Annotated in this window: 60 protein-coding genes and 1 pseudogene (1 of these 61 running past the window's edge); 18 read left to right on the plus strand and 43 right to left on the minus strand. The window is 41.1% G+C overall.

Annotated elements, in window-relative coordinates; translation table 11 throughout:
* Positions 1–776: 776 nt before the first annotated feature.
* The 18 genes from rplQ to ACTRWE_RS01920 all read right to left on the minus strand — a co-directional run bounded on the left by rplQ (position 777) and on the right by ACTRWE_RS01920 (position 11,487).
* Positions 777–1,178 carry a 50S ribosomal protein L17 gene (rplQ, locus tag ACTRWE_RS01835; protein WP_013466072.1) on the minus strand — a complete coding sequence of 134 codons (402 nt, stop codon included), beginning with the start codon at positions 1,176–1,178 and terminating at the stop codon, positions 777–779.
* Positions 1,179–1,217: 39 nt separating this feature from the next.
* Positions 1,218–2,204: a DNA-directed RNA polymerase subunit alpha gene (locus tag ACTRWE_RS01840; RefSeq protein ID WP_008115371.1), complete on the minus strand. Its 987-nt coding sequence runs from the start codon at positions 2,202–2,204 to the stop codon at positions 1,218–1,220.
* 24 nt (positions 2,205–2,228) lie between these two features.
* Positions 2,229–2,849 (minus strand): 30S ribosomal protein S4, encoded by a 621-nt coding sequence (gene rpsD / locus ACTRWE_RS01845; protein ID WP_002959461.1) that lies wholly within the window; start codon positions 2,847–2,849, stop codon positions 2,229–2,231.
* Positions 2,850–2,870: 21 nt separating this feature from the next.
* Positions 2,871–3,257 (minus strand): 30S ribosomal protein S11, encoded by a 387-nt coding sequence (gene rpsK, locus ACTRWE_RS01850; protein WP_002959471.1) that lies wholly within the window; start codon positions 3,255–3,257, stop codon positions 2,871–2,873.
* A 12-nt stretch (positions 3,258–3,269) separates the two neighbouring features.
* Positions 3,270–3,626, minus strand: coding sequence for a 30S ribosomal protein S13 (rpsM, locus tag ACTRWE_RS01855; protein ID WP_008115377.1), 357 nt, complete (start codon positions 3,624–3,626; stop codon positions 3,270–3,272).
* 125 nt (positions 3,627–3,751) lie between these two features.
* A complete protein-coding gene (gene rpmJ / locus ACTRWE_RS01860) occupies positions 3,752–3,865 on the minus strand; it encodes a 50S ribosomal protein L36 (RefSeq protein WP_002959476.1) in 114 nt (37 codons plus the stop codon).
* 22 nt (positions 3,866–3,887) lie between these two features.
* Entirely contained in the window at positions 3,888–5,216 is a 1,329-nt protein-coding gene (secY, locus tag ACTRWE_RS01865; RefSeq protein WP_008115380.1) for a preprotein translocase subunit SecY, read from the minus strand.
* A gap of 10 nt (positions 5,217–5,226) precedes the next feature.
* Entirely contained in the window at positions 5,227–5,661 is a 435-nt protein-coding gene (rplO, locus tag ACTRWE_RS01870; RefSeq protein WP_013466073.1) for a 50S ribosomal protein L15, read from the minus strand.
* 4 nt (positions 5,662–5,665) lie between these two features.
* Positions 5,666–5,848, minus strand: a complete 183-nt coding sequence (rpmD, locus tag ACTRWE_RS01875; RefSeq protein ID WP_008115384.1) for a 50S ribosomal protein L30 — start codon at positions 5,846–5,848, stop codon at positions 5,666–5,668.
* Between the two features lie 3 nt (positions 5,849–5,851).
* The gene (gene rpsE / locus ACTRWE_RS01880; protein ID WP_008115387.1) at positions 5,852–6,358 is read right to left on the minus strand and encodes a 30S ribosomal protein S5; all 507 of its coding nucleotides are present in this window, start codon (positions 6,356–6,358) and stop codon (positions 5,852–5,854) included.
* Between the two features lie 9 nt (positions 6,359–6,367).
* On the minus strand, positions 6,368–6,718 hold the full coding sequence (gene rplR, locus ACTRWE_RS01885) for a 50S ribosomal protein L18 (protein WP_008115388.1): 351 nt from the start codon (positions 6,716–6,718) through the stop codon (positions 6,368–6,370).
* Between the two features lie 9 nt (positions 6,719–6,727).
* Positions 6,728–7,261 (minus strand): 50S ribosomal protein L6, encoded by a 534-nt coding sequence (rplF, locus tag ACTRWE_RS01890; RefSeq protein ID WP_006794247.1) that lies wholly within the window; start codon positions 7,259–7,261, stop codon positions 6,728–6,730.
* Between the two features lie 13 nt (positions 7,262–7,274).
* Positions 7,275–7,667, minus strand: a complete 393-nt coding sequence (rpsH, locus tag ACTRWE_RS01895) for a 30S ribosomal protein S8 (protein WP_016899320.1) — start codon at positions 7,665–7,667, stop codon at positions 7,275–7,277.
* 21 nt (positions 7,668–7,688) lie between these two features.
* Complete coding sequence (gene rpsN, locus ACTRWE_RS01900) at positions 7,689–7,994, minus strand: 30S ribosomal protein S14 (protein WP_006794245.1); 306 nt, start codon at positions 7,992–7,994, stop codon at positions 7,689–7,691.
* 10 nt (positions 7,995–8,004) lie between these two features.
* Positions 8,005–8,544, minus strand: a complete 540-nt coding sequence (gene rplE / locus ACTRWE_RS01905) for a 50S ribosomal protein L5 (RefSeq protein ID WP_010392500.1) — start codon at positions 8,542–8,544, stop codon at positions 8,005–8,007.
* 16 nt (positions 8,545–8,560) lie between these two features.
* Positions 8,561–8,875: a 50S ribosomal protein L24 gene (gene rplX / locus ACTRWE_RS01910; RefSeq protein WP_004589210.1), complete on the minus strand. Its 315-nt coding sequence runs from the start codon at positions 8,873–8,875 to the stop codon at positions 8,561–8,563.
* A gap of 10 nt (positions 8,876–8,885) precedes the next feature.
* Positions 8,886–9,254, minus strand: coding sequence for a 50S ribosomal protein L14 (gene rplN, locus ACTRWE_RS01915; protein WP_008115397.1), 369 nt, complete (start codon positions 9,252–9,254; stop codon positions 8,886–8,888).
* A 274-nt stretch (positions 9,255–9,528) separates the two neighbouring features.
* On the minus strand, positions 9,529–11,487 hold the full coding sequence (locus ACTRWE_RS01920; RefSeq protein ID WP_462879410.1) for an AsmA family protein: 1,959 nt from the start codon (positions 11,485–11,487) through the stop codon (positions 9,529–9,531).
* Positions 11,488–11,753: 266 nt separating this feature from the next.
* On the opposite strand from ACTRWE_RS01920, the gene ACTRWE_RS01925 reads away from it, so the two are divergent.
* Both ACTRWE_RS01925 and ACTRWE_RS01930 read left to right on the plus strand, forming a co-directional pair.
* Positions 11,754–12,917 (plus strand): hypothetical protein, encoded by a 1,164-nt coding sequence (locus ACTRWE_RS01925; RefSeq protein WP_462879411.1) that lies wholly within the window; start codon positions 11,754–11,756, stop codon positions 12,915–12,917.
* A 313-nt stretch (positions 12,918–13,230) separates the two neighbouring features.
* On the plus strand, positions 13,231–13,908 hold the full coding sequence (locus ACTRWE_RS01930; protein ID WP_462879412.1) for a TorF family putative porin: 678 nt from the start codon (positions 13,231–13,233) through the stop codon (positions 13,906–13,908).
* A gap of 122 nt (positions 13,909–14,030) precedes the next feature.
* Here the strand turns inward: ACTRWE_RS01930 and ACTRWE_RS01935 are convergent, their stop codons facing one another.
* Together ACTRWE_RS01935 and ACTRWE_RS01940 are read right to left on the minus strand one after the other, a co-directional pair.
* On the minus strand, positions 14,031–17,609 hold the full coding sequence (locus ACTRWE_RS01935; RefSeq protein WP_462879413.1) for an ABC transporter permease/M1 family aminopeptidase: 3,579 nt from the start codon (positions 17,607–17,609) through the stop codon (positions 14,031–14,033).
* 10 nt (positions 17,610–17,619) lie between these two features.
* Positions 17,620–18,501 carry an ABC transporter ATP-binding protein gene (locus ACTRWE_RS01940; RefSeq protein ID WP_462879414.1) on the minus strand — a complete coding sequence of 294 codons (882 nt, stop codon included), beginning with the start codon at positions 18,499–18,501 and terminating at the stop codon, positions 17,620–17,622.
* Positions 18,502–18,688: 187 nt separating this feature from the next.
* Here ACTRWE_RS01940 and ACTRWE_RS01945 point away from each other — a divergent pair, with 187 nt between their 5' ends.
* Positions 18,689–19,366, plus strand: a complete 678-nt coding sequence (locus ACTRWE_RS01945) for a nitroreductase family protein (protein WP_462879415.1) — start codon at positions 18,689–18,691, stop codon at positions 19,364–19,366.
* Here the strand turns inward: ACTRWE_RS01945 and ACTRWE_RS01950 are convergent.
* The 3 genes from ACTRWE_RS01950 to ACTRWE_RS01960 are packed head-to-tail and all read right to left on the minus strand — an operon-like array spanning position 19,363 to position 24,006.
* Positions 19,363–20,433, minus strand: a complete 1,071-nt coding sequence (locus ACTRWE_RS01950; RefSeq protein WP_008115415.1) for an efflux RND transporter periplasmic adaptor subunit — start codon at positions 20,431–20,433, stop codon at positions 19,363–19,365. The genes ACTRWE_RS01945 and ACTRWE_RS01950 overlap by 4 nt on opposite strands.
* Complete coding sequence (locus tag ACTRWE_RS01955; protein ID WP_462879416.1) at positions 20,423–23,698, minus strand: efflux RND transporter permease subunit; 3,276 nt, start codon at positions 23,696–23,698, stop codon at positions 20,423–20,425. The genes ACTRWE_RS01950 and ACTRWE_RS01955 overlap by 11 nt, the downstream gene beginning before the upstream one ends.
* 5 nt (positions 23,699–23,703) lie before the next feature.
* Positions 23,704–24,006 (minus strand): ArsR/SmtB family transcription factor, encoded by a 303-nt coding sequence (locus tag ACTRWE_RS01960; protein ID WP_008467273.1) that lies wholly within the window; start codon positions 24,004–24,006, stop codon positions 23,704–23,706.
* Between the two features lie 131 nt (positions 24,007–24,137).
* Here ACTRWE_RS01960 and ACTRWE_RS01965 point away from each other — a divergent pair, with 131 nt between their 5' ends.
* The 3 genes from ACTRWE_RS01965 to ACTRWE_RS01975 all read left to right on the plus strand — a co-directional run bounded on the left by ACTRWE_RS01965 (position 24,138) and on the right by ACTRWE_RS01975 (position 25,735).
* The gene (locus ACTRWE_RS01965; RefSeq protein ID WP_008467276.1) at positions 24,138–24,326 is read left to right on the plus strand and encodes a YgaP family membrane protein; all 189 of its coding nucleotides are present in this window, start codon (positions 24,138–24,140) and stop codon (positions 24,324–24,326) included.
* Positions 24,327–24,331: 5 nt separating this feature from the next.
* Positions 24,332–24,676, plus strand: a complete 345-nt coding sequence (locus tag ACTRWE_RS01970) for a rhodanese-like domain-containing protein (protein WP_462879417.1) — start codon at positions 24,332–24,334, stop codon at positions 24,674–24,676.
* A gap of 159 nt (positions 24,677–24,835) precedes the next feature.
* On the plus strand, positions 24,836–25,735 hold the full coding sequence (locus ACTRWE_RS01975) for a hypothetical protein (protein ID WP_462879418.1): 900 nt from the start codon (positions 24,836–24,838) through the stop codon (positions 25,733–25,735).
* Between the two features lie 101 nt (positions 25,736–25,836).
* On the opposite strand, the gene ACTRWE_RS01980 is transcribed toward ACTRWE_RS01975, so the two are convergent.
* From ACTRWE_RS01980 to ACTRWE_RS01995, 4 genes are all read right to left on the minus strand, one after another.
* Entirely contained in the window at positions 25,837–26,379 is a 543-nt protein-coding gene (locus tag ACTRWE_RS01980; RefSeq protein ID WP_427684783.1) for a PH domain-containing protein, read from the minus strand.
* A 77-nt stretch (positions 26,380–26,456) separates the two neighbouring features.
* The gene (locus tag ACTRWE_RS01985; protein WP_462879420.1) at positions 26,457–27,074 is read right to left on the minus strand and encodes a LysE family translocator; all 618 of its coding nucleotides are present in this window, start codon (positions 27,072–27,074) and stop codon (positions 26,457–26,459) included.
* 9 nt (positions 27,075–27,083) lie between these two features.
* The gene (locus tag ACTRWE_RS01990) at positions 27,084–27,266 is read right to left on the minus strand and encodes a hypothetical protein (protein ID WP_008109493.1); all 183 of its coding nucleotides are present in this window, start codon (positions 27,264–27,266) and stop codon (positions 27,084–27,086) included.
* A 17-nt stretch (positions 27,267–27,283) separates the two neighbouring features.
* Positions 27,284–27,682, minus strand: coding sequence for a DUF3224 domain-containing protein (locus ACTRWE_RS01995; protein WP_008109495.1), 399 nt, complete (start codon positions 27,680–27,682; stop codon positions 27,284–27,286).
* Positions 27,683–27,770: 88 nt separating this feature from the next.
* Here ACTRWE_RS01995 and ACTRWE_RS02000 point away from each other — a divergent pair, with 88 nt between their 5' ends.
* Complete coding sequence (locus tag ACTRWE_RS02000) at positions 27,771–29,549, plus strand: ABC transporter transmembrane domain-containing protein (protein WP_462879421.1); 1,779 nt, start codon at positions 27,771–27,773, stop codon at positions 29,547–29,549.
* A gap of 14 nt (positions 29,550–29,563) precedes the next feature.
* Here the strand turns inward: ACTRWE_RS02000 and ACTRWE_RS02005 are convergent, their stop codons facing one another.
* Complete coding sequence (locus ACTRWE_RS02005) at positions 29,564–30,229, minus strand: hypothetical protein (protein ID WP_462879422.1); 666 nt, start codon at positions 30,227–30,229, stop codon at positions 29,564–29,566.
* Between the two features lie 95 nt (positions 30,230–30,324).
* The gene (locus ACTRWE_RS02010; protein WP_016899327.1) at positions 30,325–30,957 is read right to left on the minus strand and encodes an OmpA family protein; all 633 of its coding nucleotides are present in this window, start codon (positions 30,955–30,957) and stop codon (positions 30,325–30,327) included.
* A gap of 184 nt (positions 30,958–31,141) precedes the next feature.
* Here ACTRWE_RS02010 and chrA point away from each other — a divergent pair, with 184 nt between their 5' ends.
* The gene (gene chrA, locus ACTRWE_RS02015) at positions 31,142–32,293 is read left to right on the plus strand and encodes a chromate efflux transporter (protein WP_462879423.1); all 1,152 of its coding nucleotides are present in this window, start codon (positions 31,142–31,144) and stop codon (positions 32,291–32,293) included.
* On the opposite strand, the gene ACTRWE_RS02020 is transcribed toward chrA, so the two are convergent.
* Genes ACTRWE_RS02020 through speA form a run of 4 tightly spaced genes read right to left on the minus strand, consistent with a single transcriptional unit; the run spans position 32,253 to position 37,261 of the window.
* Complete coding sequence (locus ACTRWE_RS02020; RefSeq protein WP_462879424.1) at positions 32,253–33,512, minus strand: mechanosensitive ion channel family protein; 1,260 nt, start codon at positions 33,510–33,512, stop codon at positions 32,253–32,255. The two genes, chrA and ACTRWE_RS02020, sit on opposite strands and share 41 nt — an antisense overlap.
* The gene (locus tag ACTRWE_RS02025; RefSeq protein ID WP_013466094.1) at positions 33,509–34,429 is read right to left on the minus strand and encodes an acetyltransferase; all 921 of its coding nucleotides are present in this window, start codon (positions 34,427–34,429) and stop codon (positions 33,509–33,511) included. Before ACTRWE_RS02025 ends, ACTRWE_RS02020 begins: the two co-directional genes overlap by 4 nt.
* 18 nt (positions 34,430–34,447) lie before the next feature.
* Positions 34,448–35,320, minus strand: coding sequence for an acyltransferase (locus ACTRWE_RS02030; protein WP_138561348.1), 873 nt, complete (start codon positions 35,318–35,320; stop codon positions 34,448–34,450).
* Between the two features lie 60 nt (positions 35,321–35,380).
* Entirely contained in the window at positions 35,381–37,261 is a 1,881-nt protein-coding gene (gene speA, locus ACTRWE_RS02035) for a biosynthetic arginine decarboxylase (RefSeq protein ID WP_028834838.1), read from the minus strand.
* 199 nt (positions 37,262–37,460) lie between these two features.
* On the opposite strand from speA, the gene speE reads away from it, so the two are divergent.
* Both speE and ACTRWE_RS02045 read left to right on the plus strand, forming a co-directional pair.
* Positions 37,461–38,324, plus strand: coding sequence for a polyamine aminopropyltransferase (gene speE / locus ACTRWE_RS02040; protein ID WP_462879425.1), 864 nt, complete (start codon positions 37,461–37,463; stop codon positions 38,322–38,324).
* Positions 38,325–38,463: 139 nt separating this feature from the next.
* Positions 38,464–40,506 (plus strand): glycoside hydrolase family 97 protein, encoded by a 2,043-nt coding sequence (locus ACTRWE_RS02045; protein ID WP_462879426.1) that lies wholly within the window; start codon positions 38,464–38,466, stop codon positions 40,504–40,506.
* 60 nt (positions 40,507–40,566) lie between these two features.
* Here ACTRWE_RS02045 and envZ read toward each other — a convergent pair whose 3' ends face one another.
* Positions 40,567–41,880, minus strand: a complete 1,314-nt coding sequence (gene envZ / locus ACTRWE_RS02050; protein ID WP_054202834.1) for a two-component system sensor histidine kinase EnvZ — start codon at positions 41,878–41,880, stop codon at positions 40,567–40,569.
* 5 nt (positions 41,881–41,885) lie between these two features.
* Positions 41,886–42,605, minus strand: coding sequence for an osmolarity response regulator transcription factor OmpR (gene ompR, locus ACTRWE_RS02055; protein ID WP_013466099.1), 720 nt, complete (start codon positions 42,603–42,605; stop codon positions 41,886–41,888).
* A 183-nt stretch (positions 42,606–42,788) separates the two neighbouring features.
* On the opposite strand from ompR, the gene greB reads away from it, so the two are divergent.
* From greB to ACTRWE_RS02075, 4 genes are all read left to right on the plus strand, one after another.
* A complete protein-coding gene (gene greB / locus ACTRWE_RS02060) occupies positions 42,789–43,262 on the plus strand; it encodes a transcription elongation factor GreB (RefSeq protein WP_462879459.1) in 474 nt (157 codons plus the stop codon).
* Between the two features lie 124 nt (positions 43,263–43,386).
* The gene (locus ACTRWE_RS02065) at positions 43,387–43,692 is read left to right on the plus strand and encodes a hypothetical protein (RefSeq protein ID WP_462879427.1); all 306 of its coding nucleotides are present in this window, start codon (positions 43,387–43,389) and stop codon (positions 43,690–43,692) included.
* Between the two features lie 55 nt (positions 43,693–43,747).
* Positions 43,748–44,326 (plus strand): CBS domain-containing protein, encoded by a 579-nt coding sequence (locus tag ACTRWE_RS02070; RefSeq protein ID WP_016900087.1) that lies wholly within the window; start codon positions 43,748–43,750, stop codon positions 44,324–44,326.
* Positions 44,327–44,494: 168 nt separating this feature from the next.
* Entirely contained in the window at positions 44,495–46,819 is a 2,325-nt protein-coding gene (locus tag ACTRWE_RS02075) for a Tex family protein (RefSeq protein WP_462879428.1), read from the plus strand.
* 60 nt (positions 46,820–46,879) lie between these two features.
* Here ACTRWE_RS02075 and ACTRWE_RS02080 read toward each other — a convergent pair whose 3' ends face one another.
* The 3 genes from ACTRWE_RS02080 to bioH all read right to left on the minus strand — a co-directional run bounded on the left by ACTRWE_RS02080 (position 46,880) and on the right by bioH (position 48,882).
* Entirely contained in the window at positions 46,880–47,737 is an 858-nt protein-coding gene (locus tag ACTRWE_RS02080; RefSeq protein ID WP_462879429.1) for a putative metalloprotease CJM1_0395 family protein, read from the minus strand.
* A 6-nt stretch (positions 47,738–47,743) separates the two neighbouring features.
* Entirely contained in the window at positions 47,744–48,052 is a 309-nt protein-coding gene (locus ACTRWE_RS02085; protein WP_008112879.1) for a hypothetical protein, read from the minus strand.
* Between the two features lie 92 nt (positions 48,053–48,144).
* Positions 48,145–48,882, minus strand: a complete 738-nt coding sequence (bioH, locus tag ACTRWE_RS02090) for a pimeloyl-ACP methyl ester esterase BioH (protein WP_138561360.1) — start codon at positions 48,880–48,882, stop codon at positions 48,145–48,147.
* Positions 48,883–48,956: 74 nt separating this feature from the next.
* Between bioH and ACTRWE_RS02095 the strand changes: the two genes are divergently transcribed.
* Positions 48,957–49,634 (plus strand): ComF family protein, encoded by a 678-nt coding sequence (locus ACTRWE_RS02095; RefSeq protein ID WP_462879430.1) that lies wholly within the window; start codon positions 48,957–48,959, stop codon positions 49,632–49,634.
* A 2-nt stretch (positions 49,635–49,636) separates the two neighbouring features.
* Here the strand turns inward: ACTRWE_RS02095 and ACTRWE_RS02100 are convergent, their stop codons facing one another.
* Complete coding sequence (locus ACTRWE_RS02100; RefSeq protein WP_417669720.1) at positions 49,637–52,186, minus strand: M14 metallopeptidase family protein; 2,550 nt, start codon at positions 52,184–52,186, stop codon at positions 49,637–49,639.
* Positions 52,187–52,332: 146 nt separating this feature from the next.
* On the opposite strand from ACTRWE_RS02100, the gene nfuA reads away from it, so the two are divergent.
* The gene (nfuA, locus tag ACTRWE_RS02105) at positions 52,333–52,908 is read left to right on the plus strand and encodes a Fe-S biogenesis protein NfuA (RefSeq protein ID WP_076922643.1); all 576 of its coding nucleotides are present in this window, start codon (positions 52,333–52,335) and stop codon (positions 52,906–52,908) included.
* 13 nt (positions 52,909–52,921) lie between these two features.
* Positions 52,922–53,191 carry a hypothetical protein gene (locus ACTRWE_RS02110; RefSeq protein ID WP_462879431.1) on the plus strand — a complete coding sequence of 90 codons (270 nt, stop codon included), beginning with the start codon at positions 52,922–52,924 and terminating at the stop codon, positions 53,189–53,191.
* A 4-nt stretch (positions 53,192–53,195) separates the two neighbouring features.
* On the opposite strand, the gene dinF is transcribed toward ACTRWE_RS02110, so the two are convergent.
* Positions 53,196–54,530 (minus strand): MATE family efflux transporter DinF, encoded by a 1,335-nt coding sequence (gene dinF, locus ACTRWE_RS02115; RefSeq protein ID WP_462879432.1) that lies wholly within the window; start codon positions 54,528–54,530, stop codon positions 53,196–53,198.
* On the opposite strand from dinF, the gene ACTRWE_RS02120 reads away from it, so the two are divergent.
* A complete protein-coding gene (locus ACTRWE_RS02120) occupies positions 54,510–55,535 on the plus strand; it encodes a polysaccharide deacetylase family protein (RefSeq protein WP_462879433.1) in 1,026 nt (341 codons plus the stop codon). The two genes, dinF and ACTRWE_RS02120, sit on opposite strands and share 21 nt — an antisense overlap.
* Here ACTRWE_RS02120 and ACTRWE_RS02125 read toward each other — a convergent pair.
* The 3 genes and pseudogenes from ACTRWE_RS02125 to ACTRWE_RS02135 form a co-directional block, all read right to left on the minus strand.
* A pseudogene (locus ACTRWE_RS02125) lies at positions 55,532–55,960 on the minus strand (CheB methylesterase domain-containing protein); the annotation flags it as partial. The gene ACTRWE_RS02120 and the pseudogene ACTRWE_RS02125 sit on opposite strands and share 4 nt — an antisense overlap.
* A 629-nt stretch (positions 55,961–56,589) precedes the next feature.
* On the minus strand, positions 56,590–56,925 hold the full coding sequence (locus tag ACTRWE_RS02130; RefSeq protein ID WP_212746075.1) for a hypothetical protein: 336 nt from the start codon (positions 56,923–56,925) through the stop codon (positions 56,590–56,592).
* Positions 56,925–57,098 carry the final stretch of an ISAs1 family transposase gene (locus ACTRWE_RS02135; RefSeq protein ID WP_462879434.1) on the minus strand. It continues 285 nt past the right edge of the window, so 174 of the gene's 459 nt are visible here — the last part of the coding sequence; its start codon lies beyond the right edge, outside the window; it ends in the stop codon at positions 56,925–56,927. The genes ACTRWE_RS02130 and ACTRWE_RS02135 overlap by 1 nt, the downstream gene beginning before the upstream one ends.

The following is a 57,098-nucleotide window of genomic DNA, read 5'->3' on the forward strand; positions in this document are numbered from 1 at the left end:
GCTATACCGGTTATCCGGTTGCGATTAAAGCGTTTAACTTTATCTCGCTAGGGCTGCGCATATTACGCTTTCCTATTTTTTTGTCAACACTTAATTTCTCTAAACTTGAAAGTTTTCGAAACTAAGTTTTACTCGACTCACTGATTAGCTCGTGCCTCGCTATGCGTTGCGCTCTGCCGTCTCAGTGGGGTCGCATTATAGGGAGATCCGAAAACAGATCAACCCTTTTTTGAAGAAAACTTGAAATAAATGACTGCTCGAACAAAATTACAACTAAACGCTTAAAAAGACAACTAAACTCAAGCATATTTAGCTTCAAATGAGGTTATAAGTTATTTTTTAATGACAACGTGTTGATGCTGATGTTGAAATCGCTTGTAAATAGCATCCAATTTCTTGCTATAACTATTTTAGCTAGTAGAACACTAAGGGCATTTGGCAAAAAACATAGCATATATAGTTAAGGCTTTCTTTACTTATGTATTTACTGCTTCAACCTATGACGTTAATCACAACATTAAGTTATATAATTAGCTTATTTTTACCAATCATAGCTAAATAGAATATATAGGTTAGGGGTAACATGAAGAAAGTATTTAAATAAGCGAACTATATTTCTGTTAGTAGCAAATAGACTGCCTTTATTGATATGGGGCTGTTGTTTATTATTGATAAAAAAATTGGGGAGGACTTGTCGCGACCCTATTACCGTGTGATAAATTTTAGGTATTAAAAAGCCGAGCATAAGCTCGGCTTTTTGGTGTCTCTTTAAAGACTTACTCTGCAGACTGTGCGTCTTCTTGAACTTCTTCGCTCGCCGCTGGGCGACCAACTAGTTCAATATAAGCCATTGGTGCATTATCACCAGCACGGAAGCCACACTTAAGAATACGAGTGTAACCACCTGGACGGTCTGTATTACGAGGACCGATTTCGCTGAACAATTTACCAACTACTTCATTATCACGCGTGCGGGCAAATGCTAAACGGCGATTTGCTACGCTGTCAGTCTTAGCCAGTGTGATTAAAGGTTCAATTACACGGCGTAACTCTTTCGCTTTAGGCAAAGTAGTTTTGATGATTTCATGTTTCACCAAAGAACCTGCCATATTGCTGAACATCGCTTTACGATGGCTACTGTTACGGTTTAATTGACGACCACTCTTACGATGGCGCATGACCCTATCCTTCTAACTAAACTAATATAGTGATTTAGATTATTCAGCTAGGCTTGCAGGCGGCCAATTTTCTAGGCGCATACCTAGAGAAAGACCACGTGAAGCTAGCACGTCTTTTATTTCAGTTAGAGACTTCTTACCTAAATTAGGCGTTTTAAGAAGCTCAACTTCAGTGCGCTGAACTAAATCACCGATATATTGAATTTGCTCGGCTTTCAAACAGTTTGCTGAACGTACTGTTAGTTCAAGATCATCAACTGGACGAAGTAGAATAGGATCGAATTCTGGCTTCTCTTCTTTCTCTTCTGGCTCAGTTACATCGCGTAAATCTACGAATGCATCTAGTTGCTCAGCTAAGATAGTAGACGCACGGCGGATCGCTTCTTCAGGATCTAAAGTGCCGTTTGTTTCCATATCAATGATTAACTTGTCTAAGTCTGTACGTTGCTCAACACGGGCTGATTCAACCGAGTACGCAATACGTTCAACTGGGCTGAATGATGCATCAAGCAGCAATCGACCAATTGGACGCTCATCGTCATCAGAGGATAAACGACTAGATGCCGGCACATAACCACGACCACGCTCAACACGAATACGCATGCTGATCTCGCTGTTATTTGTAGTTAAATTACAAATAACATGATCTGGGTTAGCAATTGTTACATCGCCATCGTGCTGAATATCTGCCGCAGTCACAGGGCCTACACCAGATTTAGTCAGGGTCAGAAAAACTTCATCTTTGCCTTCTAACGTTACCGCTAGACCTTTAAGGTTTAGTAGTATTTCAATGATGTCTTCTTGTACGCCTTCTTTCGCGCTGTACTCATGCAATACACCGTCGATTTCAACTTCAGTTACTGCACATCCAGGCATAGATGATAACAGTATACGGCGTAAGGCATTACCCAAAGTGTGACCAAAGCCACGCTCGAGTGGTTCTAAAACTACTTTAGAACGCGTTGGGTTTATAGCGTCGATATCGACTAACCTTGGTTTTAGAAATTCTGTAACAGAACCCTGCATTTTATCCTCTCTTAACTCTTAACTTTACTTAGAGTAAAGTTCGACGATTAGTTGTTCATTAATGTCCGCAGACAGATCTGAACGCTCAGGTAGGCGCTTGAAGCTACCTTCCAATTTCTTACCGTCAACTTCAACCCAAGTCGGCTTTTCACGTTGCTCAGCCAACTCTAGAGCAGCGATGATACGTGCTTGTGTCTTAGACTTCTCACGGATTACAACAGTATCTTCTGGAGTAATTACGTATGAAGGAATGTTCACAACACGACCATTAACTAGAATCGCTTTGTGGCTTACTAACTGACGTGCTTCAGCGCGTGTGCTAGCAAAACCCATGCGATATACAACATTGTCTAAACGTTGCTCTAAAAGCTGTAACAAGTTTTCACCTGTATTACCTTTAAGGCGAGCAGCTTCTTTGTAGTAGTTACGGAATTGCTTTTCTAATACACCGTAGATACGACGTACTTTTTGCTTTTCACGTAATTGTAAACCGTAATCAGATAAGCGTCCTTTACGAGCGCCGTGCTGACCAGGTGCAGTCTCAAGTTTACACTTAGAGTCGATAGCTCTTACGCCGCTCTTAAGGAACAGGTCAGTACCTTCACGACGACTCAGCTTGAGCTTAGGGCCCAAATATCTTGCCATGTTATTTCTCCTAACCTATTGTTAAACGCGACGTTTCTTCGGTGGACGACAACCATTGTGTGGTATTGGCGTCACGTCAGTAATGTTGGTGATACGGTAACCAGCAGCATTCAAAGCACGTACAGCAGATTCACGACCTGGACCTGGACCTTTGATGAAAACTTCTAGATTTTTTAAACCGTATTCTTGAGCAGCAGTACCTGCACGCTCTGCAGCAACCTGAGCAGCAAATGGAGTAGATTTACGTGAACCACGGAAACCTGAACCACCGGCAGTAGCCCATGATAGTGCATTACCTTGACGGTCGGTAATTGTTACAATAGTGTTGTTGAAAGACGCATGAACATGAGCCATACCATCAGCAACTTGCTTTTTAACCTTTTTACGACGAATTGGTGTCTTAGCCATTTTACTATCCCCTTATCGCTTAATAGGCTTACGAGGACCCTTACGGGTACGCGCGTTAGTCTTTGTTCTTTGACCACGAAGTGGTAAAGAGCGACGGTGACGTAGGCCACGGAAACAACCAAGGTCCATAAGGCGCTTGATATTCAAAGTAACTTCACGACGAAGGTCACCTTCTACAGTGTACTTGCCAACTGCTTCACGCAATACGTCAAGTGTTTCGTCTGAAAGTTCACCGATTTTTGTGGTCTCGGCGATACCAGTCGCTTCTAAGATAGCCTTAGAGCGAGTCTTACCTATGCCATAAATAGCTGTTAAACCAATAACTGCATGTTTATGATCAGGGACGTTAATGCCAGCGATACGGGCCACTAACACATCTCCTATATTTGAATTTGGTAATCATCTGTTTGAAAAGCCCGTAAGGATACTCAAACGAAGACCAAATCACAACTAAAAACACAGGCCGAGAAACCTCAGCCTGCACGACTGTTTACTTAGCCTTGCCTTTGCTTATGCTTAGGCTCACTGCAAATTACGCGTACTACACCAGCACGTTTAATAACTTTACAGTTACGGCATATTTTCTTAACGGAAGCACGTACTTTCATTGCTCAACTCCGTAAACTGACCTTATCGACCGTAGCCTTTAAGGTTCGCTTTTTTCAGCACAGAATCATACTGATGTGACATCAGATGCGTCTGTACTTGTGCCATAAAGTCCATGATTACTACAACGATAATCAAAATTGATGTACCGCCGAAATAGAATGGCGTTTGCCATGCCATAGTCATGAATTCGGGCACCAGACAGATAAAGGTTATATACAAAGCACCTGCCAATGTCAGGCGTGTCATCACTTTATCAATGTATTTAGATGTCTGCTCACCTGGACGAATACCTGGGATAAATGCGCCAGATTTTTTCAGGTTGTCTGCCGTTTCACGCGGGTTAAAAACCAACGCTGTGTAGAAAAAGCAGAAGAAGATGATAGCCGCAGCTAAAACCATTGCATACAAAGGCTGACCTGGAGTCAACGTTGTAGCAATTGCTTGTAGCACATCAGCAACCGGACCTTCACCCTGGCCGAACCAGCTTGCAATTGTACCAGGGAACAGAATTATACTGCTAGCGAAGATTGGTGGAATAACACCCGCCATATTTACTTTCAGAGGTAAATGCGTGCTTTGAGCAGCAAATACTTGACGACCTTGTTGACGTTTGGCGTAGTTAACAACGATACGTCGTTGTCCACGTTCAAAGAATACAACAAGATAAGTAACAGCGAATACTATAACCGCAACCATCAACAGTACAAAAACATTCAAATCACCTTGGCGCGCCATTTCGGCTGTCGAACCAATAGCAGACGGCAGGTTAGCTACAATACCAACAAATATTAGAACTGAGATACCGTTACCGATACCGCGCTCTGTTATCTGTTCGCCCAACCACATAAGGAACATAGTACCGGTTACTAAACTCACCACAGCGGTGAAGTAGAATCCCATACCTGGGTTAACAACTAACCCGTTCATCATGCCCGGTAAGCTTGTGGCAATACCGATTGATTGGATAGTAGCAAGCACAAGCGTGCCGTAGCGTGTGTACTGGCTTATCTTTTTACGCCCTTGCTCACCTTCTTTCTTAAGCTCTATAAACGGCGGATACATATGCGTTAATAGTTGCGTAATAATCGAAGCCGAGATATACGGCATGATACCCAGTGCTAACACTGAAGCTCGCTCAAGCGCACCACCGCTAAACATGTTGAACATCTCAACAATGGTGCCCTTTTGTTGCTCGAAGAAATCGGCAAGTACAGCGGCGTCAATCCCAGGGATCGGCACAAATGAACCTAGACGGTAAATTATGATAGCACCCAATACGAAGAGTAATCGGCGCTTCAATTCCGAAAGTCCACCTTGTGCACTTTGTGTATCTTGACCTGGTTTAGCCATTAGTACTTCCTTAGTCTTCTACCTTGCCTCCGGCAGCTTCGATAGCTTCGCGTGCACCTTTAGTAGCCTTAAGGCCTTTAACGGTAACAGCGCGTGAAACTTCGCCAGATTTAACAACTTTAACGAACTGAACGTTCTTTTTAACTAGACCAGCTGCTTGTAACGCGCTTAGGTCTACCACATCGCCTTCAACTTTAGCGATTTCGTATAGGTTAATTTCTGCAGATACTAATGATTTGCGAGAAGTGAAACCGAACTTAGGTAGACGACGTTGCATAGGCATTTGACCGCCTTCGAAACCAACGCGTACTTTACCGCCAGAACGTGATTTTTGACCTTTGTGACCACGGCCACCAGTCTTACCAAGACCAGAACCGATACCACGACCAACACGTTTTGGAGCAGTTTTTGAACCTGCAGCAGGTGAAAGTGTATTCAAATGCATCGAATTACCCCTCTACCTTAACCATGTAATAAACCTGGTTAATCATACCACGTACACATGCTGTGTCTTCTAACTCAACAGTGTGATTGATACGACGTAAACCAAGACCGCGTAATGTAGCTTTATGCTTCGGTAAACGACCGATAGAGCTTTTTACTTGTGTTACTTTTACAGTTTTATTAGCCATGGTTTACCCCAAAATCTCATCTACTCGAAGACCACGTTTTGCAGCGATCGACTGAGGAGAATTCATGTTCTCAAGAGCTGAGATCGTTGCACGTACAACGTTGATCGGGTTAGTAGAACCGTAACATTTAGAAAGTACGTTCTGAACACCAGTCACTTCAAGTACTGCACGCATAGCACCACCTGCAATGATACCAGTACCTTCAGATGCTGGTTTCATAAACACTTGTGAGCCAGCATGACGTCCTTTAACAGGATGCTGTAATGTGTTGCCATTTAGGTCTACGTTGATCATGTTACGACGTGCTTTTTCCATTGCTTTTTGAATAGCAGCTGGAACTTCACGTGCTTTACCATAACCGAAACCTACTTTACCTGCGCCATCACCAACTACAGTTAGTGCAGTAAAGCTAAAGATACGACCACCTTTAACTACTTTAGACACACGGTTCACCGCGATTAGCTTTTCAGCTAAATCAGGCTGTTGTTGCTTTGCTTCTACGTTAGCCATTGTCTACTCCTAGAATTGCAAACCGGCTTCACGCGCAGCATCAGCTAGCGCCTTCACACGGCCGTGATATTTAAAGCCACTGCGATCAAAAGCAATCTTTTCGATGCCTTTGTCAGCCGCACGTTCAGCAACCGCTTTACCAACTGCTTGTGCAGCTGCAACGTTGCCTGTGCCTTTAACTGTTTCGCTAATAGCTTTCTCAACAGTAGAAGCAGCAGCCAGTACATTACCCTCAGCGTTTACAACTTGAGCGTAAATGTGACGTGGCGTGCGGTGGATAACAAGACGCGTTGTGCCTTGTTCAATATAATTTCTACGAGTGCGTTTAGCACGACGTAGACGAGCTGTTTTTTTATCCATCGTCTTACCTTACTTCTTCTTAGCCTCTTTACGGCGTACATTCTCATCTGAATAACGAACACCTTTACCTTTATAAGGCTCAGGTTTACGGTATGCACGAATGTTAGCAGCTGTTTGACCAACTAACTGCTTATCTACGCCCTTAACTAGAACTTCTGTTTGGCTTGGAGTTTCAATCGTAATTCCTTCAGGAACTGCGAAATTAACTGGGTGCGAGAAACCAAGAGTTAAGTCTAAAACTTTGCCCTTAGCTGCAGCACGGTAACCAACACCTACTAACTGAAGTTTCTTCTCGTAACCTTCATGCGTACCAACAACCATGTTGTTGATTAGAGCGCGAGCAGTACCTGCTTGTGCCCATGCATTGGCTACGCCTTCACGAGGTAAAGTTGTAATAACGTTGTCGTTAACTTGTACTTCAACTGCATCGTTGATAGTACGAGTAAGTTCACCGTTTTTGCCTTTAACTGTGATTTCCTGGCCTTTTAATGTAACTTCTACACCGGCAGGAACGTTTATTGGTGCCTTTGCTATGCGAGACATAGTTCCCCTCCGATTAAGCTACAAAACCAATGATTTCACCACCAACGCCTGCACTACGTGCTGCGCGGTCTGTCATTAGGCCTTTAGAAGTTGATACGATAGCGATACCTAAACCACCCATTACCTTTGGTAATTCGTCACGTCTCTTATAGATACGTAGACCAGGGCGACTTACACGCTGGATATTTTCAATAACAGCTTTGCCTTCGAAGTACTTTAACTCGATAGAAAGCTCAGGTTTTACATCACCACTTACTGAGAAGTCTGCGATGTAACCTTCATTTTTTAATACATTAGCTACTGCTACTTTCAGTTTCGAATTAGGCATCGTTACAGATACTTTCTTCGCTGACTGACCGTTACGGATTCGTGTAAATAAATCCGCGATAGGATCTTGCAAGCTCATAGTCTTACTCCCATGATTCTATTACCAGCTAGCCTTTTTAAGGCCAGGAATTTCACCGCGCATAGCTGCTTCGCGAACTTTAATACGGCTCATGCCGAATTTGCGAAGGAAACCATGTGGGCGGCCCGTAATGTTACAACGATTACGTTGACGTGCAGGGCTAGAATCACGAGGTAAAGCTTGTAGCTTAAGTACCGCGTCCCAACGATCATCTTCAGATGTATTAACATCACTGATGATAGCTTTTAGTGCTGCACGCTTTTCAGCGTACTGAGCAACTAGTTTAGTGCGCTTTGCTTCGCGCGCTTTCATAGAATTCTTTGCCATAACCCTACCCTTATTTCTTGAATGGGAAGTTAAACGCTTCTAACAACGCACGGCCTTCCTCATCTGATTTCGCAGATGTAGTGATTGTGATATCCATACCGCGTACACGGTCTACTTTATCATAATCAATTTCTGGGAAGATGATTTGTTCACGTACGCCCATGCTGTAGTTACCGCGTCCATCAAAAGACTTAGCACTCACACCACGGAAGTCACGGATACGTGGGATAGCGATTGAAACCAAACGCTCAAAAAAGTCCCACATACGCTCGCCGCGTAGGGTTACTTTACAACCAATCGGGTAACCTTCACGCACTTTGAAGCCAGCAACAGATTTGCGTGCTTTAGTGATTAAAGGTTTCTGACCAGAGATAGCTTCTAGATCCGCAACAGCGTTATCTAAAATCTTCTTGTCAGCTAAGGCTTCGCCCACACCCATATTTAATGTGATCTTCTCGATCTGAGGGACTTGCATGACAGAGCTGAAACCAAACTTCTCTTGAAGTTCAGCAACTACTTTGTCTTTATATACTTCATGCAGTTTCGCCATCATTCTACTCCAACTATTAGATAGTTTTACCAGTAGATTTAAAGATACGTAATTTCTTACCATCTTCAATCTTGAAACCTACACGATCTGCTTTGCTCGTTTCCGAGTTGTAGATCGCAACGTTTGATACGTCGATAGACGCTTCTTTCTCAACAATACCGCCAGCTTGGTTCAACTGTGGAACCGGCTTTTGGTGTTTCTTGATTAAGTTAATGCCTTCGACAAATACTCGACCAGACTCGGTTACAACTGAAAGCACTTTGCCGCGCTTACCTTTGTCTTTACCTGCTAGTACGATTACTTCGTCATCACGACGGATTTTTGCTGCCATGATAGACTCCTTACAGTACTTCTGGGGCTAGTGAAACGATTTTCATGAACTTTTCATTACGAAGTTCGCGAGTCACAGGGCCGAAAATACGAGTACCAATAGGCTGCAAGTTATCATTTAAGATAACAGCCGCATTGCTGTCGAAACGGATCAATGAACCGTCTGGACGACGAACGCCTTTTTTGGTACGCACAACTACCGCGTTTTTAACATCACCTTTCTTCACTTTACCGCGAGGAATCGCTTCTTTTACAGAAACTTTAATGATATCGCCAATCGCTGCATAGCGACGGTGTGAACCACCAAGGACTTTTATACACTGCACTTTGCGAGCGCCGCTGTTATCAGCAACTTCCAGCTGAGTTTGCATTTGGATCATGTTAATGACCTCCGGTGTAGTAATTACAACTTGTCTTAAATTTGTTTAAAATCAAGACATTTCGATTGAATTCCACTCAAAAAACATACTAGATGTCTCTTAAGGGCGGGCAATTGTATCAGCATTGAGGGGGGAGTGGTAGGTTATTTTTTAATTAATTTAATAGGGATGCTAAATTAAAACGAGGTTTTCTATGCTATTTATCTAATTTACAGGTGGTTATAAAACAAACAAGGCACCTTTACGGTGCCTTGTTTTATATCAGTAATTAAAATTAGCCAAACAAACCTTTTAATTTGTCTTTAATTTTATCTTTAGCTTTGTCTTTTGCATCATCAAGCTTTTGCTTAGCTTCATCTTTTAAAGCATTGCTTACATCAAGCTTTATATTCACGTCATGAAACGGGCCTTTTATGCGTAAAGGAACTTTAAAGCCAGTACTGTCATCGGTTGTACCTTGACCTTCAATAGAGTCCACGACGCCTGTTACTAGTCGATAGTTAACGAGCGTTTGCGGTAAATCAACGTCTCCTTCACCTGAAATGCGTATTAAAGGGCTGATCAACGATAAATCAGTATTTTTGCCTACGCCATTGGTAAAGTTAAAACTACCAGAAAGTGCAGAGAAATCGGTTTTCTCAGATTCTTCAAATCCTGTATCTAATCCCTCAGACACGGCATTAAAGTTGCCTTTAACTAGCTCTTTACCCTTACGCACCATTTCCGCTACGTTTGCTCCCTTAACGGCACCATCCGCGAACTTAAACCCTAATTTACCATTGAGCGCGTTTATAAACGTTTTTTGGCTTTGCCCAGTTGTAGTTAAATTCCAACTTAAAGAGCCCTTGCCCATTAGCTTATCAAAGCCTGCAGCATCAGTAAGTAAGGGCTGTGCCTCTATTTTATCTAAATCGAAGTTGGTTGCTATTTTATAAGGGGTATTTTGGGCATTGATAGTAACCACCCCTTTACCTGTTCCTTCATAAGCGACAAAGCTATCTAAGCTTAATTTAGCAATGCTATTTTTAAGTGCCATAGTAAACTGATTAGCGCCTAGTTTAATGTCGTTAGCTTTTAAACCACTTGAACGAACAATCACATTTGCATCTAATGCACTTAAGCCACTTAAATCAATTTTAGTATCATCCCATACAATCGGTTCTGCAGGCTTAGACTCATCTTTTACTGGGGCTTCTTTTTTAGCTACGGTTTCTGGTAAGTAAGGATTTAAATCAAGCATCCCTAGGTCAATATCAGCATTAACCGCTAAACGGCTGCCTAGATTCACCTTACTTTTACCTTTAATCTCGAGTGCATCGAGCGTTGCAACTAATTCTGTTAGGTTAAACTCCTCACTGAGCAAGTGCATTTGGGCATTGATACTAAAGGCATTAAACGCATTGTCTTTAGCGTTTAAGTCAACCCCTTGCCAGTTAGCAATATTTTTAACTGAATCACCGTTAAGTGCTAATAATCCTTTAATATCTTGGCCTTGTTTGGCTATGCTGCCATCAAACGTTAAATCTACTAAGCGTGAGTTAAGCGTTTGCTTTACATTAAATGGGGCACCTTCAATCGCTTTTGCTGGAGTATCAAGTTTTACATCAAGCTCAAATCGCTCTTGCATATAAGTAATAGCCCCTTTGACTTCGAGCTGTTTGCGCAGTGAAGGCAGTAATATAGCCAGTTCTAAATCGCTAATTTGTTGTTTAGCACCCGTTTGACCATCTAAATATGTAAACGACCCGCCATAAATAGCGACTTCACCTAATTGAATATCAAAGTTTTCAGGTAGTTTGACTGCCTCACCCGATTGAGTTTGCTGCCCAGGTTGCTTGGCCACTGCATCAAATAACTGCCAGTTAGCTTTACCGCTTTTATCGGTTTCTAGCAAAATATCAGGCTCATTAATCACAAACTTTTCTAGCTTTAACTCGCCACCGAGTAATGAAAGCCAAGGAATATGAACGGCAAGTTGCTGCATACTTGCCATATCAGCGCGAGAGCCGCTAGGCATATTGGCAAAATGCACATCATTAAGCTCTAATTTTAATGCAGGGAATACACTGAGGGTTTTATCGCCCTTTATGGTTAATGTGCGCCCAGTTGTTTTTTCAACCTGCTCAGACACTTTATTAAAAATGGTATCAGTAGGAATTAAAAAAGGTGCAGCAACAATTAGCGCTATGCATAGCAATAATATGACACCAATAATTTTAAATAAGGTCTTCATGATCATCCTTTCAAACGTGCAAATAATGTTCTTATCATAGCGGGAGTTAACACTAAAAGCATTGTTAAATAAATAAAAAACATATCAATTAGGGCATCCCTTTTTAAAATCAGGTTTTCAAAACTCATTTTAATAAATTTAAAGATTCATGCCCCTGATTACATTGCTGCAATTGTTCGGTATGATGCGCGCCCCTGTTGTATTTAGCCTAAATAAGCTAAAATGTAGCGACTAAAAAATATATCTAACCGGAGAGTCTACAAGGCATGAAGAAACTGCTAATTTCACCGTCAAAAATGGCATTAGGCGAACAAGAAAGTCAAATTTATCAAAATATTCTGAAGCAATCTTCAGAGCTAAGCCTAAACCTGATGGCTGTGAAAGTGGAAAACCATCCAGAAGACTTTTTAGGTTGGTGTTATGAGCTATTAAGTGCAAGCCGCGACCGTATTAATTACGACTTACTCGAAACCCAACAATTACCACTATTAAAAAAGCTGCATGACCAACTTATTTCAGCCATTAGCTTTTTACAGTTAAAAACATTACGGGTAGCACCTTGGCCAGTAGTGAGTATGTTTGTAGAGCAACATAAAGAACTGGTGGCACTTGATGAGCAGCTACGTTTAACTACCTATATTGCAGGCCTGCGTGAAAAGCCGTTAAAAGATATGATCCCTGAAGACTTACTCGCTTTTAGCGGTAAGCATATGGCATCACTCGATCCGAGTACTTATAACTTTGATGTAGAATGGTTTGCCTCTACCAAAAGCGCCAAAGGTTTTCACCTGATGCTGGCTGATTTGCCAGGTGCATTCGACGATGCACTCAGCAATATCCCACTTGAGGGTGATGTAGCGCAAAGTAATTACCAACAATTTGTAATTGCTTACTTGAGTGCATTTAATGGCAGTGATGAAAAACCAACTCTGGCGCCTGCCACCCGTTTATTAGCAATGCGCCGCCCTGATGTATTTACACCGATTAGCAATAGTCGCCTAGATGCACTTTGCTCCGCACTTGGTATCACCAAATTAAATAACCGTGACTTTGAGCGTTACTGGCAAGATGTAGTACAAAGCATTCACGCTATGTCATGGTTTAAAATGGCCAATGCAGGTAATGAACTAGAAACTCAGTTAGTGGATATAAAAGCGCTAATACCTTGCTTTTTTTATTATGCAGATACGAATACTGCAGATAACTCTAACTACATTAAGCTACTTAATAAACCTACACGTAGTACTTCGAGCAGCAGTAAAGCGCCACGCCGAGGAAAAGAATCGGCTGAAATATTAGTAGACCGCGCACTTGCTGCTGATGATATCCCAGAGCATATTCGTGCTAAACGTGATTCTATTATTAACGAAGTACAAAAAGGCCGTGGTGTAAACGAAACAATTACACTTATGCGTACCATTTTTGGATAAGACGTATATCAAACGCAATTAGCTTTAACAGACCCTAATATAGGTAGCCTGGTAGCGCTCTAATGGTGCAGCCAGGCTTTTTTTTGCACCAGCAGTGTGTTCTTTCCTTACATACTTTTCACAAAGCGTCTTTGCGCATAATTTCAACACTTTGTTTTATAATATAAAATTTATTTTTTATTAAATAAATGGAAGCTGGCACATACAGTGCACTTCCCCCTGCAGTAACCTAATAATACGCCGCCATTCAAAAGGTTGTAGTCGTTTATAATAAAAACCTTGGCGTGCAAAATCATACAATGGGAAATGAAACATGCTAAAACTACAAAAAACAATACTCATCAGTGCATTGGCATTAACAGGAATGGCATCAACAACGGCCTTTGCCGAAGTAACAGCCAATGCAGCAGCTACTTCTAACTACTTATGGCGCGGACAAGAGCAAACTGGGGGCGATGCAGCTGTATCTGGTGGTATTGATTACGCTAATGAATCTGGCTTTTATGCGGGTACCTGGGCGTCAAATGCGTCTTGGGCCGATGAAATGACCTACGAACTAGATTTATACGCCGGTTTTGGCGGCGCTATTAATGAAAACGTAAGTTATGACGTAGGTTATATTTATTACGCTTACCCAGATGCGGCGTCAGGTGCAGATGCTGATTTTTCAGAAGTTTACGGTAGCATTAGTGTGCAAGGTTTTACATTTGGTGCAGCCGTACTTGCAACATCTGCTGCCAGTGGTGATGGTACTGATTTTGGTGATTCACTGTATTTAAACGCCGATTACAGCTTCGCTGTTGGTAGCAATGGCACTGAAATGGTGCTACACATAGGGCATTACTCAGGCGATTTCATCGGTGATGACAATATTATTGATTATGGTGTATCAGTGTCTAAAGATGGTTTTACCTTTGGCCTATCTGATAACGACATGGACGGCTCAGATGTTAAAGCTTATGTAGCCTACGCTGTCGACTTTAGCCTATAAAAAGAATGTGTTACTTGCTGCAACACTAAGGGGCCGTAAGGCCCTTTTCTCGTTTTATATTTTCACTATTAATGATAAAGGCCGCATAAATGCGGCCTTAAAAACGCGAAGGTAAAAAAGGATTAAAACTTAGCGAGATTATCGACGCTGTCTTTGTCTATTAACTTAATATATGGGTCAACACCCGCGAAAAGCGGCTTTTCTTTCACTTTTAATTCAATGGTGTTGATGCCTGTTACTAACCGATGCTTTTGTGAGTAAATCACAAAATCTTCTGCGAGTAGGTTTTCAGGGTCATCATTAAACAATGCGATATCAATCATTTCATCAAACGGTTGGTCTGTTTCTTCACCTTGACCATCGGCACGCTTTTTAGCGGCGTTAACCGTTAGAGTTACCGTGTATAAGCCATCACTATTAACCTCATCAGACACCTTTGCTTCTTTCATGGTCAGCTCATATAAAGTGATATACATAAACTGATCATCAATAAATGCTTGCTCTGCGGGAGTCGCGTCACGCTTTAAATAACTAAGTAAATCAAGCGTAGTTGGATAAGGATTGCTTTGATATTTAAAATCACTAAGAAACTCTTTTAAGATACGATTTAAACGTTCCTCACCAAACAAATCATGCATAGCCATCATCACCACAGAGCCTTTTTGGTAATAAATATGCGCTTGAGTCTCTACTTTATATAGTGGCATTTCTTGATAAGCCTCAACGGCACGACCCTGTAAATACTTATCAAGTTCATACTTTAAAAACTTACGTAACTTTTGCTCATCGTATTTTTTCTTGAGCACCATTATCGCGCTGTATTGCGATAAAGTTTCTGATAATACGGCAGTGCCTTGCACATCAGCACCAATAACCTGATGAGCCCACCATTGGTGCGCCACTTCATGGGCGGTAACATAATACGGTACATCAATTTTACTACTATCACGGTTATCAGTAATAAAACCTATTTGCTCTGAATAAGGTACAGTATTGGCAAAGCTTTGCGCAAATGACTCATAACCTGGAAACTCAATAATACGCATTTGCTTATGTTGATAAGGACCAAATTCAGCAGAGAAGTAATCTATTGAATCAGTAACCGACTCAATCATACGATCAACGTTCCACGCATGATCTTGATGATAATACACCTCAACACTTACCCCATTATGCATTACTTTTTTAGACTCTAAACGAGCTGATAAAATAGCATAAAAGTTTTGTATTGGTGAATCCATTTCATAGCGAAAAGTGCGACGTCCGTTAGTCACAGTTTCAGTTTTTAAATAACCTGGTGCAATAGCAAATTGCGACTCATCGGTAGTAATGGTTGCTTCAAAATTGATGAAATCATTCCCTTGACCAAACATGCTTTGCTTATAATACTTAGTATCTTCAAGTTTATTAGCACGCTGTAATTCAGGTAAGCCGCGTTTACGACGTTCATGTTTATCCATTAATTGATAACTGCTGTTATAACCCAATTGCGGAAATAAACGCCAATTATCAATAAATGTACCATTAGCAACAAGCTTAGTATCGGTGTTGCTATCAGCAAAACCTTGATGGCTGCGCTCTACTGAAATCTCACCTTTACGTTTTTCACCTGGCATTAATGGCTGGGTAAATTCAAACCACGCAGAGTTGTAATCTGGCAACTGCTCTGTAATTTCGCCACCAGCAATTTTGACATCCCAGTGAGGACTGTAATCAGGTTTGCTGACTAAAAAGCGCTTAATCACGTGGTCGCTAGTATTGGTAAATATTACATTAGCAGTCGCGAGCATTTTGCGCTGCTGTGGATATATCTCCACAGTAAGTTCGACATCAGTCATTGTCGGTAGTGGGTCATTTTTATATTGTACAAACTTTTGCTCGTACTCAACCTGCAGGTTTTCAAGTTGATCTTTCGTATAAAAATCATTTAAGACTCGCGTGTTGTAATAAATCTGTGCACCAGCTGCAATAAACACCACTAAACCAAGCACCGATATAACTTGTCCTTTTCGACCTAAATTATACGTTAATTGCGTTAAACGATTACGTAAACTCTGAGATGGTCCACGGTGCCACAATGCAAGCCCTGCTGCTGCTAAAATAACACTCAACCCGCCCCAGTAAAGTGTATACCAGGTTACTCCAGCTAAGTAATGACCGTAGCCGTTAATATCTGAATAAGGAGCAGGACTTGATTGGGCAAAATGGAACATATTATGACTAAACCCATAATTACTTAGCACTATTGACACTAAATAATACAGCCCAAATAATCCCATCCCTATGTATTTATTAGCACTGATTATTTGTAAGAAGAAAGCCAAAATAGCCAGCATTACAAAAGGTAAGAAAGAAAAATAACCCAACCTAAACAAGTATTGTCCAAGCTCTAAATTAAACTGCCCTTTAATTAGCTGTACAGTAATTGTCAGCACCATACTAAAAATATAAAGCAGACCAATAACACTCACTAAAGCCAATAGCTTCGAAACCCAAAACACACTATTATGCACCGGAAAGCTATCGACAATATCACCCATGCCGCTATTACGTTCACGCCATACTAGCTCAGCACTGTAGTACACAATAACAATAGTAATTAATAGTCCTATTGCATTTTGAATGATACCAACCATGTTTTGAGTAACAGGCCAATTAACTGTGCCATACCAACCAACTGGAGCTAGTAATGGCACCATAAGTACAGCTAAAGTAATAATACCTAAAATCAAAAATGGCGCACTGATAACAACTTGTTTAAACTCAAAAGCACAGCGCAATAATAGCTGTTGCTTAAAAGAGTTCGCACTTGCTTTGTGATTTACCGAAGAAGCAATGAGAGCCGCCTCTTTTTGTTTAGTTAAATTAGAGGCAGCGAGTTTCTTCTTTTCGCGCTTGATAACAATGCGAGATGACAGCTTGCCTGAGGCAAAAAATATAACAGCTGCCAATATAACCCATAATATACGATTAAATAGTAAAACCCCTGTTAGCTCTAACGTTTGAGTATTTTTATCACTCGCAGTCCAATAACGAGTAATATCAAGTAATGAGCCACTTGCAAAAGGATCGGCATAACCCACTATCCATCGAAACGCTAAATCATCAAAGTAAACAGATACGGTAGAGTAGGCGATTAAAAATGCAACCGCGGTAAGATATACTGCCATCATTGAGCGAAAATACGTTGCCACACCATTAAATATAGCCGCTAAAACAAACAAGCTAGGCACTGCCATATAAAAATAGGCCGTTAAGTAATAGCCTAACTTGTTATCTCCTACCAACTCAGGATCAAGCCAACCAACTAGCAAACCAAAACCAGAGCCTAAATATATTCCCAGCGGTACAAACGCAAAAATAAGCGCAACAACACAGTACGAACCTAAAAAGCGCCCTAATTGATACATTAATGGCTTGAATGGCTTGCTAAAAACCAGCTCTGACATATTCGTTTCATCATTACGAATCGCAGAACCAGCAACAAAATTTACCACTAAAAAAATAGCAAACTGAAGCAAAATACTAACTAGCATCAAAATACTAAATGGTGAATTCACATTAACGTTGCTGCCACCAAGTAAGACGTTGTCACTGCTACTTGCAAAAAAAGCCACTAAAAAAAAGATTAAAGCGGTTACATAAAATGAAGGCTGACGTATAAAATAACGCAGCTCAAAGGTAAGCATATTTAGAAACATGATATTCCCCCTACGCTGCACTGATATTACGATGCTGATGCAAAGTAGAAAAATACACATCTTCTAAGTTAGCATGACTTGCAGTAAACCCTTCAGGAGCTTGCTCACCATACACATTTAAAATTGTCTGCCCAGCGAATAAACGCTTTGAAATCACTGGTAGATGCTGTTCAAGCTCTTGCGCTTCAGTTTGGCTGGTTGTTTTTTGCCAAATTTTACCTTGGAGTTTATCAGTAAGTGCTATTGGGTTACCTTCAAGTAAAATTTTGCCACTGGCTAATACCGCCATATTAGGGCAAAGCTCCGCGACATCTTCAACAATGTGAGTTGATAAAATGACCACTTTTTTCTCGCCAAGGCTTACTAATAAATTATGAAAGCGATTACGCTCTTCAGGATCAAGACCTGCTGTTGGCTCATCAACAATCAGTAAATCAGGGTCACCAAGTAATGCTTGTGCGATACCAAAACGCTGGCGCATACCACCAGAAAAACCACTCACGGCTTTATTACGATGCTGATACAAATTTGTATGTGCCAACAAGCCTTCAACCGACTCTTTACGCAGTGCTTTATTATCGAGCCCTTTTAAAACAGCCATATGGTCTAGCAAGTCGTAGGCACTTACCCGTGGGTATACACCAAAATCTTGTGGTAAATAGCCTAAACGCTGACGCAGTGCTTGTGGGTCATTAAACACATCAATGCCGTCAAAAGTAATAGAGCCCTGATCAGCTGACTGCAATGTAGAAATAGTTCGCATTAACGACGATTTACCCGCACCATTTGGCCCAAGTAATCCGAACATACCTTTACCAATTGATAAATCAACACCTTGCAGTGCATGTACGCCGTTGTCGTAGGTTTTTGATAACCCTGTTATTGATAGCATTTTTACTTCCTTGAATTGTAAGTATTATTTTTGTACTGCTTTATACCATATTAAAAACGGGAACATAAGTTAGAAACTAGTTAACTTTGTAACAATAAATAAACAGAAATTCTTCTAATAACACTTGCTTAGAAATGAGCCCCTCGGTATAAAAACCAAACACTCTAAAAATAAGAAGCGAACAGCCATGCAAAATCATAAAAGCCAACCATTAGCCGATTTTATAGAATACCCGCCAGAGGAAATGCTGACGCGTGCGAATGAGTTTTTACAAACGAGTCAACGCCGTCATAGTATTCGCAGCTTTAGTAACCGCCCAGTGCCAAAAGAAATCATCGAAACCTGTATAAAAGCGGCAGGTACAGCGCCTAGTGGCGCAAACCACCAGCCTTGGCATTTTGTAGCAATTAATAGTAGTGATGTTAAAAAGAAAATTCGTGAAGCAGCCGAGAAATTAGAACGCTCTTTTTATGAAGGCAGAGCGGGTGAAGAATGGTTAGATGCACTAAAACCCTTAGGCACCGATGCTAACAAACCCTATTTAGAGCACGCGCCATGGTTAATCGCGGTGTTTAGTCAAAAAAAGGGGGGTGTAAATACGGACGATAAAAACACGAATTACTATGTGCATGAATCGGTAGGCCTTGCCACTGGCTTTTTAATTCAAGCCTTGCACCGCGCAGGCCTTGCAACACTTACCCACACACCAAAACCGATGAGTTTTCTAACCGATATTTGTGGGCGTGATAAAGACAACGAACGCCCTTATATGTTACTTATTACTGGTTACCCAGATGAGCATGCAACAGTGCCGCTGCACGCCCTAGATAAAAAGTCGATTGATGAAATTGCGAGTTTTATTTAATCGCTTTGACTTGGCATGTAATCAACAGCAAGTACATCACCCTCTTTTAGGCCTGCTATTACGTGTTGCTGGTTATTTATAATACTGCCTAAACGCACGAAACGTTTAACCAGCGTTTCGTTTTCAAGTACATACACCATATTGAGCTGACCAAACTCATGCACCCAACGTGGATCAATTAATACACCTTGGGTACTTTTTATTGGTAACTGTAGTTGAGCATAAAGGCCTGGCATTAAACCAAGTTGCGCATCGGCTTCTAAACGAATAAGCAAGCTGCGCGCCGCGTTATCTGCCACTGGTACAATTTCGCTCACCGTTGCGGGTGTTGTTATATCTAGAGAAGGTAATACCACATTTAAACTGTCCCCTACTCTTAATTTTACTGCTTGTTGTTCACGTACATTAAATTCAAGCTGTAACTGTAATGGGTTATACAAAGTAATCAGCGGTTTACCGGGTGTTGCAGTATCGCCAGGTTCAGTTAGGCGCTCAACGACCACGCCCGAAATAGGGGCAGTAATACGCGTATAATTAAGCGATACCTGAGCTTGCGTTTGCTGTTGCTTAGCAACCGCTAAATTAGCGGTTAAGTTTTCAAACTTTGCTTTGGCGTCATCTAATTCACTAACAGATACTAATCCTTGCGCATTTAGATCAATCATTCTGGCTAGTTGCTTTTTAGCTTGCGTTAACGACGCTTGCACCGCATTAATATTTGCACTGCTTTGCGCTAATGCCGCCTTAAAATCATCTTGCTTGAGCATAATAAGTAAATCGCCCTTAGCGACTTTATCGCCAGCACGTACTTTTAACTGCTCAACTTGCGCCATAACATGCGATGAAATTTGCGTATTTTGTTTTGCTATTACACTACCTGGTACCTGCTCAGTGCCTGCAATACTTTGCAGCGTTACCGTTACTCGCTCACCTTGATAGTTCGTTATTTGTGATTCTTTTAAGCCTGCAGTTTGCTTGTCAGAAAAGCTGCCCGCCATATAAAGCACAGCCATAATAATGACAAATAACGCGGCCAATGTGCCTATAAATTTTGATTTACCCTGCATGCGCTTTATCCTCTGTGCTTGCAAACACTAAATAATAAACAAGCGGTACTACAAATAATGAAAATAATGTAGACGCCACAATGCCAAAAATAATCGCAATCGCGAGCCCGCTAAATACCGGATCGAGTGTGATCACTAAGTTACCTAATAAAGTGGTACCTGCGGTTAGGAGCACAGGGCGCATTCGCACCGTACCCGCTGCAACAAGCGCCTCTTTAATTGCCATGCCTTGGCCGCGAGCTTGATTAATAAACTCAACCAAAATAAGTGAGTTACGCACCACGATACCTGCAAGGGCAATCATGCCTATCATCGCTGTGGCAGTAAATAATACCGGCTCTGGGGCTCCAGCTATAGAGCGCTCACCAAACTGATTTAACAGCCAAAAACCTGGCATTATGCCTATTACTGTTAACGGAATAGCCGACATGATAATCAGCGATAAACTCGCCGACTGTGTTTGTACCCGTAAAATTATAAATATAGCACTGAGCGCAAACGCAAAGGCAATGCCCATATCTCTAAATACATCAATAGTTATGCGCCATTCCCCCTCGCCGCTAAAGCTGACATGGGTTCCTTGTGGTAGTTGCCATGGGGCTGTTCCGCCATTATTAAAAAAGTGACGACCTACCCACGATGTTTTAACAAACTCATCGTTTGATACATTTAAATCAGCATTCACATCAGCAATCACTTCCGCTGGTGTGCGCCCATTAAGCTCAGCCATAACATAAATCACGTCGCGCTGATCTTTACGAACAATCGTTTTAGCAACATGATGTTGTGTAAATTCACCGAGTTCTGAAAGCGATACTAACGGCCTTGGCGCACTGCTTAAACCAAACTCGTTACTGGTTTTAGCTAAATCTCTGTCGCCCCTTACCTGAAGTGCAAGTAATTGCGAAAGCTGATTTCGCTCGCTGTACGGTAGCTGTAATTTAATATCAACGGGCTCTGTTTCATTGCTCACATAAAGTACACCTACGTTTTCACCTTGAGAGGCAATACTGAGTGTTTGTGCAATATTTTGAGTTGAAACCGCACTAAGTGCGGCCTTGGTTTTATTGGTAACAAAGCGCTGTAATGGCGAGGGTGCCACCATTGAGGTATCGACTTCAACTACATGAGGCTCTTGTTGTAAACGCGCAGCTAACTGCAAGGCAGCTTGAGAATGTGTTTGCTCATCAACAAAAGCATCTCGGTAAACCTCAGCAACTAAGGTACTCAGTACCGGCGGCCCTGGAGGTACTTCAACCACTTTTATTACAATGCCATCGGTTGCTAGCATCGCGAGCTGTTCGCGAAGGCGCATAACCACTCCATGAGATTGATGATCGCGCTCAGACTTATCCACTAACAATACTCTCAGCTCGGCGAGATTCGCTGCCTCACGGCGATAATAGCCGCGCACCATACCGTTAAAGTCCATACTTGAAGGTTGACCAACATAGGCCGCTATTTCACTTACTTCGTTTAATTGCCATGTGAGTGTTTGGATTTGTTTAGTAAATGCAACTGTGTGCTCCAGATTAGTCCCCTCTGGCATATCTATCAGCACTTGCAGCTCATTTTTATTATCAAAAGGGAGTAGCTTTAAAGGCACCAAACGCATCACGGGTAACATGGCGCTAATAATAAATAATGCTAGGGTTAGCCACAAAACAAGTTTAGCTCGCCCCTTAGAAGCCAATAATGGGCTTAATATTCTTTGATATGCACCAACTTTAGGAGCAAGCTCGGAGGGTTGTTCGTTATCAGGCTTGAGTAACTTCATCGCAAGCCAAGGGGTTACAAAAAATGCAACAATGGTAGAAACCATCACGCTAACCGGCACATTAAATGCCATAGGTGCCATGTACGGCCCCATCATTCCGGTGATAAACGCCAGTGGAATAAACGCCACCATTATAGTGAGTGTCGACATAAGCAAGGCATTTCGAATTTCGCTCATTGCACCAACAATCTGCTGTTTTTTATCGCCTTTTTTATTCAAAAAGCGGCTAATATTATCAATACCTGTGATTGGGTCATCTACCAGTAAACCCAAAGATAAAATAAGCGCAAACAAGGTCACCCGGTTAATGGTGTAACCAAATGCAAAATCCAGAGCCAGTGTAATGCCATAACAAATAGGAACCGCCAGCCCAACCACCACGGCAGGACGCCAACCTAAAAAAACCCCCACAAATATCACCACAGTAAAGACCGCAAAGACTAAACTTGAAGTGAGGTTATTTACTTTTTCATCGGCAGTTTGGCCATAATCTCTTAATACCGCATAGCTCACTTCAGGGGGTAATAGCGTGCGTGTTAGCTGCGCCATCATTTGATGAACATCGTTGGCAACTGCAACAGCGTTCGTGCCGGTTTGTTTTGCAACGCTTAGTGTTACCATTGGCAAATGCTGCTGGTTTGCCGATTGAGCAAGCCATTGGTAATACTTAGCTTCACTTGGGCCATCAATAGCGTTTGCAACATCAAGCAAGTAAACACTTTTGCCATTAACAACATTCACTACCAGCTGTTCTACAGCAGATTGACTTCGTAGAACATCACCTGCTTGCAATTCAATTTGCTGCTGACCATCAACCACACTGCCTACTTGCGTTAGTTGATTAGACACGCTTAATGCATAAAAAACGTCATTTACGGTTGTTTGGTGGGCAGCCAATGCGCTGGCATTTAAATCAATGGTGAGGGTTCGTTTACGACCAGCAATGACTTTTACTTCACTGGTGTGTTCAATACGCTGTAAACTGTTGGCTATTTCGTTAGCAAAGCGGGTTAACTCGTAATCACCATAAAGTTGTGGGTCTTTACTGTATAGCCCCAGCATAACAATAGGTACATCATCCACTTCAACGGGCCGTATTTGCCAACTTTTGATAACAGAAGCCATGGTATGTTGATAACTGTTAAGTTTTGCATAGGTATCTAAAATGGCTTGTTCGCGGTCATGGCCAACCTCAAAGCGAAGTGTAACCACTGCGGCATTCGTTTGTGTAGTGGAATAAATATGTTCCACACCGCCAAGTTGGGCAAGTAGCTTTTCAAGTGGCTGGGTAACCAATCTGGCTACCTCTGGAGCTTCTACGTTGGGCGCCGATACGTATATATCGAGCATAGGCACCACTATTTGTGGTTCTTCTTCTCGCGCTGTTTGTTGTAAAGCAAATAAGCCAAACAAAATCGACAACACAAAAATAATAACCGGAATACGGCCACTTAAGCTGCTTTTTACTGCGTTATCAATCATGCTCATAACTTTTAGCCCTTGCAAAACAGTCCATATAATGTGCCTAACAAATGCACGGCATTTTGATCAATCACGCGGTAATAAATAGTTTGGCTTTCGCGGCGAGTAGCCACTACATTGGCTTTGCGCAGTGCCGCTAGGTGCTGTGATAACGCAGACTGCGCTAGCGGTACGGCTTCGTTAAGCTGCGACACACTCATTTCGGTATCTTGTAATGAGCATAAAATCATTAGTCGATTTTTATTCGCTAATATTTTTAATAGCTGCTCAGCTTGATCCACATTAGTCGCCATCGCTGTAAAGTCAATTTTCATACTATGCTCTTATTCTAAAATATGCACTTAGTATAAATTGCTAGATAAGAAATGTCCAATATTAGAATTTACTAATTTAATAACATCTAATATAGTAGCTCTGTACTCAATCAAATAAGTGACCTACTATTATGAAACTCAATAATGCACTTCGTCTTATCGCTGGCATCATGATTGTTGTATCAATCCTTTTGCAAACGTATCACGATCCGAAGTGGATATACTTTACCGCTTTTATCGCTGTAAACTTAATTCAATCAGCTTTTACTAGCTGGTGCCCAATGATCACTCTATTACGCAAACTTGGCTTTAAGGAATAATCACCATGCTTACATCTATCCCCGATTTACTAAAAATTATTACGCCTAATCAACGTCGTATCGACGCCGAACAAGCTAAACAAGAGATCAGTGAAAACAAAGGATTACTCATTGATGTGCGTGAACCGGCTGAACATGCAACCAAAGCAGCAAGCGGCGCAATTAATATTCCGCGCGGCTTACTTGAAATGAAGTTAATGGAAATAGAAAAAGACGCAGCACGCCCTATTTACTTACATTGCGCTAGTGGTGCGCGTGCAACATTAAGCGCTGAAGCACTGACACGCGTAGGTTATGAAAACGTCACAGTTATTACCTGTAAAGCAGAAGCTGTTTGTCAGGCATTTTAAAGGCCAAAAATTAAATCACTCGGCGATCAACCGATCGCCGAGCTTAAATAACATAATCCAAATTTAAAGGAACACTATGTTCAATTAAAATCAAAGATTGAAATTAATAAACTTCAACGCTAGTGTATAAAAAAGGAACACCCGTCTAAGGAAGACTTTATGAAAAAAGTTGCCGCTTTATTACTATTTTTACTCGGTATTGCTCACTCTGTAAATGCTGATGACAGCATTACCTTAATGGTATGTGAAGATTGTAATTATGACAGAGCCTCTGAACTAGCAAAAAGCAATGTACCATTAGCTCAATGCCACACTACACCCTCTGATCAAAAAGCTGCTATTGCTGATCAAACATGTGATTCAAATCCGCATAAAGTTATTATGATGGATGTCTCTGGTAACAACCACTTTGCATTTTTTGTGGGAAATCATAGTAAAAATGAGTCAGATAAATATATAGAGGCTACGATATTAAATAAAAATGATCTTATTGCTATATCTAAACAAAAAGCAATTGATGAGCATTTCTCAACATTTAAACACACACTTCAAACTGAACTAAGCCTAATGCCACTTTATCAAATAAGTCAGTCTTCTCATCTAGATAGACAAAACAACTGCCCCTCCCATGTAAATAATGCAGTAAAGGCTGTATTTGAAAAATATACATCATCTCGAATTCAAAACTGGGTAAATCATAAAGTTGAAAATAATATTAAAAATCCTGATAGCTTTTTTACATCAAAACCGATCATAGTTGGTGAGACCTTGTATCAGAGTCCGTGGAGTGAGGTGAGTAAGAATTTTAATTTAGAAGTTAATCTTAACAATGGAAGCGACGGGCAATACCGTGTTATTTTTTTAGCGAAGTGGATAAAAGAGTTAGGTGCGCTCAGTTTATCGGTAAACCCTTATTTAACTTATTTAGACGGTATTGCATTAAATCACTATAAAATATCAGCGCCATCAGTCTCCCAATGCTTAAAAAATGCTTTAGATAGAAATCTGTCATCATCAATGTCCTCGTATATTTCGAACACTAATAATAGAGATACTTAGGGTTAGCATGTTGTAGGCGTCATCGGATGGCGCCTACAAATAAACAAGCCAAAAGCAATCCTTACTTAACCATATTCCCTTTAGCTCCCTATATGACCTAATCATTTTTTCTCTTCCAGAAGTGTAACTAGCATTTGCTCGATATTTTTTACGCTATAGGTAAGCGAGCGGATGAGCTCTACTTGGCTTTGTGGTTCATCGTTATTAGATTGGGCTGGCTGATCTGAAGTGAGGTTATCTTTTTGAGTTAAAATGGCTTCACGAAATTCACTGGCATTAACTACCCCAAGTAACGATACTAATGCACCGTGACCAGACTGCCCTGCAGTTTCAAAGCTTAAGCGGTATAAACCAAATAGTCGCATTAATGGCCCCTGACTTAATCCCACATCAGTGATTTTTTCAAGCGGAATCGATTTTTCTTCTTTAAACAAAATACCGCGTTTAACCACTAGCTTGCGCTCTAGCAAATCGGCCGACATAGCTGCTAATACTCGACCTGCGACTAGCCACACCAAAAGCAATACAACGGGTAAAAACACAATAGTTACAACTGGAAAAAGGCTAAATATTGCAGCTAAGCACATCCAGTACTGTTTAACTTTGTTATCAAAAGTGGCACTTTTTAAAATTATATTAGACATCGTTTTATCACTTTTAAATTATAGTCTTTTTAAGTTACATTAATTATCAACTGTACGCAATTCAACCACTTCGATAGTTAAAATCCAATAACCACTTTAATCGCAAGTGCAATAAATACCATACCTAATAGTCTATCTAACCACACATTTTGTTTGGTAAAGCCAAAGCGCTTTTTAGACATCTCAGTAAGTAAAGCCACTAATAAATACCAGCCAGTATCTATTACAAAAACGGTTAAGCACATAATAATACCGATGTTTAATGTAAGGTTTTCTGGATCGATAAACTGCGAAAATAGCGCCAAAAAGAAAATTGCCAACTTAGGGTTTAAAAATGCAATCGCAAAACCATCTTGTAACGCCTTAGAACTGCTCACCGCACTTTTTTGAACTTGCAGCTCGCTGTCGTTAGGTTTTGAAAATAGTATTTTCAAACCTAAATACGCTAAATAGGCTGCCCCTAAGTACACTAAAAATTGATACACAGTAGGAAACTGCAACATCAATGCGCCTAATCCCAATAATGAGGCCGCTGCATATAAGCCAACGCCAAAACCATGGCTTAACGCTGCCAGCATGCCATTTTTCATCCCGCCATTTAAGCTATGCTTTAATACCACAGCTAAACTAGGCCCTGGCGACATTGCGCCCATCATGCATACCAGTGCTAAGCTAAACCATAATGATAATGCCATTAGTAACCCTTATATTTCTTCATTTTCAATAAGTAATGCATAACCATGCACTTGCCCATAAAAGCCTGTCAATGGCACTGCGTTTATTACTTTCCAGCCGTCTTGGTTTAATTCCTGTATGCGATCATTTAGTGCGACTATATCTACCCCACCCAAAAAACGGGCCTTTCTGAATTCGATTACTTTTTGCATTTTAATCCTTATTGAACTTATAACATGTATTCAAAATCGTAATGGTGAATCCCTTGCTCAATCCGTATTTTCATACTGCCTGTTAATCCTGCGAGCTCATCAGTGCCTGAGTCGGGTACCACTTTTAAAATCAAGCTATCTTGGCCTTTATCCATGGTGCCAAAATGCTGCAGTACAAAACCACCTTGCAAACCATCAAGTTCGCCTATTACTTGTTCAATAGCCACATAACCGGCACTGCCTTGGGTGGGGGTCATGGCGCTGAGCATTTCACCTTGGCTAGTTGCGGTTAGGCCACCAGTAAATTGTTTATCAATCGACATACGACCTAAATTAACGCCTTGCTGCCCGTGTGCATACCCCTCTATAGGCGCTAATGTAACGGTAAACTCGCCTGTTACCTGTTTAGTTGTCATAATTTTTCCTTATTGATGATTTTTAATACTATTGATTTTTAATCTATTGATGCCATATCTATACCTTAATCATCAATAAGAATCTACTATGCCTACAGACAAGCCTGCTTTAGATAAAGCCGCCTTTAGCGCTTTATTCCCTATATTCAATTTTATTAAGCCTTATAAATGGGTAGTTTTAGGGGCTTTAGTGGCGTTACTTGCCACCGCAGGAGTTAACTTATCGCTAGGGCAAGGCGTTAAATTTGTGATTGATCATGGCTTTATTGCCGGCTCGCAAGCGCAATTACAACAAGCTGTGTTGGTATTAATTGGTTTGATCAGTTTATTGGCAGTGGGTACATTCAGCCGATTTTATTTAATGTCGTGGATTGGCGAACGAGTCAGTAACGACATTCGAAAAGCCGTGTTTAATCGTATTGTTACCTTGCACCCAAGTTACTTTGAAGAAAACCGCAGCGGTGAGCTAATGTCACGCTTAACCACCGACACCACTTTGTTGCAATCTATCATTGGTTCGTCATTTTCAATGGCGCTGCGCAGCGCACTGATGCTGGTAGGTGGTTTAGCCATGTTGTTATTCACTAACTTAAAACTCACGTTAGTAGTGGTGGCCTGTGTGCCCTTGGTACTGGTGCCTATGATAGTGTTTGGTAAAAAGGTGCGCAAACTCGCCAGTTCTAGCCAAGATGCTATTGCCGATATAAGCACCTACGCGGGTGAGATCATTCAAAACATAAAAGTGGTACAAAGTTATAGCCACGAACAACAAGAACAATCTGCTTTTGCGCTTGAAACCGAAAAGGCCTTTAATGTGGCTAAAAGCCGAATTAAACAACGTTCGTTTTTAATTGCAGCTGTTATTTTTCTTACCTTTAGTGCTATTAGTGCCATGCTCTGGGTAGGCGGTAGTGATGTGTTAGCAGGCACTATGACGGGCGGTGAACTCGGTGCTTTTGTGTTTTATGCCATTATGGTGGCCATGTCGGTAGCGACCGTTGCAGAGGTTTATGGTGAACTACAGCGCGCCGCAGGAGCCGCAGCAAGATTGCTCGAACTGCTCGCCGTTGAAAGTAAAATACAAAACCCCGAAATTCCACAAGATGATGAGTTACATGCAACAACCAGCAACAGTGCAATTTCACTTGAAGGTATTAGTTTTAATTACCCTTCTCGCCCAGATGTAAGCGCATTAAATAATATCAGCTTAAATATTGAAACAGGTAAAACTGTGGCTATTGTTGGCCCTTCCGGTGCGGGTAAAACTACCTTATTTGAACTATTGCAGCGCTTTTACGATCCAGCCAGCGGAGCGATTAAGTTTCATAATATAGATATTAAACAGTTGTCGTTAAACACCTTACGCAACAAAATGGGCATGGTGGCACAAAACCCGATTTTATTTAGCTTTGATGTCATGCATAACATTCGCTATGGCAACCCAAGCGCCAGTGACGAGCAAGTTTATGCGGCCGCCAAACATGCACATGCTGATGAATTTATAAAACAGTTACCACAAGGCTATAACAGCTTTTTAGGTGAGCAAGGTGTTAGGCTTTCGGGTGGGCAAAAGCAGCGTATTGTACTTGCCCGCGCCATTTTAAAAGATCCAGAAATACTGCTACTTGATGAAGCTACCAGCGCGCTTGATGCGCAAAGCGAGCATCATGTTCAGGCCGCACTTGAACACTTAATGCAAAATAGAACAACGCTGATTATTGCCCATAGACTGGCCACGGTAAAACATGCCGATATGATTGTGGTAATGGAAAATGGCGAAATAAAAGCTACAGGCACTCATCAGCAATTAATGGCAAGTAACCCTTTGTATCAAAAACTATGTGAATTACAGTTTAATTTAGATTGATTGCATTTTAGTTGCTACTTCTTTTTAAGCCATTTATTCATTGCGGTATCGTAAGCCTCAGTTAGCTTAGTTTTATCGCACTTTACACCAGCTATGTAACTTTCGGGCAAGTCATTTTTTGGCATAACCCCTGCACCAACGGATACCTTTTTAAAACAGCTATCACCTCGTCGGTAAGTGGTGAATTGCATATTTTGCTGCTCTATTTTTAATAGCGGCTTCACCTTCCCTGCATGCTCTTTTGGGACGGTAATGCGCTTTTTCTGAGGGTCATTCTTTGCAGTATCAGAATAGCCAGTTTGTTGCTGTAAAATACTATTGAGTCCTTTGTTTAAATCGATCTTTTTATAAGGCTTTAAAATTACAGGCTGAGTATTTTTCGTGGTGGTATTTAGCGGCTTAGTCGTTTTCTCTGTTTTTTTATAATTAATATTTAGTGGTTTTGATTGGGTTGCATTAATAGGCTCAATAGATTTAATTTCTTTATGTTTATTTGTATGAGCGCGTTGTTGAGGGACTTGTTGTGTTGCTTTAATTTTAGCTGGCACACTTACCATATAAGCTTTAATGGGGGTTGATTGCGGTGGTTTTATGTCAGGTGCTTTTAATGTGGCAACAAAAAGCAAAACTAATCCGTGTAAACATATTGATAAAATAATTGCCGTGCGCCACGCTGCCATAAATATGTCCTTACCGAAGAACTATTTGTGACAGCTAACGCAGGCAAAAGTGCCATTAAAATATGCAAAACCACGCATTTGCGCGGTTTTAGCTATTAACCTTGTGTATTAGGCACTATTTGAATTTCGACGCGGCGATTTTGCGCACGACCATTCGCGGTATCGTTAGTCGCTATTGGGCGTGATTCGCCATAGCCACTCGTGCTTACTCGTGCCGCCATAATTTGCTGGTTCACTAAGTAGTTTTTTACACTTTGTGCACGCTGCTCTGAAAGAGTCATGTTGTAACTGTCTTTGCCCGTGCTGTCGGTGTGACCTTCAACACTTAAGTAGGTTTTTTCGTATTTATTCATTACACTTGCTATCGCATTTAGAGTGTCATGAAAGCCCGATGAAATATAAGATTGATCAGTCGCAAACGTAATATTAGAGGGCATCACTAAGCGTAAGTTATCGCCTTCACGAACCACTTCAACTCCCGAACCCGCTAACTCATCACGAAAAGCAGCTTCTTGTTTATCCATGTAATCACCTACAGCAGCACCCGCTAGCGCACCAATAGCTGCACCAATAAAAATACGCTTATCTTTATGATTACCTGTAGCTTTACCTAAAATACCACCCGCGGCTGCACCAATAGCGGCACCTTTACCTGTGTTATTCATTTCACAGCCAGAAAGTAATACAGCAACGACAGTGACACTTAAAAGTGATTTAGTTAACATCATGGTAATTTCCTATTCATTTAGAATTTATTATTGCGATTATGCAAATATATGTATGAACCAACAATGAAGAATAATGTATAAGCGTTGATATTGCCTATCAAATAAGGAAGTAGTGATAGCGTTTCATAATAATGTCATACTTGTTTGTGACAATTTTATGATTTATCAAAAGGCGATGGACACTATGTTAATTGCGATTTTTAGACAGTTCTTTTTGCTTGGCTGCATGAGCTTTGGCGGCCCTGCCGCGCATTTAGGTTACTTTAAGCACCACTTTGTTGATTCGCTTCGCTGGTTAAGTACAGCGCGTTACGCGCAGCTAATTAGCTTAAGTCAAGCTCTGCCAGGCCCTGGTTCAAGTCAGGTTAGCTTTGCTATTGGCGTAGAACGTGCTGGTGTACTCGGTGGTATCGCTGCGTTTATAGGCTTTACCCTGCCTTCGTTTTTGATCATGGTACTAATTGCAATAAGTGCACATCAGTTTGATGCTGTTTATTTTGCTATTATTGCAGGTTTGAAACTATTTGCCGTGGTTATTGTTGCTGATGCGACCCTTAGTATGGCGAAAAGCTTTTGCAGCAATCTAATCCTTAAGCTAATTGCAGTTATAAGCACCCTAGCTCTTGTTCTACTGCCGATGTTAAGTACACAAATTATTATTTTACTGATTGCGGCCGCAGTCGGCGCTATCTGGCCACTCTTAAAATTAGGTGATTTATCACAGCAAACTAGCAGTGATCAGGGGAAAGTTAACTGGGTTGCACTTAGTTTATTTGCGCTACTGCTTGGAGTTAGCTTTATTCCAATAGGGCAAGAATTTGCGTTATTTGCGCCTTTTTACCAAGCTGGTGCTATGGTATTTGGTGGCGGGCATGTTGTGTTGCCAGTACTTCAAGCGGGTGTGCCAACGTTAAGTGATGATCAATTTTTAACGGCTTACGCCAGTGCTCAGGCTATACCTGGGCCTATGTTTACAATAGCCACCTACTTAGGCGCGCAGCTAAATACCGAGCAGCCAATAATGGGCGCAATCATAGCTACATTATTGATATTCACCCCAGGGTTTTTACTGATGTTGGCATTTCAGAAAAGCTGGATTAATTTAGCCAGTAAGCCCCGCTTTGCCAGCTCAATTGCCTCGCTTAATGCCGCCGTGGTTGGTTTTTTAGCTGCAGCATTGTATTCGCCCATTTGGACTTCAGCTATTAATAGTGTGTGGCATATTGCATTAGTGATTGCTACATTTGCGTGGCTACGTATGAAAAAGCCACCTATTTGGTGGCTATTATTATTGTTTATTGGTGTTGGCCTTGGACAGCATTATTGGGCACTTTAATACTAGGTTTGCCCGCCATATTCACCCCGTCAGCTGGGCTTAACTGCCCACTAACACTTTGATAAGCGCGCAGTCCAAACACCGGTAATACGGCCAGTAAATGATCCATAATTTCAGCTTGTAAATGCTCGTAAGATATCCAACGTTTGTCTTCACTAAAGCAGTAAAACTCAATCGGGAGGCCATGGTTAAGCGGTTGTAGTTCACGCACCATGAGTGTGAGCGAGGTATTGATTTTACTGTGTTGTTTTAAGTAACCCTCTGCATAGCGACGAAATAACCCTAAGTTCGACACCGGATCGGGAAGTGTGCCTAGTCGAATATATTCTTGCAGTGGTATTGCCGCTTCTATTTGCGCTTTAAAGTCATCATCAACTAAAAAGATGCTGTTCATATCAATGTTTAAAGAACGCTTGATGCGTCGCCCACCAGATTCTTGCATACCGCGCCAATTTTTAAATGAACCGGCCACCAGCATATAAGTGGGTATAGTCGTTATGGTGTTATCCCAGTTACGCACTTTTACAGTATTAAGTCCTAAATCAATTACTTCGCCATCGGCGCCGTAGTTATCTACTTGGATCCAGTCCCCATAGGTCACTAAACGATTAGCGGCAATTTGAATGCTGGCGACAAAACCTAATATGGTGTCTTTAAATACTAATAAAGTAACAGCGGCGATCGCACCAAAACCAGAGAGAATATAAGTCGGCGATTTTTCAAGCACAATACTAACAATTAATATTGAACACACAATAAAGGTGATCAGCTTAACCACTTGAATTAACCCTTGAATGGGCACTTCGCGGGCAAAATCTAATTGGTTATAAATAGCACCAGCAATGCTTACAATACTGCTAATAATAAAACCAATATAAATAATTAATAATGCTTGGCCAATGGTTTTAAGGATCTCTTGAGCAATTGCATTAACCGGATAAACACTATCAAATGTGGCTAAAAAAAGCACACAGCACAGCAAGCAGGCAATCCGCTTATTCAGCTTAGTTAACATAGGTGACAATGAACCAATACGCTCAGGAGAGAGTTTAGTCACCACCTTTTGAATACCCGGTAACATCAAGCGACGAGTAAATAAGTAAACAAATAATAACGAAAGGATGCCAATTGATGAGGCGGTGATTGCGCTGAGAAAAAAAGCATCGGGGACTTTTTCAAACCAAGGAGTAATTAGCTCCTGTAGGTGTGTTTTGCTCATGGTATTTCAATTTCCTTACTGGGTGTTAATTCAGTACTAGCTTGTTGAATATGAATAGCGCTTAATTGCTTATCTTTTACTGTCCATAAGTTATTTAAGTATTGCTGAAACTGGGCCCTGAATGCCTTATCGGTTTGGTAACTGCCAATCATCTGTGTATTTATTGGCATAACCTCAATAGTAATATGAATAGACTCCAACTCGCCTTTTAAAATATTACGACACACATGATCTGACTGACCGCTATACACTAAACTGGTGTTAAGCATAGCGTCAAACTGCTCGTTTAAAACCTCTAAGGCAAAAGCAGTTCCACCAGCCTTAGGTTTTAATAAATGCTGAAAAGGACTTTGTTGATGCTGGTGCTTTTGCGCAGTAAAACGCGTACCTTCTACAAAGTTAACTATGGTTGTAGGATGATGACGAAAGTTACGGCAACTGCGCTTAGTACGCTCGACATCTAAGCCTTTTAAATTCGGATTTTTAGCCAATTGCGCTTTGGTCACTCGTTTCATAAAGGGCATACCCATCGCCCACGCACCAGTGCCAATAAATGGCACGTATTTAAGCTCATCTTTTAAAAAAAACTTAGGGGCTGGCAATGCATCCAACGAGCTCAATACCGCAATATCAAGCCAGCTAATATGATTACTGATTAGCAAATACCAACTGTTGGCGTTTACCTCCCCACTAATATTAACTTTAATATTATTACAGCCTAACCACAGCCCTAAGCGGTTACCTTTGCACCACCCTTTATACGCACTGTGTAATAATTTACTCACTACAGGTATGGGCAGCACTAATTTAACTAACCCTAGGGTAAGCACTAATGCGCCAAATATTATTAAATTAGCAAATAAAACACAGCCAACAATTAAGCCATTTAACCAATTAGGTAACCATTTTTTTAGCATAACTGTCAGCTCATTTTGTTATTTTTGTTTGAGATTAACCAACGTCTGGTTTTTTTCTTCCCACACGCGATTTAATTCACTTTGAAAGCGTACTCTAAAGTCAGGATCATTAGTGTAATCACCAATTAAGTCGTCACTAACGCCTTTTACTTCAACATGTACATCAATGTGTTTTACTTTACCGGCTGCAAAATCCATAAAGGTAGGAATGCCCTCAGGGTAATGAATAGTGACATTTACCACTTTAGAAATTTGCTCACCCATGGCTTGCATTACAAACGCCACACCACCCGCTTTCGGTTTAAGTAAGTGAGGAAACGGGCTATTTTGACGCGCATGCTTTTGCGCTGTAAAACGCGTCCCTTCAACAAAGTTAACCACACTGACTGGCATTTCTTTAAATTTTTCACAGGCTTTACGGGTGGTTTCTAAATCTTTACCACGCAATTTAGGATTCTTTTTTAATTGGCTTTTACTGGTGCGGGTCATAAAAGGAAAGTCGAGTGCCCACCAACATAAACCTAAAACAGGCACGTAAATAAGCTCTTTTTTCAAAAAGAAGTTCAAAAAAGGTATTTTTCGGTTAAACACCCGCTGTAACACTAAAATATCCACCCAGCTTTGGTGGTTAGCAATGACTAGGTACCAATCTTTTGATTTAAGCTCTTCAAGGCCAATAACATTAAGTTTAGTTGGCGTTAATAACGTCTGATTTAACGTGTTGAAGGTCACCCAAATAGAGGCACATTGCTTGGCCGTCCAGCTCATTAATTTTTGTAGTGGTTTGATTGGGATTAACTTAACGATGCCACAAATAAAAATAGGCACAAACCAAAAAAGAGTGTTTATTGTATAAAAGAAAATACTAAATACACTGCGAATAACTGACATTACTTCTATTCCTTTAAACATCGCGCAGCCACTAAGACCGCGCTTAACTATGCAACTAAATTAATCTTCAAAATAGGTGTAGCCCTCAAGCCCTGCATTGAGCTCGGCTAGGTACCCTTCTTTACAGTGTTCTGATACATCAAGTTTATTAATTTGAGTGGCAAAGTTATCAGCTAATAACTCGCTATCATAATCAACAAATTTTAATACATCCTTAACGCTGTCACCTTTAATGGCATTGGTTAATACATATCCTTGCTCATTAAGCTCAACATGGACTGAGTCGGTATCACCAAATAGGTTATGTAAGTCACCTAAAATCTCTTGGTATGCCCCCACCATAAACATGGCAATATGATACTGCTGACCTTGTGTATATTCAGGGATAGGTAAACTAGTTTCAATACCTGCACCTTCAACGTACTCACGTATTTGCCCGTCAGAATCACAAGTAATGTCTTGGATAATCGCGCGCTGAGTAAGCGGCTGCGTTAGGTTTTCGATGGGCATGACCGGAAATAACTGCTGAATACCCCATACATCAGGTAATGACTGAAACAATGAAAAATTCACAAACAGTTTATCGGCTAGCTTTTCGTTTAAATCATCTAGCACTTCGCGATGAGCACGTGCGTTAACGCTTAACGATGCACGAACTCGGTGTAAAATCGTAAAGTAAAGCTGCTCTATTTTCGCCCACTCTAGCATGCTCACTAAACCATGCACGTATTGATCGTGTGCTTCGCTAAATAAGTGCATAGCATCATGATATATTTCAAGTGCCATACGTGGGTTCAAACGTTGTAAGCATTGCCACATTTCATCTAGCACTAATGCGCTGTTTTCCAATGGCGGTTCTGGGTTTAAATGATTCGGTGCTTTTTCTACATCAATGACATCAGTGATCAACACTGCATGATGAGCCGTTAATGCACGGCCAGATTCGGTAATAATAGCAGGGTGCGTTAAGTTATGCTGATCGCACACATCGGCAAATGCATTCACTACGTTACGCGCGTATTCTTCGACTGTGTAGTTCATTGAGCAGGCACTGCGTGAGCCTGAGCCTTCGTAGTCAACGCCAAGCCCGCCACCCACATCAACCGTATTTAGCGGTACACCGTATTGAGTTAATTCAGCAAAATGGCGAGCACATTCGCGCAAGGCACGATGGATATCACGAATATTGGCGATTTGAGAACCAATATGAAAATGCACCATTTGCATTAAATGCAACTTGTTATGTTGCTTAAGTACTTCCACTGCACTGAGTACTTGTCCTGCGGTTAAACCAAACTTACCTTTTTCACCACCGGTATTTTGCCATTTACCTTTGCCAACCGAATTTAAGCGAATACGAATTCCAATAGCCGGTTCAATGCCTAAATTATCAATTTCTTCAAGCAATGTGGTTAGCTCTGAGAGTTTTTCAACCACAATTTTAACGCTGTGTCCCATTGCTTGACCAATACAGGCTAAACGTAAAAACTCGCTGTCTTTGTAGCCGTTACATACAATAGTAATAGGCTCTTTCGCCACCCCTAAAATGGCCATTAGTTCAGGCTTAGAACCAGCTTCAAGTCCCACTAGGCCACTTGGGTGAGCTAATAACTTACTCACAACAGAGCGCTGTTGGTTTACTTTGATAGGATAAACACAGGTGTATTTGCCGTTATATTCGCGGTTAGTGCGCGCTTGAGTGAAGGCATTGGTGAGCGTATCTACACGATTTTTTAAAATATCAGTAAAGCGCACCAGTACGGGCAATGTTAACCCTTGCTGCTTAAATTGCTCAGTAAGCTGACTTAAAGAAATGGCAGGTTTTGTTTGGTCGCCATCCGGATAGGCTATCAACTCACCTTGTGCGTTAATATCAAAATAACCATCGCTCCAATGAGCAACATTGTATGTAGCACGTGCTGTTTCTAAACCCCAAGTCATGGCAACTCTTCTTTATTAAATTAGGTGTAAAGAGGCATTTTAATACGTCACTATCTGCTAAGCTAACAAAAATTGAACTTTCCCCTCTTTATAGCTAACTTTATTCGCTAAAGAGAGTAAAATTTGATTGAGCAATAGGCCAAGCACTGGCAGAATTGCCTCCTTTTTTTCATACTCAACCAAAAGTGTAACAACAACTATGGCAAATTTAGATCAAAGTAAGTGGTTTACTGAAATTAGCGACCGCGATGGCAGCGCATTTTCATTACGTATTAACAAAAAGTTAGATGAAAAACAGTCTCCTTTTCAAAAAGTAGAAATGTTTGAAACCACAGACTTTGGTAATTTAATGATCATTGATGGTTGTACTATGGTAAGTAGCCGTGAAAACTTTTTTTACCACGAAATGATCAGCCACCCAGCATTACTGGCGCATCCAAACCCAAAAAACGTAGTTATTATTGGTGGCGGCGATTGCGGTACATTACGTGAAGTGCTCAAGCACCCAAGTGTAGAAACTGTTACACAAATAGATATTGACGAAGTGGTTACCCAAATGTCGTTAAAGTACTTCCCTGAGTTATGTGAATCAAATAACGACCCACGTGCTACTGTGATGTTTGACGATGGCATTAAATACATGCGCGAAGCAGCTGGTGAGTCTATTGATGTAGTAATTGTTGATGGTACTGATCCGGTAGGCCCAGGTGAAGGTTTATTTAACCATGCGTTTTATACTAGCTGTTTAAACGCACTTCGCTCTGGTGGAATACTGGTACAACAAAGTGAATCGCCATTAATGCATATGCCACTGTTGGTTGAAATGCGCGAAGCTATGCTAAGTGTTGGTTTTAACGATTTACAAACTCTTCCATTCCCACAACCTATTTACCCAAGTGGGTTATGGTCAGTGACGCTAGCTCGCAAATCTGAAGCATTTAATGGCTTTAGAGAAGACGGCGCAGCCATAATTGCTGAGCATAGTGAATACTACAATGGCGGCATTCATCACGGTGCACTCGCAACACCTAATTACATGAAACGCGCTTTTGATAAAAAATAATAAGTTATAAATACAAAACAGGGCTCGCTAGAGCCTTTTTTTATGTGTTTAATTACATTGAATACGTTTGCAGTCATCTCGTAATAACCCCACCTTCACTTTATGCTCATAGTCTACAATTTGACATAAAGGACGCACAATGAGATTACCTTTACTGCTAGTTGCTTTACTTTCAAGCAGCGCTTTTGCAAAAGAAGCCATGCTGGAATCGCCTGATCAAAAAATTAAAATCACCATATCTGATCAATCTTCATCTCCTTACTATTCTATTAGCTTTAATGGTAAACCTGTTATTACGCAGTCACATTTAGGTTTTAGATTTAAAAGCCAAGCGCCATTTGATGAAGGTTTTGTTATTAGTGAAGTAACTCGCTCACAAACCGATAGTCAATGGCAGCAACCTTGGGGAGAGCGTCAAACCGTTGTCGACAAGCACAATGAAATTGCCGTTACCTTTGATAAACCCGCACCCCACGGTGGCACATACACAGTGCGATTTAAAGCCTTTGATAGCGGTGTGGGATTTCGCTATGAAGTCCCTAAACAAGCCGGTTTTGAAAAAACAGAAATTACTAAAGAGCTGACCGAGTTTGCCATCGCCGGTGCCGATAAAGCCACTGCATGGTGGATACCTGCTCGCGGTTGGAATCGTTACGAATATGTCTACAACACCACAGCCTTACAAGATGCTGCACTCGCTCACACCCCTTTTACTTTTAAAAATGGCAACGGCGTGCATGTCAGTATTCATGAAGCAGCCCTAGTCGATTATGCGGGCATGGTGCTTAACCAACGTCGCCCAGGCACTTTTAGCGCCGATTTAACGCCATGGTCAGATGGTATAGCAGTCAAAAAGCACGGTGAATTTAATACACCTTGGCGCACCATTCAAATTGGCGAACATGCGGTAGACTTAGTTAATTCAGATATTATTTTAAATCTAAATGAGCCAAATAAGCTCGGTGATGTATCGTGGGTTAAACCAGGCAAATACGTAGGTATTTGGTGGGGCATGCACATTAATGAGAATACTTGGGGTAGTGGCGAAAAACACGGTGCTACCACAAAAAATACTAAATACTACATGGACTTTGCCGCAAAATACGGCTTTGATGGTGTATTAATTGAAGGTTGGAACACCGGTTGGGATGGCGACTGGTTTTTTAATGGCGATGTATTTAGCTTTACCCAAGCATATGATGACTTTGATATTGAGGAGCTTACCCGCTATGGTAAGCAAAAAGGGGTGCAGTTAATTGGCCACCATGAAACCTCAGGTAACGTAACAAATTATCGTAATCAAATGGAAGACGCTTTTGCGCTTTACGAGCAATCAAATGTAAGCCAAATTAAAACCGGTTATGTGGCCGATGGTGGCAATATTAAACGCATTGATGAAAACGGCATTGCCCGTTTTGAGTGGCATGACGGCCAATTTATGGTTAATGAGTACTTATACAACGTTAAGCTAGCTGCAAAACATAAAATAAGTATTAATACTCATGAGCCAATAAAAGACACCGGCCTTCGCCGAACTTACCCTAATTGGATTGCTCGTGAAGGCGCTCGCGGCCAAGAATTTAACGCATGGGGCACGCCACCCAATCCACCAGAGCACATTCCAATGCTTGCTTTTACGCGTATGCTCGCAGGCCCAATGGACTTTACACCGGGTATTTTTGATATGAGCTTTAATGGCTTAGGTGGCGATACAAATCGCCCGCAAACAACACTTGCAAAGCAATTAGCACTTTATGTTGTAATGTACAGCCCAATTCAAATGGCGGCTGATTTACCTAAAAATTATTTAGCTAAGCCCGATGCTTTTCAATTTATTCAAGACGTACCGACCGATTGGCAACAAAGTATTGCGCTTGATGGAGAAGTAGGCGACTTTATTGTATTTGCACGAAAAGAACGTAAACGCGATCAGTACACTGGTAATGACTGGTACTTAGGCGCTGTAACTGATGAAAACGCCCGCACCATTGAGGTTAAACTCGACTTCTTAGATAAAGATAAACAGTTTGAAGCGCAAATCTACCAAGACGGTAAAAACGCTGAATGGAAGAACAATCCTTATGATTTAAGCATTGAAAAACGCACTGTTACCGCAAGCGATAAGCTAACATTAAAATTGGCCACCAGTGGCGGTACAGCCATTCGTTTTAAAGCCCTCTAGTAGTTAATCTGAACTCTAGATAATAAATTAACGCTATCTGCAACCATGCAGATAGCGTTATTAGCTTGGATTAGTAACCTTTATTGGTAGGTATATTTGCGCACTTAAACCACCTTCAGGGCGATTAGAGAGCACCACCTTGCCGCCATGCATATCGATAATACGCTTAATAATTGCAAGGCCTAGGCCGCTACCTTCACTACCGCGAGCTGCATCACCTTGTTTAAACGGCTCAAACACAGACTCCAACTCGCTTTCAGGAATACCCGGACCACTATCGTTGACCGCAATAACCACATATTTTTTATTGGAATTAAAATAACTAAGTACTTCAATATCACCCTCTGAGTAGCGTAGTGCATTTTCTATCATATTGGTCACTACTCGCTTAATCGCGACACTACTTATGGGAATTTTTCCAATATTAGGATTCGGTTTAAACGTGATCGCACGTTGATGCTTAAGCTCACTTTGTACGACTTCACCAAGGAGCGCATTAATATCTTCGCAGGTTTGTTCTTCACGTTTATGATGGCGTAAATATTCGATAAATTGATCGATAATGCCATTCATATCTTCAATATCGTAAATAATGCCTTCACGTAAATAATCATCTTCATCAACCATCATTTCTGTGGCTAAACGAATACGCGTAAGCGGTGTGCGTAAATCATGAGAAACACCGGCCATAAGTAATCGACGGTCGTTTTCAAGGGCAGCAATACCTCGCGACATTTGATTAAAGGCGCGCGTTACCTCAATAACCTCACTCGACCCTTGCTCTTGTAACTTGGTACTAAAGTCGCCTACCCCTACTTTTATCGCAGCTTGTTGTAATGCTTTTAGTGGTCGGTTCAAATGTCTTGCAAATAGCCACCCGCCTAATACACTTAAAAAGCCTATACTGGATAAGTAAAAAGTTAAAAATTCAAGATTACTTTCTTTAAATCCGGTTAAGGGAACTTTAACCCAATAGCCCGGCGCCTGCGGGGCTTCTACCCAATAAATAAGCGGATCAGTTTGACTAATGCGCACCCGAGAAAAGCCATTTAATTGCTCAGACATACTACGCGATAGCCCAGAATACTCACGACTTTGGCCTAAACCATTACGCATAGCTTCACGCTGAGTCATTACTTCAATGCCGGTTATTTCAAAAAACTTCTCAGAGACTTCATCGGTGACTTCAACGCCATCTTCCCAATCAATAAACACGGTTTTAATTTGCTTAGCCAGCATTAAATTAACTTGTTCAATGGTGGGTTTAACTACATATAAACTTACCGTGACGTAGGAAACTATTTGGTTAATAAGCAGCAAAGCGGCAACCAAAAATACGGTTTGTCCAAACGCACTACGTGGAAACATTCCCATAATGATTACTTTTCACCGTCAGGAACAAATACATAACCTAAACCCCATACAGTTTGAATATAGCGTGGGTTAGCCGCATCCACTTCAATCATACGGCGAAGGCGTGACACTTGCACATCAATACTACGCTCTAGCGCACTGTAATCACGACCTCTTGCCAAGTTCATTAATTTATCACGACTTAACGGCTCTCGAGGATGAGATACCAACGCTTTTAATACGGCAAATTCACCACTTGTGAGTGATACGGTATTATCCCCTTCGCTCATTTCTCGTGTGGCTAAATTTAAGGTAAATTTACCAAACTTGATTAAATTCTCTTCTGCTGAGGGCGCCCCTGGCACTTCTTTTGATTGGCGACGTAAAATTGCTTTTATGCGGGCAAGTAACTCACGTGGATTAAACGGTTTAGGAATATAATCGTCAGCACCGAGCTCCAAACCAATAATGCGGTCTACTTCATCACCTTTAGCGGTCAACATCACAATTGGGATTTGGTTTTCTTTTTGACGTAACCGTCTGCAAATAGAGAGCCCGTCTTCTCCGGGCAGCATTAAATCAAGCACCATTAAGTGAAAGTTTTCACGTTCAATAAGCCTATCCATTTGCTGTGAATCGGCGGCTGTTCTAACAATAAATCCTTGCTCTACTAAATAGCGCTCAAGCAAACTGCGCAAACGTTTATCGTCATCAACCACTAATACTTTTACTGTCTCTTGTCCCATAATCTGTTGCTTATTTTTATAATTTATTAATAGTTAATATAAATGAAAAACTTAATAATAAAAAACTAATTAAGTGCTTAGATTGTTACTGAACATTTCAAACCCATTGGTGGCTATTTTATCTCGACAAGCTGCCTTTATTTTAATACCGTGCCACACATGAAAATTAAACAAGAACACGGCGTGAAAACAAACTTAATTACTCGCGAAGGTTATTTACAACTTCAGCAAGAACATGAGCATCTTTGGAATGTAAAACGCCCAGAAATCACTAAAATTGTGAGTTGGGCTGCAAGCCTTGGTGATCGCTCTGAAAATGCAGACTATCAGTATAACAAGCGTCTATTACGCCAAATAGACCGCCGAGTGCGCTATCTACGTAAGCGCATCCCCGATTTAAAAATTGTTGACTACTCACCCGTACAAGACGGCAAAGTTTTTTTTGGAGCGTGGGTAGAAATAGAAAACGAGGCCGGTGAGTGTAAAAATTTTAGAATTGTCGGCCCCGATGAAATTTATGATCGCAACGACTATATTTCTATCGATTCACCAATGGCTCGAGCGCTATTAAAAAAACAAGTAGACGATGATTTTGAGGTCATGACCCCTCAAGGTGCTAAGCAATGGTATGTAAATAATATTTCCTACCAAAAATAAAACGGCTTAGTTTTGATTCAGATCATATTAACTTTTTATTGTTTATATTATCTGAGTAAGCTATAACTAAAGTTACTCAAGTAATGTTGTATTAACTTGAGAGTAGTTAATTAAGGTCACCATTATGTCAAACATAACAGCGCGCATATTACAAAATGCCCTCGTGTTTGCACTCTTTATGAGTGTGAGTTTGACATTACATGGCGCACCTAAAAATAACAAACTTGATGCTGGTTTTGCTCCAGCTGAATTTATTGTTTGCGACTCTCCTGACCAAGCAAATCTCGACACCGATATAGACTCTCATGTCGGTGTTATTGCGCTTAGAGAAATTCAACCACTTCCTTTAGCGTTTTACTTTCATTATGAAAGTAGCCTTTTAGTCACACCCTACAACCATGCACACCCGCGAGCGCCACCCGTTATTTAGTTTAATAACTTGCTTTTAAACATTATTAAATTTTATAACTAATTAGGTGGATATTATGTCTAACTTTAAAGAACTCCGTACCCAAGATATTTCTCATGGCACTATTGCGAATACATTTACTAATGAAGCTGTCATTGATTTAACTTCACCTGCTACACAAGTGGTGACTAGTTTTACTGATACAAGCCCGATGCGTGCATCGTTTGATACAACAATTGAACAAGCGTCAAAACAGTTAACGACTAAACGCTCTGATTTTATTTTGGTAACTGATGAGCAGCAAAAGCTAATAGGTATAGTGGCGAGTGCTGATTTACAAAGCTCAAAAATCATGATTTTAGCACAGCGTTTAGGCTTGCCTCGTAGTGAAATTAGCTTGCGCTATTTAATGACACCGCTAAGTAATTTAATGGGTGTAAGTATGAAAAGCTTAAGCTACTCATGCATTGGTGATGCACTGCAAACTATGGAACATCATGGCGCTATGTTTTTATTAGTCACTGCGGCTAATAATGAAATAAGTGGTTTAATTTCAGCACGCGATATAGCACGTAAGCTGCAAATTCCTGTTCATATTAGTCCAATAGCGCACACATTTAGTGAAGTACTCGAAAGTATAGAGCACCCTCACTAAATCAGCTTTTTATTAGTATAGTTCCAACCTCAGTAATGGCATCTTAAAGCAAGTAAAATAGCTTGCTTTAAGAGCTTTTTATTACCTTCCCCTGTGATATTATTCAAGACATTGACGCATCAGTTAACTTCTTAGCTGGTCTTATTTTTTGTATTAAAAGGTTTTTGCATGAGCGATATCTCTGCACGTTTAGCAACTGAGCTAAATGCACAGCAGCAACAAGTGGTTGCAGCAACAAAGTTACTTGATGAAGGCGCAACCGTCCCCTTTATTGCCCGTTACAGAAAAGAAGTGACCGGTGGATTAGATGACACCCAACTACGCCTTCTAGAACAACGTTTATCTTATTTACGTGAACTTGAAGAGCGTCGTGGCTTTATTCTATCGACGATAGAATCTCAAAATAAGCTTACCGGGGAATTAGCAGCTGATATAAAAGCAGCGCAAAGTAAAACCGAGCTTGAAGATTTATACTTGCCTTATAAGGCAAAGCGTCGCACTAAAGGTCAAATCGCTATTGAGGCCGGTTTAGAACCTCTTGCTAATGCGTTATTTAACGACTCAATGCTCGACCCAGAAGCTGAAGCTGCTCACTATATTAATGCCGATAAAGCCATTATTGATACAAAATCAGCCCTTGATGGTGCCAAATTTATTCTAATGGAGCGTTTTGCTGAAGACGCTAAATTACTCGCTAAGTTTAGAAGCCATATTAGTCAAAATGGGGCGATTGAGAGTAAGTTAATTGATGGGCAAGAACAAGCAGGTGCTAAATACAGAGACTACTTTGAGCATCAAGAACCGTTAAAAAAAGTCCCCTCGCACCGTGCATTAGCCATGCTAAGAGCACGTAATGAAGGCATTTTACAGTTAACGATTAATCCTGAGCCAAGTGCTGAAAATCCAGCCCAGTTATGTGCCCAAATGATCAGTGATCATTACCGCCTAGATATTAAAAACAAACCTGCTAGTGCATGGTTATTAACTGTGGTGCAGTGGGCATGGAAAATTAAGCTTGGGCTACACTTAGAAAACGAGTTTTTAGCCGCAATGCGAGAAAAAGCCGAAACCGGTGCCATTGACGTATTTGCTAAAAATTTAAAAGATTTATTAATGGCAGCGCCTGCAGGCCCTCGCACGACACTTGGTTTAGATCCTGGCTTGCGTACTGGTTGTAAAATTGCGGTAGTCGATAGCACAGGAAAACTGCTCACTACCCAAACAATCTTCCCACATGCACCGCAAAATCATTGGGATAAATCACTGCGTACGCTCGAGCAATTATGTCGCCAACATAAAGTTGAGCTTATTGCGATTGGTAACGGCACTGCTTCTCGCGAATCAGATAAACTGGTTGGCGAACTTATCAAAGCCAATGCCGAGCTTAAACTGAATAAAATTATGGTCAGTGAAGCCGGCGCTTCGGTGTATTCTGCGTCTGAATTTGCCGCTAATGAGTTCCCAGATTTAGATGTATCTTTACGCGGTGCAGTATCTATTGCACGTCGCCTACAAGATCCATTAGCTGAACTAGTTAAAATAGAGCCTAAGTCTATCGGTGTAGGCCAATATCAACACGATGTATCACAAAGCCAACTTGGGCAAAGCCTAATTTCTGTAGTAGAAGACTGTGTAAACAGTGTGGGGGTTGATTTAAATATGGCCTCAGTGCCTTTGCTTGCACGTGTTTCTGGCTTAAACAAAACGTTGGCTCAAAACATTGTAAACTACCGTGACACGAATGGGTCATTTACAAAACGTAGTCAGTTGAAAAAAGTAGAACGCTTAGGGCCAAAAGCATTCGAACAAGCGGCTGGGTTTTTACGCATTAATAATGGCAGCGATCCGCTAGATAACTCATCAGTTCACCCTGAAGCATACCCTATCGTTAAGCGTATTTGTGAACATAATCAGGTAGACGTAAATAACTTAATTGGTAACAGTGAATTTTTAAGTAAACTCGCTGCAAACGACTATATTGACGATAAATTTGGCTTACCAACCGTGACTGACATTATTAGCGAGCTTGATAAACCAGGTCGCGATCCACGTCCTGAATTCAAAACCGCGGAGTTTAAAGCCGGTGTTGAAAAAATTAGTGACCTTAAGCCTGGTATGATTTTAGAAGGTGTGGTTTCTAACGTTGCTAATTTTGGTGCATTTGTTGATGTGGGTGTTCATCAAGATGGACTCGTACATATTTCAGCTATTACTAATAAGTTTATTTCAGACCCACGAGAAGTGGTTAAAGCAGGTGACATTGTTAAAGTAAAAGTGGTTGAAGTCGATGCTGCCCGTAAACGCATTAGTTTTACTATGCGCCTAGATGACGACATAGACACCAGCAATAAAGCAGCTGCTGCGGCACCGCAAAAGCCTCGCAGCAATAATACCAACCAAGCACGAGCGCCTAAACCTAAACGCGATACAGGCAATGCGATGATGGGGAATGCCTTTGCTGACGCCTTTGCTAACGCAAAAGTGAAAAAGTAATTTAAACGATATATTTAAAAATAAAAAAACCGCCTAGGCGGTTTTTTTATTTTTAATCAGCTAAATTTGCGCTGAAAATTCGCTCTGAATCGCGGGGGATGTGGCCAGTTGATAAAAGCTAGCAATGCGTCCTGCACGCGCTTCAACTTCAATATCACGCGATTGTTCTTCGCTTTTAGCGGTTTTTACTTCTGAACTTTCACTATTAGAAAACGAGGCACTGACTCTGCTTTTATCTTCGCTGCTGTCTTCGTCATCAGCTGAAGCTAACTCAGCTTGTGCGGCAGCCATTTTCTGTGTGGCGTCTGCCGCAATCGCTCTGTCGGCACCTGAGGGTTCTGCTGGCGCTAGTGCAGCAGCAAGTACCGTTTGCATTTTATCGATGGTTGCTTGCGGATCGCCATTGATAACCCCAACATCAATCGGTACTTCACCACCTACGGCATAATTAGTGCCATCGGGGCCTCTTTGGTATTCGTAACTGGGTGAACCGGCATATTGTCCACCAACAGCGGCATGCGCTTGCTCGTGGGTTCGCACTTCGGTATCGCGAGCTTTGAGCTCTTTAATTTGTTGCTGTTCTTGCTCAAGTTGAAGCTCTTCTTGCTCACTAACTTCTTCGGCAGCTTGCTGTTTTTCTTGCTCGGCATCATCTTGATCACTATCAGCATTGCCTTCGCGTTGTTCAATAGTTTTGTTGTCTGCAATTTTGCCGCTTGCAGTATAAGTTGAACTATCGCTGTTACCAGGTAGTTTGGCTTTTTCTGCATCACTTTGAGCTTTGTTTTCAGTACTACCGGCGGTGTTTGCAGCGGCTGGGGGAATGACTTCACGTAGCTGGTTGTCACGCCGAGCAGTCTCCGTATAAACATTTGCAGTGTTTATATTGATAGACGGAAACGGCGTGACGATATTCATGAGGAATTACACTTTAATATCAACTAAAGTGCCTAGTACATCATCTGCAGTTTGAATTGATTGCGTGTTAGCCTTGGCATTAAACTCTTCAACTTTTAAGTTTACTAATGCATCATCAATTCGTGCAGGTTGAGATACCGGCGCGGTTACGGCTTCTTCAGGGCGAGCAGCCGTTAATTGACGTTGCTGCGCTAATTGAGAATCATCTTGCTGCTCTATGCTGGCACGGTTAATCTCAGCGCTGGCCTTTTCAATACCTTGGCTGGCTCTATTAAACCCTTCAACACCGCTATTAAATACAGATCCAATCGGCATAATAATAAACCTCCACCAAATAAATATTGTCTAATTATCGCTCAAAAATCACGCAAAATAAAGCTTTAAACCGCTGTATTCATGGCTTTGCTTCAAAGCATTGATTTAACGGCAGATAAAAATTCACTTTTATGAGAAATAAAAGGCGCATGCGATGCTTTGTCTATCACTTCGTACTCAAAGTCAGCATTAAGTACCACCATTTTCTCAATGGCCCGATAAGGAACGAGAGAGTCTAAGCGTCCAAAAATGCCGCGAATAGTCACTGGACATTGAGCAAATAATTCGCGTAAATCTTCATTTTGCAGTATGTCTAGCCCTGCACTTAAAGCCTCGTTATTCGGAGGCGGTGACTGACTCAATAACTGCTTTAACTGTTTTACATCATCGCGAGCCGACTCACTGCCCATTGCCTGAATTGCCAAAAAGCGCTCTATCGTTTTTGAACGCTCTTGCAACAACTGCTCTTTGAACTGTTTTAATACTTTAGGCTTAATGCCAGCCCATGGCAATTGCTCTGCAAAAAAGGGCGTTGAGGCAACTAAAATGACTTTTGATACTTTTTCTGGCCAATGTTTGGCAATATAAATAGCAAACAACCCACCTAAAGACCACCCCATTAGTACCGATTGCGGTGTTAACTGCTCACTCACCTGCTTTGCAGCATCGTGTAATGTATATGGACTTAAAGAGGCGTTATGATCACCATAACCGGGTAAATCCAAACAACGCACTTTACCTGAATATAAAAACTCTAATTCTGGTTTTATTAACTGCCACACACCTCGGCTCATTCCCCAACCATGTAACAACACACATTCATTTTGCATATTTGCCTAACCTTAACCAAACTTAAATCTATGATAGCGTTTTAGGGGGAGTTTGTAATGAGGAGAATCAGCGAATGAAACTTAGCCTAACTGATTGGCTGTTTCCCTCGTATTGCGTGTTGTGTCAGAATCAGATACACAGCTCACTGGGACTGTGTCAATTTTGTTTAGATGACTTGCCATTGCTAGATTTGGCCGAGCATGACAATTTATTTTACCGCCCTGATATTGTAGAAATGTTTCCTAACTGCAACTTTGAAAAGCTGTTTGCCTGTGCTTTTTACCAGCCCCCTTTTGATTCATGGTTAAAGCAGCTTAAATTTAATAATCAAATCCATTATAAAAAAGCACTACAGCAAGTCATCAAAAAACAACTTACTATTTTTACTAATAAACAGCATTTAGCTGCTGCTGTATTTATTATTTTACCTTTGCACAAGTCGCGTTTTTTTAGTCGAGGATTTAATCAGGTTACCCAAGTATGGCAGCCTTGTTTGTCATCCTTTAAGGTCTTGAATAATGTTTTAATACGCAATAAAAACACCTCGGCACAGTCACAACTGAGCAAAACAAAGCGGATAAAAAATTTACAGCAGGCTTTTTCATGTACTACCAATTTAGAGGGTAAAACGGTGGTCATTATTGATGATATTATGACCACAGGTGCAACACTCAATGCAGCCACCTTGTCGCTAAAAGAAGCGGGCGCTAAACAAGTCTGGGCTTTTACGACCTGTTTAACGCCACTTTAGATTTAGTTACCACTGACACGAAAGGTATGACCGAAAAATAAAGCGTTACTTAATAATCGGCTGGTGCCATACCAGTAACCTCTAAATACAGGGTTGTCTGTCATCGCAATCACACTACCTCGACCATAAGAGTGAGCCACTAGCGCAGAACCGCCGGCCACTTGCTCTACATTAACTGCATCAGTAAAACCAGCAAGTAACGGCTGTTGTGTATAGGTGAGTATATTTACAAACGGCGCTTGAGAGGCTTCAAGTAACCAGGTACTGTTTTTAAATACTGGCAGTGTGTCACGCTTAAATGAAAACGTCAGTGGGTGCGTTGTATCTACATCAGTATTAAATATAGCGCCTGCAATACGCTGGCGACCCGCTAGATGGTCTTTGTCTGCATATTTTAAACCTTGAGTATCAAATGCACTAGCCACATCTCTACGTGATAAGTAGTTTGCTTTTAATAACTGCTGATCAGCTAAGAACTTTGCCCCGCCTTTATGACCCCAAATAACGCCGCCTTTTCTCACCCAGCTTTTAATTGCCACTTTGTCGGTATCAGATAACGTCGAATAATCGCCATGCGCCAAAACAATATGGCTGTAATTACTGAGCTCTAAAGACGCTAAACGGTTCATTTCAACAATGGTAGGCGCTACGCCTACAAAGCGATCTAGGTAATACCACACTTCACCTGCTTCATATTGGCTAACCCCTTTACCGCCAACTAATAACACCTTAGGCGCAGAAACAACCGCCATAGAGCGCGAGCCTAAGTCGGCACCTTTACTGGTTAAACCGGTAGTAATTGGCTTAATTTCAATATCAAATTGGCTTTGTGCTTGATTTAGCTTTGCCACCCAATCAGTCTCTGTTTGCAGTCCTGCAGGGATAATAATACTGCCAGCATCAAAATTTATCTCATTACTCGTTGATGTTGCGGTTAATGGTTTTAATGCAACACGTGCTTTAATACCTTGCTGTAACAGACTATTGAGCATTTTTGGGGCAAGCATGTCGTCCCAAGCAAATCCGTAGGCATAGTTTTTAGTTAGCGGAGTTAAAACAGGCTGTTTTGCTTTTTGCCAAGCCGTAGTATCAACCTCTAATCCCCAGCGGCTGTTTACTTTAGCAAATGGTAAATTAAACGCATGCGCTAATGTCCAACCTGATACATCGTAAAAAGTGTTATCGGCAAAGTTTTGCTGTTCACTAAAAATAGCTTTAACTAATCGGTATTGTGGTTGCGCAAGCGGCACAAAATAGCTATTAGCGGTAAAGTTTTTACCTTCAGCTTTTAGTTCCTCTTTAACTGGATAAGCATTAATTTGGTGCTGTTTAAGTATGCTTAAAAAATCGTTAGTACGTGTTTTGTCTTCCCCACCTTGAACAATATAACCTTGATAGTCTTCATCTTTGGCAAGCTCAACCGCTTTGTTATAAAAGTTAGCCTGATACTCAAGTAAAGCTTGGCGGTTATCAATCGCTGCTTTAAACGTTGATAGACTCGTTAAAAGTTGGTTTTTAATCGTAAACGCAAAAGTTAGCGGGCCATTGATCGTTTCTTGAATATGGCCACGAGAACTTGCTTGTTCAAATAAAATACCGACACCACCATTTACATCAGGGTAAGTTGAACCTTTGCCATAATAAAAGTCATCAAAGCTTTCTTCTGTAAAATACAGTGCGTTGTTTTCATCTAAAGTTTTTGCATGATAATTTGCAATTGCTTTGGTTAGGCTCACATTTTCTTCAGGGGTAATGGGGTGTTTACGAATTGGGATCCCTGGTTGAAAAAAGTAGCTACTGTTTGGTCCCATTTCATGAAAGTCAGTTAAAATATTAGGTTTCCAATAATGAAACTTGGCTATACGCGCTCGCGACTCAGTGTGCTGCAGTAAAAGCCAATCACGATTTAAATCAAACCAGTAATGATTGGTACGGCTACTTGGCCAGCCCTCTACATGCTCACGCGTTTGCGGATCTGACGATAAGCTCATTCCACGATTACTATTAGCCCAATTAGCAAAACGTGCTAAGCCGTCTGGGTTAAGCGACGGGTCGAGTAAAATCACCGTGTTGTTAAGTAGCTCATTTATTTCATCACCTTGCGCGGCTGCTAAATAATAAGCCACTAGCAAGGCAGCATTACTCCCTGACGATTCGTTACCATGAACGCTATAACCCATCCACACAACGCTTGGCTGCTCTGCTAATTTATTGTTTGAGTTATTTAGACGAGCTAAGTGTGCTTGGCGAGTTTGTTCTATATTTTTTAGTTTGTTAGCTGCGGTAATAGTGAGCATAACTAGTGGGCGCTGCTCGTGGGTACGACCTATTACTTCAAAATTAACTCGATCGCTTTTTTGAGCTAAAATTTCCATATAGCGTACAAGCTGATCATGCCTTACATGCCATTCACCCACTTGATAACCAAGTACTTTTTCAGGTGTTGGAATGCTGGGATCAAATTCAACCTGTTGCTCAAAATAATACGACAGGGGCTTTGCCGCACTTGAAAAACTGGCTAGTATCACCATTACTGTAAATATAAACCGCATATAAATAACTCTAAAAATGTTTGTTAATTGCACGCTACCATTGCTTAAAATAGATGCCAACTTTTTACGCTCAACACTAGCCGCAACACGATGAGCGGAGTATGATATGCAGTATCCGAGTAATTTAGTCAAGTATAGACGGTTTTATGATTTCAATTTCCGAAACAGCGCAAGCGCATTTTGCTAAGCTATTAGCAGATCAATCTCAACAAACGAATATTCGTGTGTTTGTTGTTAATCCTGGTACATCACAAGCTGAATGTGGTGTTTCTTATTGTCCAGAAGACGCGGTAGAAGAGAGCGATATTCGCCTAAACTTTAACGGTTTTGACGCTGTTGTTGATGCCGAAAGCGCGCCTTTTTTAGCCGAAGCTGAAATTGATTTTGTTACTGACAAAATGGGCACGCAGCTAACTCTAAAAGCGCCTAATGCTAAAGCACGTAAGTTAGGTGAAGACGCTAGTTTAAGTGAACGCGTTCAACACATGTTAGAAACAGAAGTTAACCCACAACTTGCAAATCATGGCGGTCAAGTAAGCTTAGTAGAGATCACCGCTGCTGGTGTTGCTGTGCTTCAATTTGGTGGTGGTTGTAATGGTTGCTCTATGATTGATGTCACACTAAAAGAAGGCATTGAAAAAGAAATGATTGCTAAGTTTGATGAGATCACCGGTGTGGCTGACATAACCGATCACGAAGCTGGCGAGCACTCTTATTACTAAGTATTAACCCAATATGCTAAAGCCACTCATTTACCGCTTAGGGAGCGACCCTAAGTTGAGTCTAAAGCGCTTTTTTCGCGGCCTAGCACTGTTTGTGCTGGCCGTGATATTTATCACTTTGGGTTATTACAGTCATTATAGTTTACAAGTCATTGGCATAGTAATTTTAGCGCCGGCATTGTTTTTTGCATTCTGGGGCTACGCGGGTATTTTTGCCAATCGTTTTTCGCGAGTATTGAAAAACATCCCTGCCAAAAATAACGACCCCGATCTGTGGAAATAACGGTTTAATCAAGTAATTGATTATTAGTTTTTAGCTGCTGATATTTAATTATAAGTGTTACACCCCGCATTAACATAAAGCAACTCATTGCCAACCATAAGCCATTATTTTGCCATTCCTTAAATAGCCAAAACACCCCAAAAAAACCTATTGTCGCCGATAACAGCATACTATTTCGCATTGCTTTAGCACGTGTTAAACCAACGAATATACCATCAAACAAAAAACAACTCATCGCTAAAATTGGCAGCACAATTACCCACGGTAAGTAATGAGTAGCTTCTTCAATAACCTCAGGTACATTAGTCAACAGCTTTATAATGGAGCTGCCAAATAATATAAAAAATACACTATACAAAATGCCAAACAACATGCCCCAAAATACGCTTATTTTTACCCATAGCCTTATCTTTTCAACACTTTGTTGACCTTTCGCTTGGCCTACTTTTGCCTCGCTTGCATAGGCAATTCCATCAAGCGCAAAGCTGACCAACATTAAAAAATTGAGTAGTACCGCATTGGCTGCTAATGTAGTTTCACCTATACGTGCAGCATAAAAGGTCATAAAGCTAAAGCATAACTGCAACACTAAAGAGCGAATAAAAATATCGCGATTTAAACTTAATAATCCTGCCATTTTTTCTATGCTAAACCAATTTGCAACCGCTAAACTTATGCCCTGTTTTTTAGCTAGCTGAGCCACTAACAGCAAAGCAAAAATTAAAGCCGTGTAATCCGCTATTAATGATGCCCAAGCCGCCCCTGCAACCGCCCAATCAAGATAAACTACAAAATAAATGTCGAGTACAATATTGGTAATATTAGTGACTAACAATAAATAAAATGGCCCTCGCCCATAATGAACGCCGAGCATCCAGCCTAATAATACTAAGTTACATAGCGCTGCTGGGGCGCTAAAAATACGAATACTAAAATACCGATAGGCCTCATTGAGCACATCACTATTGGCAGCAGATAAATACGCAATGGCGTGTTTTATAAGGGGGGATAATAAAATCAGAATTAGAGCTACGCTGCTGGCCAATAACAAACTGCGTTTGAGTAAAGCTGCCAGCTGAGTTAAATCATTTTTACCGTAAGCCTGTGCCACCAGCCCAGTGGTGCTCATTCTTAAAAAACCAGCAAGCCAAAATAAAATGGAGATCACGGTAGAACCTAAGGCAATTCCCGCTAAATAATGCGCACTCCCCAGGTGACCAATCACTGCCGTATCAACAATTCCTAACAACGGCACAGTAATATTTGATAATATCATTGGACCGGCTAACAACAACAAGCTTTTATGGTGTGCTTTATTATGTATAAGAAATTGTTTCATTTAGTATTATTGTTCCTGATTTGCGGTTCTTTACGTGCGCAAGCAGCTGTTATTCTACAGTATCATCACGTCAGTGAAACCCTTCCCGCGGTGACCAGTGTAAGCGCCAACACTTTTACTAAACACTTAAATTATTTAAAAGAGCATAACTTTAACGTTATTCCACTAAACGAGCTGATTAGCGCATTAAAACAAGGTAAGGCTTTAGACGATAAAACGCTCGCGATTACTTTTGATGATGGATACAGCAATAACTACGAACAAGCTGCGCCTATTCTTGAGAAATTTGGCTATCCGTACACTATTTTTGTAAACCCAAAACTCATTGATGAACAAGCGGGTTATGTGATGGGATGGGATAAGCTCAGAGAGCTTGCAAAAAAAGGCGCCCTTATTGCCAACCATAGTGCCGAGCATAACTATCTGCATAAAAAGCGCGAAAATGAAACACAAAGCCAATGGCGTGAACGCACTAAAAACGACATTCTTAGTTCACAGCAGCGTATTAAAGAAGAAATAGGCCACGATTATAAATACCTTGCCTATCCATACGGAGAGTTTAACAATCAGCTACAAGCTCTCGTTACTGAACTAGGCTTTATTGGCATTGGTCAGCACTCCGGTGCAGTTAATCAACACTCTAACTTTAGTCGCTTACCGCGCTTCCCTGCTTCAGGTTTTTATAGCAAGCTAGAGACGTTAATTACCAAGATAAATTCAACTGCCTTTACCATTAATAAGCTAACCTATAAAGATAGTGTCACTTCACAAAATCCACCGTCACTCACAATAAAACTTGAGACAAATGACTTTCATAAGAGTCAATTTGCCTGTTATGTGTCAAGCGTTGGTCAAGCTAATTTAAATTGGTTAGACGATAATACAGTTGGGGTGACCTCGCCAAAACAGCTTAATAAAGGCCGCTCTCGCTTTAACTGCACCGCCCCATCAATAAAAAAAGCAGGCAGTTATTATTGGTTTTCACAGCCTTGGGTGATCAACTAAGTTTTACTTTTTATTACTTGATTTAATAACCGCTGGGTCATTTTCTCCAGCGGTACGACTTCATTTGCTGCCCCCATATCAATAGCAGCTTTGGGCATACCCCATACCACAGACGAATACTCATCTTGCGCAAGTGTTTATGCACCTTGTTGCTTTAATGCGAGCAATCCTTTTGCACCATCACTTCCCATACCGGTTAATAGTGTGGCAACAATATACTTAGCACCCATTTCAAGTAATGAGTTAAACAGTACATCTACTGCGGGCTTATGCCTATTTACAGGTTCACCATCATCAAGCTGACAATATAATGCACTACCTTGTTTGCTAATGCGTAAATGTAGCCCGCCGGGAGCTATATAAGCGCATCCTGCTACCAGCTTATCGCCTTGTTGTCCCTCCTTTACGTTAATGGTACAGGTGCGCTGTCGCTGAAATCAAAGCGTGACAAACACCGAATATACATATCAATCACTTAAAAATAACCTGCAACCATTCCCCGACATAAAATACAACCATACGATGACATAGAAGTTAAGGATTATGTGTGTTTAAGGCTGCCGTTGGCAAATCGCTATCGTCAGTACGTACATAAAGAATAGGTAGAATTTCAGTATTTACGATTATAGGGCTGAATTCCAGCCTATCCTAATACTTGGTTTTCGCTCAAACCGAACTTCGCAAAAGTGCCATAAGCTGCCTTTCCGGTTTAACTCATATCTGCCCAAAAATCATTTAGAGCTAATGCTTATTACACCTTCAAAAGACCTTACTTACCCCAATTTTTATAATGAATCAGTATATGCTCAGTTGATTAATTACTGGATTGTCCTAAGTCTAGGGATATGGTGTCTATTTACTTTTATCAGATAAACCTTTGGCGATCTAGCAACCCAGATGCTTAGGATACCCGAAGTGCATATTTCAAAAGTTAGAATTGAAAAATTCCGCAATTTTCGTGAATTGGAAATCATGAACTTTCTATTCGGATGAGGGAGAGGGGCTTAACTTGCCCTCTTGTTATTTTGTTGTGCCACTGCGATTTCTGACTAATTTATACCCCTTCTAAAGCCTCTCTGAGCTTGTCGAGCACAAAGTTGACATTAGCAGACTTTAAGCGACAAACACCCAGCCTAGTCAACTCACATAATAACTCCAAACTGCCAAACTCAGCCTTAAATTTCACGCTATCAACCAAATACCGCTTATCTGAAATGATAGTGCTGAAATCATCTCTAATGTCTTTTATGCCATTCACTGTAATTTTCGCAGAAGCCCCCTGTGAAACACGGATGCCATATGAGGACAATTGAGTAACTTTCAAAGAATCAGACGCGCGCTCCAAGTAACCAACCCAACGCTCGGGGGCCACAAGAGCATGAAAAAACACTATAAATTCAATACCTTTTCAAGATAAGCTATACTGCGCATCGCTTTCTTCTGCATTGCTGGCATCCCTTTACTAAAACTGGTTTCTGCCTTTAATTGATTAAAGGCGATATGCCTCAGCCCTGCAAATACAGACGCTGCACCTTCGCGCCTAATTCGGCACTCATCTTCTTT

This window comes from Pseudoalteromonas sp. G5_S1_54_S4 (assembly GCF_054968565.1).

What these genes read in the sequence shown, in the direction of transcription:
- rplQ (WP_013466072.1), bottom strand. Translation starts at nt 1,178, where the DNA reads ATGCGCCATCGTAAGAGTGGTCGTCAATTAAACCGTAACAGTAGCCAT.
- ACTRWE_RS01840 (WP_008115371.1), bottom strand. Translation starts at nt 2,204, where the DNA reads ATGCAGGGTTCTGTTACAGAATTTCTAAAACCAAGGTTAGTCGATATC.
- rpsD (WP_002959461.1), bottom strand. Translation starts at nt 2,849, where the DNA reads ATGGCAAGATATTTGGGCCCTAAGCTCAAGCTGAGTCGTCGTGAAGGT.
- rpsK (WP_002959471.1), bottom strand. Translation starts at nt 3,257, where the DNA reads ATGGCTAAGACACCAATTCGTCGTAAAAAGGTTAAAAAGCAAGTTGCT.
- rpmJ (WP_002959476.1), bottom strand. Translation starts at nt 3,865, where the DNA reads ATGAAAGTACGTGCTTCCGTTAAGAAAATATGCCGTAACTGTAAAGTT.
- secY (WP_008115380.1), bottom strand. Translation starts at nt 5,216, where the DNA reads ATGGCTAAACCAGGTCAAGATACACAAAGTGCACAAGGTGGACTTTCG.
- rplO (WP_013466073.1), bottom strand. Translation starts at nt 5,661, where the DNA reads ATGCATTTGAATACACTTTCACCTGCTGCAGGTTCAAAAACTGCTCCA.
- rpmD (WP_008115384.1), bottom strand. Translation starts at nt 5,848, where the DNA reads ATGGCTAATAAAACTGTAAAAGTAACACAAGTAAAAAGCTCTATCGGT.
- rpsE (WP_008115387.1), bottom strand. Translation starts at nt 6,358, where the DNA reads ATGGCTAACGTAGAAGCAAAGCAACAACAGCCTGATTTAGCTGAAAAG.
- rplR (WP_008115388.1), bottom strand. Translation starts at nt 6,718, where the DNA reads ATGGATAAAAAAACAGCTCGTCTACGTCGTGCTAAACGCACTCGTAGA.
- rplF (WP_006794247.1), bottom strand. Translation starts at nt 7,261, where the DNA reads ATGTCTCGCATAGCAAAGGCACCAATAAACGTTCCTGCCGGTGTAGAA.
- rpsH (WP_016899320.1), bottom strand. Translation starts at nt 7,667, where the DNA reads ATGAGCTTGCAAGATCCTATCGCGGATTTATTTACACGAATCCGTAAC.
- rpsN (WP_006794245.1), bottom strand. Translation starts at nt 7,994, where the DNA reads ATGGCAAAGAATTCTATGAAAGCGCGCGAAGCAAAGCGCACTAAACTA.
- rplE (WP_010392500.1), bottom strand. Translation starts at nt 8,544, where the DNA reads ATGGCGAAACTGCATGAAGTATATAAAGACAAAGTAGTTGCTGAACTT.
- rplX (WP_004589210.1), bottom strand. Translation starts at nt 8,875, where the DNA reads ATGGCAGCAAAAATCCGTCGTGATGACGAAGTAATCGTACTAGCAGGT.
- rplN (WP_008115397.1), bottom strand. Translation starts at nt 9,254, where the DNA reads ATGATCCAAATGCAAACTCAGCTGGAAGTTGCTGATAACAGCGGCGCT.
- ACTRWE_RS01920 (WP_462879410.1), bottom strand. Translation starts at nt 11,487, where the DNA reads ATGAAGACCTTATTTAAAATTATTGGTGTCATATTATTGCTATGCATA.
- ACTRWE_RS01925 (WP_462879411.1), top strand. Translation starts at nt 11,754, where the DNA reads ATGAAGAAACTGCTAATTTCACCGTCAAAAATGGCATTAGGCGAACAA.
- ACTRWE_RS01930 (WP_462879412.1), top strand. Translation starts at nt 13,231, where the DNA reads ATGCTAAAACTACAAAAAACAATACTCATCAGTGCATTGGCATTAACA.
- ACTRWE_RS01935 (WP_462879413.1), bottom strand. Translation starts at nt 17,609, where the DNA reads ATGTTTCTAAATATGCTTACCTTTGAGCTGCGTTATTTTATACGTCAG.
- ACTRWE_RS01940 (WP_462879414.1), bottom strand. Translation starts at nt 18,501, where the DNA reads ATGCTATCAATAACAGGGTTATCAAAAACCTACGACAACGGCGTACAT.
- ACTRWE_RS01945 (WP_462879415.1), top strand. Translation starts at nt 18,689, where the DNA reads ATGCAAAATCATAAAAGCCAACCATTAGCCGATTTTATAGAATACCCG.
- ACTRWE_RS01950 (WP_008115415.1), bottom strand. Translation starts at nt 20,433, where the DNA reads ATGCAGGGTAAATCAAAATTTATAGGCACATTGGCCGCGTTATTTGTC.
- ACTRWE_RS01955 (WP_462879416.1), bottom strand. Translation starts at nt 23,698, where the DNA reads ATGAGCATGATTGATAACGCAGTAAAAAGCAGCTTAAGTGGCCGTATT.
- ACTRWE_RS01960 (WP_008467273.1), bottom strand. Translation starts at nt 24,006, where the DNA reads ATGAAAATTGACTTTACAGCGATGGCGACTAATGTGGATCAAGCTGAG.
- ACTRWE_RS01965 (WP_008467276.1), top strand. Translation starts at nt 24,138, where the DNA reads ATGAAACTCAATAATGCACTTCGTCTTATCGCTGGCATCATGATTGTT.
- ACTRWE_RS01970 (WP_462879417.1), top strand. Translation starts at nt 24,332, where the DNA reads ATGCTTACATCTATCCCCGATTTACTAAAAATTATTACGCCTAATCAA.
- ACTRWE_RS01975 (WP_462879418.1), top strand. Translation starts at nt 24,836, where the DNA reads ATGAAAAAAGTTGCCGCTTTATTACTATTTTTACTCGGTATTGCTCAC.
- ACTRWE_RS01980 (WP_427684783.1), bottom strand. Translation starts at nt 26,379, where the DNA reads ATGTCTAATATAATTTTAAAAAGTGCCACTTTTGATAACAAAGTTAAA.
- ACTRWE_RS01985 (WP_462879420.1), bottom strand. Translation starts at nt 27,074, where the DNA reads ATGGCATTATCATTATGGTTTAGCTTAGCACTGGTATGCATGATGGGC.
- ACTRWE_RS01990 (WP_008109493.1), bottom strand. Translation starts at nt 27,266, where the DNA reads ATGCAAAAAGTAATCGAATTCAGAAAGGCCCGTTTTTTGGGTGGGGTA.
- ACTRWE_RS01995 (WP_008109495.1), bottom strand. Translation starts at nt 27,682, where the DNA reads ATGACAACTAAACAGGTAACAGGCGAGTTTACCGTTACATTAGCGCCT.
- ACTRWE_RS02000 (WP_462879421.1), top strand. Translation starts at nt 27,771, where the DNA reads ATGCCTACAGACAAGCCTGCTTTAGATAAAGCCGCCTTTAGCGCTTTA.
- ACTRWE_RS02005 (WP_462879422.1), bottom strand. Translation starts at nt 30,229, where the DNA reads ATGGCAGCGTGGCGCACGGCAATTATTTTATCAATATGTTTACACGGA.
- ACTRWE_RS02010 (WP_016899327.1), bottom strand. Translation starts at nt 30,957, where the DNA reads ATGATGTTAACTAAATCACTTTTAAGTGTCACTGTCGTTGCTGTATTA.
- chrA (WP_462879423.1), top strand. Translation starts at nt 31,142, where the DNA reads ATGTTAATTGCGATTTTTAGACAGTTCTTTTTGCTTGGCTGCATGAGC.
- ACTRWE_RS02020 (WP_462879424.1), bottom strand. Translation starts at nt 33,512, where the DNA reads ATGAGCAAAACACACCTACAGGAGCTAATTACTCCTTGGTTTGAAAAA.
- ACTRWE_RS02025 (WP_013466094.1), bottom strand. Translation starts at nt 34,429, where the DNA reads ATGCTAAAAAAATGGTTACCTAATTGGTTAAATGGCTTAATTGTTGGC.
- ACTRWE_RS02030 (WP_138561348.1), bottom strand. Translation starts at nt 35,320, where the DNA reads ATGTCAGTTATTCGCAGTGTATTTAGTATTTTCTTTTATACAATAAAC.
- speA (WP_028834838.1), bottom strand. Translation starts at nt 37,261, where the DNA reads ATGACTTGGGGTTTAGAAACAGCACGTGCTACATACAATGTTGCTCAT.
- speE (WP_462879425.1), top strand. Translation starts at nt 37,461, where the DNA reads ATGGCAAATTTAGATCAAAGTAAGTGGTTTACTGAAATTAGCGACCGC.
- ACTRWE_RS02045 (WP_462879426.1), top strand. Translation starts at nt 38,464, where the DNA reads ATGAGATTACCTTTACTGCTAGTTGCTTTACTTTCAAGCAGCGCTTTT.
- envZ (WP_054202834.1), bottom strand. Translation starts at nt 41,880, where the DNA reads ATGGGAATGTTTCCACGTAGTGCGTTTGGACAAACCGTATTTTTGGTT.
- ompR (WP_013466099.1), bottom strand. Translation starts at nt 42,605, where the DNA reads ATGGGACAAGAGACAGTAAAAGTATTAGTGGTTGATGACGATAAACGT.
- ACTRWE_RS02065 (WP_462879427.1), top strand. Translation starts at nt 43,387, where the DNA reads ATGTCAAACATAACAGCGCGCATATTACAAAATGCCCTCGTGTTTGCA.
- ACTRWE_RS02070 (WP_016900087.1), top strand. Translation starts at nt 43,748, where the DNA reads ATGTCTAACTTTAAAGAACTCCGTACCCAAGATATTTCTCATGGCACT.
- ACTRWE_RS02075 (WP_462879428.1), top strand. Translation starts at nt 44,495, where the DNA reads ATGAGCGATATCTCTGCACGTTTAGCAACTGAGCTAAATGCACAGCAG.
- ACTRWE_RS02080 (WP_462879429.1), bottom strand. Translation starts at nt 47,737, where the DNA reads ATGAATATCGTCACGCCGTTTCCGTCTATCAATATAAACACTGCAAAT.
- ACTRWE_RS02085 (WP_008112879.1), bottom strand. Translation starts at nt 48,052, where the DNA reads ATGCCGATTGGATCTGTATTTAATAGCGGTGTTGAAGGGTTTAATAGA.
- bioH (WP_138561360.1), bottom strand. Translation starts at nt 48,882, where the DNA reads ATGCAAAATGAATGTGTGTTGTTACATGGTTGGGGAATGAGCCGAGGT.
- ACTRWE_RS02095 (WP_462879430.1), top strand. Translation starts at nt 48,957, where the DNA reads ATGAAACTTAGCCTAACTGATTGGCTGTTTCCCTCGTATTGCGTGTTG.
- ACTRWE_RS02100 (WP_417669720.1), bottom strand. Translation starts at nt 52,186, where the DNA reads ATGCGGTTTATATTTACAGTAATGGTGATACTAGCCAGTTTTTCAAGT.
- nfuA (WP_076922643.1), top strand. Translation starts at nt 52,333, where the DNA reads ATGATTTCAATTTCCGAAACAGCGCAAGCGCATTTTGCTAAGCTATTA.
- ACTRWE_RS02110 (WP_462879431.1), top strand. Translation starts at nt 52,922, where the DNA reads ATGCTAAAGCCACTCATTTACCGCTTAGGGAGCGACCCTAAGTTGAGT.
- ACTRWE_RS02120 (WP_462879433.1), top strand. Translation starts at nt 54,510, where the DNA reads ATGTATAAGAAATTGTTTCATTTAGTATTATTGTTCCTGATTTGCGGT.
- dinF (WP_462879432.1), bottom strand. Translation starts at nt 54,530, where the DNA reads ATGAAACAATTTCTTATACATAATAAAGCACACCATAAAAGCTTGTTG.